General features: G+C 71.9%; 49 protein-coding genes, 1 rRNA gene and 1 pseudogene. 34 read left to right on the forward strand and 17 right to left on the reverse strand.

All coding sequences use genetic code 11. The annotated features are described in order from the left end of the window. Positions 1-72: ribosomal RNA gene (gene rrf / locus ACTMTJ_RS25435) — 5S ribosomal RNA — on the forward strand; the annotation flags it as partial. A 78-nt stretch (positions 73-150) separates the two neighbouring features. On the opposite strand, the gene ACTMTJ_RS25440 is transcribed toward rrf, so the two are convergent. Next, positions 151-780 (reverse strand): hypothetical protein, encoded by a 630-nt coding sequence (locus ACTMTJ_RS25440; RefSeq protein WP_441220234.1) that lies wholly within the window; start codon positions 778-780, stop codon positions 151-153. 71 nt (positions 781-851) lie between these two features. Between ACTMTJ_RS25440 and ACTMTJ_RS25445 the strand changes: the two genes are divergently transcribed. The 3 genes from ACTMTJ_RS25445 to ACTMTJ_RS25455 are packed head-to-tail and all read left to right on the forward strand — an operon-like array spanning position 852 to position 5,234. Beyond that, on the forward strand, positions 852-3,482 hold the full coding sequence (locus tag ACTMTJ_RS25445; RefSeq protein WP_441220235.1) for a valine--tRNA ligase: 2,631 nt from the start codon (positions 852-854) through the stop codon (positions 3,480-3,482). Beyond that, the gene (locus ACTMTJ_RS25450; RefSeq protein WP_441220236.1) at positions 3,479-4,816 is read left to right on the forward strand and encodes a bifunctional folylpolyglutamate synthase/dihydrofolate synthase; all 1,338 of its coding nucleotides are present in this window, start codon (positions 3,479-3,481) and stop codon (positions 4,814-4,816) included. The genes ACTMTJ_RS25445 and ACTMTJ_RS25450 overlap by 4 nt, the downstream gene beginning before the upstream one ends. Before the next feature lie 40 nt (positions 4,817-4,856). Then, positions 4,857-5,234 carry a DUF4233 domain-containing protein gene (locus tag ACTMTJ_RS25455; RefSeq protein WP_441220237.1) on the forward strand — a complete coding sequence of 126 codons (378 nt, stop codon included), beginning with the start codon at positions 4,857-4,859 and terminating at the stop codon, positions 5,232-5,234. Between the two features lie 205 nt (positions 5,235-5,439). Here ACTMTJ_RS25455 and ACTMTJ_RS25460 read toward each other — a convergent pair whose 3' ends face one another. Further along, complete coding sequence (locus ACTMTJ_RS25460; protein WP_441220238.1) at positions 5,440-6,738, reverse strand: VOC family protein; 1,299 nt, start codon at positions 6,736-6,738, stop codon at positions 5,440-5,442. A 74-nt stretch (positions 6,739-6,812) separates the two neighbouring features. On the opposite strand from ACTMTJ_RS25460, the gene ndk reads away from it, so the two are divergent. Further along, on the forward strand, positions 6,813-7,250 hold the full coding sequence (ndk, locus tag ACTMTJ_RS25465; RefSeq protein WP_441220239.1) for a nucleoside-diphosphate kinase: 438 nt from the start codon (positions 6,813-6,815) through the stop codon (positions 7,248-7,250). On the opposite strand, the gene ACTMTJ_RS25470 is transcribed toward ndk, so the two are convergent. After that, positions 7,243-8,115: a sigma-70 family RNA polymerase sigma factor gene (locus tag ACTMTJ_RS25470; RefSeq protein ID WP_441220240.1), complete on the reverse strand. Its 873-nt coding sequence runs from the start codon at positions 8,113-8,115 to the stop codon at positions 7,243-7,245. The genes ndk and ACTMTJ_RS25470 overlap by 8 nt on opposite strands. Next, on the reverse strand, positions 8,070-8,504 hold the full coding sequence (locus tag ACTMTJ_RS25475) for a carboxymuconolactone decarboxylase family protein (protein WP_441220241.1): 435 nt from the start codon (positions 8,502-8,504) through the stop codon (positions 8,070-8,072). Before ACTMTJ_RS25475 ends, ACTMTJ_RS25470 begins: the two co-directional genes overlap by 46 nt. 122 nt (positions 8,505-8,626) lie before the next feature. Between ACTMTJ_RS25475 and ACTMTJ_RS25480 the strand changes: the two genes are divergently transcribed. Continuing rightward, on the forward strand, positions 8,627-10,141 hold the full coding sequence (locus ACTMTJ_RS25480; RefSeq protein ID WP_441220242.1) for an alkaline phosphatase D family protein: 1,515 nt from the start codon (positions 8,627-8,629) through the stop codon (positions 10,139-10,141). Positions 10,142-10,372: 231 nt separating this feature from the next. After that, positions 10,373-13,480: an isoleucine--tRNA ligase gene (gene ileS, locus ACTMTJ_RS25485; protein WP_441220243.1), complete on the forward strand. Its 3,108-nt coding sequence runs from the start codon at positions 10,373-10,375 to the stop codon at positions 13,478-13,480. Between the two features lie 54 nt (positions 13,481-13,534). Here the strand turns inward: ileS and ACTMTJ_RS25490 are convergent, their stop codons facing one another. The 3 genes from ACTMTJ_RS25490 to ACTMTJ_RS25500 form a co-directional block, all read right to left on the reverse strand. Continuing rightward, entirely contained in the window at positions 13,535-14,242 is a 708-nt protein-coding gene (locus ACTMTJ_RS25490; RefSeq protein ID WP_441220244.1) for a hypothetical protein, read from the reverse strand. 20 nt (positions 14,243-14,262) lie between these two features. After that, the gene (locus ACTMTJ_RS25495; protein ID WP_441220245.1) at positions 14,263-15,711 is read right to left on the reverse strand and encodes a cryptochrome/photolyase family protein; all 1,449 of its coding nucleotides are present in this window, start codon (positions 15,709-15,711) and stop codon (positions 14,263-14,265) included. Positions 15,712-15,799: 88 nt separating this feature from the next. Further along, positions 15,800-16,972, reverse strand: coding sequence for a hypothetical protein (locus ACTMTJ_RS25500; RefSeq protein WP_441220246.1), 1,173 nt, complete (start codon positions 16,970-16,972; stop codon positions 15,800-15,802). A 165-nt stretch (positions 16,973-17,137) separates the two neighbouring features. On the opposite strand from ACTMTJ_RS25500, the gene ACTMTJ_RS25505 reads away from it, so the two are divergent. The 8 genes from ACTMTJ_RS25505 (at position 17,138) to ACTMTJ_RS25540 (ending at position 25,912) form a co-directional block, all read left to right on the forward strand. Further along, positions 17,138-19,072 (forward strand): TIGR03960 family B12-binding radical SAM protein, encoded by a 1,935-nt coding sequence (locus tag ACTMTJ_RS25505; protein ID WP_441220247.1) that lies wholly within the window; start codon positions 17,138-17,140, stop codon positions 19,070-19,072. A gap of 58 nt (positions 19,073-19,130) precedes the next feature. Further along, a complete protein-coding gene (locus tag ACTMTJ_RS25510) occupies positions 19,131-19,868 on the forward strand; it encodes a TIGR03936 family radical SAM-associated protein (RefSeq protein ID WP_441220248.1) in 738 nt (245 codons plus the stop codon). A 134-nt stretch (positions 19,869-20,002) separates the two neighbouring features. Beyond that, positions 20,003-22,708: an Rne/Rng family ribonuclease gene (locus ACTMTJ_RS25515; protein WP_441220249.1), complete on the forward strand. Its 2,706-nt coding sequence runs from the start codon at positions 20,003-20,005 to the stop codon at positions 22,706-22,708. Between the two features lie 127 nt (positions 22,709-22,835). After that, entirely contained in the window at positions 22,836-23,234 is a 399-nt protein-coding gene (locus ACTMTJ_RS25520) for a hypothetical protein (protein ID WP_441220250.1), read from the forward strand. Positions 23,235-23,342: 108 nt separating this feature from the next. Further along, positions 23,343-23,657, forward strand: a complete 315-nt coding sequence (rplU, locus tag ACTMTJ_RS25525; RefSeq protein ID WP_441220251.1) for a 50S ribosomal protein L21 — start codon at positions 23,343-23,345, stop codon at positions 23,655-23,657. A 12-nt stretch (positions 23,658-23,669) separates the two neighbouring features. After that, positions 23,670-23,927, forward strand: a complete 258-nt coding sequence (rpmA, locus tag ACTMTJ_RS25530; protein ID WP_441220252.1) for a 50S ribosomal protein L27 — start codon at positions 23,670-23,672, stop codon at positions 23,925-23,927. A gap of 72 nt (positions 23,928-23,999) precedes the next feature. Then, entirely contained in the window at positions 24,000-25,439 is a 1,440-nt protein-coding gene (obgE, locus tag ACTMTJ_RS25535; protein WP_441220253.1) for a GTPase ObgE, read from the forward strand. 62 nt (positions 25,440-25,501) lie between these two features. Beyond that, positions 25,502-25,912, forward strand: coding sequence for a GNAT family N-acetyltransferase (locus tag ACTMTJ_RS25540; RefSeq protein ID WP_441220254.1), 411 nt, complete (start codon positions 25,502-25,504; stop codon positions 25,910-25,912). A 310-nt stretch (positions 25,913-26,222) separates the two neighbouring features. On the opposite strand, the gene ACTMTJ_RS25545 is transcribed toward ACTMTJ_RS25540, so the two are convergent. Continuing rightward, positions 26,223-27,863, reverse strand: a complete 1,641-nt coding sequence (locus ACTMTJ_RS25545; protein ID WP_441220255.1) for a DHA2 family efflux MFS transporter permease subunit — start codon at positions 27,861-27,863, stop codon at positions 26,223-26,225. 28 nt (positions 27,864-27,891) lie between these two features. Next, a complete protein-coding gene (gene trpS / locus ACTMTJ_RS25550; protein ID WP_441220256.1) occupies positions 27,892-28,869 on the reverse strand; it encodes a tryptophan--tRNA ligase in 978 nt (325 codons plus the stop codon). Between the two features lie 355 nt (positions 28,870-29,224). Between trpS and ACTMTJ_RS25555 the strand changes: the two genes are divergently transcribed. Beyond that, positions 29,225-29,728 (forward strand): helix-turn-helix transcriptional regulator, encoded by a 504-nt coding sequence (locus ACTMTJ_RS25555; RefSeq protein ID WP_441220257.1) that lies wholly within the window; start codon positions 29,225-29,227, stop codon positions 29,726-29,728. A gap of 9 nt (positions 29,729-29,737) precedes the next feature. Here the strand turns inward: ACTMTJ_RS25555 and ACTMTJ_RS25560 are convergent, their stop codons facing one another. Beyond that, a complete protein-coding gene (locus tag ACTMTJ_RS25560) occupies positions 29,738-29,956 on the reverse strand; it encodes a DUF397 domain-containing protein (protein ID WP_441220258.1) in 219 nt (72 codons plus the stop codon). Positions 29,957-30,050: 94 nt separating this feature from the next. Here ACTMTJ_RS25560 and pepN point away from each other — a divergent pair, with 94 nt between their 5' ends. The 10 genes and pseudogenes from pepN (at position 30,051) to ACTMTJ_RS25610 (ending at position 41,248) form a co-directional block, all read left to right on the forward strand. After that, positions 30,051-32,504: an aminopeptidase N gene (gene pepN / locus ACTMTJ_RS25565; protein WP_441220259.1), complete on the forward strand. Its 2,454-nt coding sequence runs from the start codon at positions 30,051-30,053 to the stop codon at positions 32,502-32,504. Positions 32,505-32,528: 24 nt separating this feature from the next. Continuing rightward, positions 32,529-33,122 (forward strand): nicotinate-nucleotide adenylyltransferase, encoded by a 594-nt coding sequence (gene nadD, locus ACTMTJ_RS25570; protein ID WP_441220260.1) that lies wholly within the window; start codon positions 32,529-32,531, stop codon positions 33,120-33,122. Positions 33,123-33,175: 53 nt separating this feature from the next. Continuing rightward, complete coding sequence (rsfS, locus tag ACTMTJ_RS25575; protein ID WP_173155653.1) at positions 33,176-33,559, forward strand: ribosome silencing factor; 384 nt, start codon at positions 33,176-33,178, stop codon at positions 33,557-33,559. Continuing rightward, complete coding sequence (locus ACTMTJ_RS25580; protein ID WP_441220261.1) at positions 33,556-34,185, forward strand: histidine phosphatase family protein; 630 nt, start codon at positions 33,556-33,558, stop codon at positions 34,183-34,185. Before rsfS ends, ACTMTJ_RS25580 begins: the two co-directional genes overlap by 4 nt. A 35-nt stretch (positions 34,186-34,220) precedes the next feature. Next, positions 34,221-34,607: a hypothetical protein gene (locus tag ACTMTJ_RS25585; RefSeq protein WP_441220262.1), complete on the forward strand. Its 387-nt coding sequence runs from the start codon at positions 34,221-34,223 to the stop codon at positions 34,605-34,607. Positions 34,608-34,632: 25 nt separating this feature from the next. Further along, the gene (locus ACTMTJ_RS25590; protein ID WP_441220263.1) at positions 34,633-35,469 is read left to right on the forward strand and encodes a DegV family protein; all 837 of its coding nucleotides are present in this window, start codon (positions 34,633-34,635) and stop codon (positions 35,467-35,469) included. A 112-nt stretch (positions 35,470-35,581) separates the two neighbouring features. Further along, positions 35,582-36,478 carry a helix-hairpin-helix domain-containing protein gene (locus ACTMTJ_RS25595; RefSeq protein WP_441220264.1) on the forward strand — a complete coding sequence of 299 codons (897 nt, stop codon included), beginning with the start codon at positions 35,582-35,584 and terminating at the stop codon, positions 36,476-36,478. A gap of 161 nt (positions 36,479-36,639) precedes the next feature. Further along, a complete protein-coding gene (locus ACTMTJ_RS25600; protein WP_441220265.1) occupies positions 36,640-38,979 on the forward strand; it encodes a ComEC/Rec2 family competence protein in 2,340 nt (779 codons plus the stop codon). 86 nt (positions 38,980-39,065) lie between these two features. After that, positions 39,066-40,040, forward strand: a pseudogene (holA, locus tag ACTMTJ_RS25605) (DNA polymerase III subunit delta); the annotation flags it as partial. 182 nt (positions 40,041-40,222) lie between these two features. Continuing rightward, positions 40,223-41,248 (forward strand): hypothetical protein, encoded by a 1,026-nt coding sequence (locus tag ACTMTJ_RS25610; protein ID WP_441220266.1) that lies wholly within the window; start codon positions 40,223-40,225, stop codon positions 41,246-41,248. An 83-nt stretch (positions 41,249-41,331) separates the two neighbouring features. Here ACTMTJ_RS25610 and rpsT read toward each other — a convergent pair whose 3' ends face one another. Together rpsT and ACTMTJ_RS25620 are read right to left on the reverse strand one after the other, a co-directional pair. Further along, positions 41,332-41,598: a 30S ribosomal protein S20 gene (gene rpsT / locus ACTMTJ_RS25615; protein ID WP_441220267.1), complete on the reverse strand. Its 267-nt coding sequence runs from the start codon at positions 41,596-41,598 to the stop codon at positions 41,332-41,334. 118 nt (positions 41,599-41,716) lie between these two features. Continuing rightward, positions 41,717-42,700: a phosphotransferase family protein gene (locus ACTMTJ_RS25620; RefSeq protein ID WP_441220268.1), complete on the reverse strand. Its 984-nt coding sequence runs from the start codon at positions 42,698-42,700 to the stop codon at positions 41,717-41,719. A gap of 48 nt (positions 42,701-42,748) precedes the next feature. Here ACTMTJ_RS25620 and ACTMTJ_RS25625 point away from each other — a divergent pair, with 48 nt between their 5' ends. From ACTMTJ_RS25625 to ACTMTJ_RS25640, 4 genes are all read left to right on the forward strand, one after another. Then, on the forward strand, positions 42,749-43,279 hold the full coding sequence (locus tag ACTMTJ_RS25625; protein ID WP_441220269.1) for a DUF4240 domain-containing protein: 531 nt from the start codon (positions 42,749-42,751) through the stop codon (positions 43,277-43,279). Positions 43,280-43,437: 158 nt separating this feature from the next. Then, positions 43,438-45,294 carry a translation elongation factor 4 gene (gene lepA / locus ACTMTJ_RS25630; protein ID WP_441220270.1) on the forward strand — a complete coding sequence of 619 codons (1,857 nt, stop codon included), beginning with the start codon at positions 43,438-43,440 and terminating at the stop codon, positions 45,292-45,294. Positions 45,295-45,296: 2 nt separating this feature from the next. Beyond that, a complete protein-coding gene (locus ACTMTJ_RS25635) occupies positions 45,297-45,794 on the forward strand; it encodes an NUDIX domain-containing protein (RefSeq protein ID WP_441220271.1) in 498 nt (165 codons plus the stop codon). A gap of 50 nt (positions 45,795-45,844) precedes the next feature. Continuing rightward, positions 45,845-46,123 carry a GlsB/YeaQ/YmgE family stress response membrane protein gene (locus ACTMTJ_RS25640; protein WP_441220272.1) on the forward strand — a complete coding sequence of 93 codons (279 nt, stop codon included), beginning with the start codon at positions 45,845-45,847 and terminating at the stop codon, positions 46,121-46,123. A gap of 57 nt (positions 46,124-46,180) precedes the next feature. Here ACTMTJ_RS25640 and ACTMTJ_RS25645 read toward each other — a convergent pair whose 3' ends face one another. Together ACTMTJ_RS25645 and ACTMTJ_RS25650 are read right to left on the reverse strand one after the other, a co-directional pair. After that, complete coding sequence (locus ACTMTJ_RS25645) at positions 46,181-47,032, reverse strand: hypothetical protein (protein ID WP_441220273.1); 852 nt, start codon at positions 47,030-47,032, stop codon at positions 46,181-46,183. 88 nt (positions 47,033-47,120) lie between these two features. Then, positions 47,121-47,918: an enoyl-CoA hydratase-related protein gene (locus ACTMTJ_RS25650; RefSeq protein ID WP_441220274.1), complete on the reverse strand. Its 798-nt coding sequence runs from the start codon at positions 47,916-47,918 to the stop codon at positions 47,121-47,123. Between the two features lie 18 nt (positions 47,919-47,936). On the opposite strand from ACTMTJ_RS25650, the gene hemW reads away from it, so the two are divergent. Then, a complete protein-coding gene (hemW, locus tag ACTMTJ_RS25655; protein ID WP_441220275.1) occupies positions 47,937-49,136 on the forward strand; it encodes a radical SAM family heme chaperone HemW in 1,200 nt (399 codons plus the stop codon). Positions 49,137-49,445: 309 nt separating this feature from the next. Here hemW and ACTMTJ_RS25660 read toward each other — a convergent pair whose 3' ends face one another. Next, positions 49,446-50,069 (reverse strand): DUF4870 domain-containing protein, encoded by a 624-nt coding sequence (locus ACTMTJ_RS25660; RefSeq protein ID WP_441220276.1) that lies wholly within the window; start codon positions 50,067-50,069, stop codon positions 49,446-49,448. A gap of 165 nt (positions 50,070-50,234) precedes the next feature. Between ACTMTJ_RS25660 and hrcA the strand changes: the two genes are divergently transcribed. From hrcA to ACTMTJ_RS25675, 3 genes are read left to right on the forward strand one after another with little or no spacing between them, the layout of a single operon-like run. Next, positions 50,235-51,257 (forward strand): heat-inducible transcriptional repressor HrcA, encoded by a 1,023-nt coding sequence (gene hrcA / locus ACTMTJ_RS25665; RefSeq protein ID WP_441220277.1) that lies wholly within the window; start codon positions 50,235-50,237, stop codon positions 51,255-51,257. A gap of 37 nt (positions 51,258-51,294) precedes the next feature. After that, complete coding sequence (dnaJ, locus tag ACTMTJ_RS25670) at positions 51,295-52,428, forward strand: molecular chaperone DnaJ (RefSeq protein WP_441220559.1); 1,134 nt, start codon at positions 51,295-51,297, stop codon at positions 52,426-52,428. A 49-nt stretch (positions 52,429-52,477) separates the two neighbouring features. Next, positions 52,478-53,191 carry a 16S rRNA (uracil(1498)-N(3))-methyltransferase gene (locus ACTMTJ_RS25675; RefSeq protein WP_441220278.1) on the forward strand — a complete coding sequence of 238 codons (714 nt, stop codon included), beginning with the start codon at positions 52,478-52,480 and terminating at the stop codon, positions 53,189-53,191. 468 nt (positions 53,192-53,659) lie between these two features. Here the strand turns inward: ACTMTJ_RS25675 and ACTMTJ_RS25680 are convergent, their stop codons facing one another. Together ACTMTJ_RS25680 and ACTMTJ_RS25685 are read right to left on the reverse strand one after the other, a co-directional pair. Continuing rightward, the gene (locus ACTMTJ_RS25680) at positions 53,660-56,083 is read right to left on the reverse strand and encodes a beta-glucosidase family protein (RefSeq protein WP_441220279.1); all 2,424 of its coding nucleotides are present in this window, start codon (positions 56,081-56,083) and stop codon (positions 53,660-53,662) included. A 65-nt stretch (positions 56,084-56,148) separates the two neighbouring features. Then, on the reverse strand, positions 56,149-56,940 hold the full coding sequence (locus ACTMTJ_RS25685; RefSeq protein WP_441220280.1) for a S1 family peptidase: 792 nt from the start codon (positions 56,938-56,940) through the stop codon (positions 56,149-56,151). Positions 56,941-57,034 lie beyond the last annotated feature (94 nt).

A 57,034-nucleotide genomic window follows, 5' to 3' on the forward strand; every position in this document is an offset into this window, starting at 1 on the left:
CCGGAAGCTAAGCCTTCCAGCGCCGATGGTACTGCACCCGGGAGGGTGTGGGAGAGTAGGACACCGCCGGACTTCTTAACAATCGAGGCCGTCCCTTCGGGGACGGCCTCGATGTATTTCCGGGACTCTCGAAGGAGAGCACCAGCCCCGCTACTCGCGGGACTGGATCGTGCCGCGGATGTCGCGCAGCAGCTCGGCGCCCTCGTCCTGGCTGCGGCCGGGGAGCAGCGCCAGCACCACGCTCCCGTGGTCAGCCCAGCCGCAGACGGTCGTATTGCCCTCCGGGGCCACGCTCTCACCGCACTTCATCACGCCGCCCAGGTCGCCGGCGTCGACCTCGTGCAGGTTGTTGACCGCGCCGTTGTCGTCGGAGAGCAACTCGAAGAGCGTGTCGAGGTCGCTGCCGGGGGTCCAGATCAGCGTCGTGCCGCCGAAGAGCAGCACACTGCGGTCCGCGCTCGCCGGATCGGTGTAGACGACGCCGATGCTCTCGTCGAGGTCGATGCGGGCGCCGATCGCGGTCCGCAGGTACTCGGCTGTCTCCTGGGCGCGCGTGCTCTGGTCGAGGCGCAGGCCGGCGAGCTCCGGCGGCGTCTCGAGGCTCGCGTCCTTCTGCTGCATGACGCGCCACCCGAACGTGCCCACGACCGCCGCGCCGACCAGGCCGACAGCCAGCAGCGAACCCAGCACGATCATCCGGGTGCGACGGCGGCGCGGTGTGGTGGCCTCTTGCTCCTCCACCGGCTCGCCGGGCGGGGGCGTGACGTCGATCGGCTGCATTGCGCCACCGTAGCGTAGGGATGGGTGACTCCGGGCGGAGCCGACACACGACGCCTCCGTAGACTCTACGGGTGACCGAAACACCGCAGACCCACAGCTCCGCGACACCGACGTTGGCCGCCCAGTACCAGCCGGGCGAGGTAGAGCAGCGGCGGTACGAGGAGTGGGTACGCGCGGGTTACTTCAAGGCCAGCGCCACAAGTGAAAAGCCGCCGTTCACGATCGTCATCCCCCCGCCCAACGTGACCGGCTCCCTGCACATGGGACACGCGCTCGACCACACCATCCAGGATTGGCTCACCCGCCAGAGGCGGATGCAGGGCTACGAGGCGCTGTGGCTGCCCGGCATGGACCACGCCGGCATCGCCACCCAAAACGTGGTGGAGCGCCAGCTCGCCCGCGAAGGGCTGTCCCGCCACGACCTCGGCCGCGAAAAGTTCGTCGAGCGGGTGTGGCAGTGGAAGGCCGAGTCCGGTGGCGCGATCCTCGGCCAGATGCGCCGGCTGGGCGACTCGGTCGACTGGGACCGCGAGCGGTTCACGATGGACGAGGGCCTGTCCCGGGCCGTGCTCACGATTTTCAAGCGGCTGTACGAAGACGGGCTGATCTACCGCGCCGAGCGCATCATCAACTGGTGCCCGCGCTGCCTCACCGCCCTCTCCGACATCGAGGTGGAGCACAGCGACGACGAGGGCGAGCTCGTCTCGATCCGATACAGCGAAGAGATCGTGGTCGCCACCACCCGCTCCGAGACGATGCTCGGTGACACCGCGGTGGCCGTGCACCCGGACGACGAGCGATACAAGCATCTGATCGGCACCGAGGTGGAGCTGCCGCTCACCGGGCGGCGTATCCCCGTGGTGGCCGACGAGCACGTCGACCCGGCGTTCGGCACCGGCGCGGTGAAGGTGACGCCGGCGCACGACCCCAACGACTTCGAGATCGGCCAGCGGCACGCCCTGCCGAGCCTCACGATCATGGACGAGCGCGGCGTGATCACGGCGCACGGTCCGTTCCAGGGGCTCGACCGGTTCGAGGCGCGGCCGGCGATCGTCGCGGCGCTGCGCGCGCAGGGCCTGATCGTGGCGGAAAAGCGTCCGTACGTGCACGCCGTCGGCCACTGCTCGCGCTGCAAGACCACGGTGGAGCCGCGGCTGTCGCTCCAGTGGTTCGTCAAGACCGAGCCGCTCGCCAAGGCCGCCGGCGACGCGGTGCGCGACGGGCGGGTGCGGATCGAGCCGGCCGAGCTCGCCAAGCGCTACTTCGCCTGGGTCGACAACATGCACGACTGGTGCATCTCCCGCCAGCTGTGGTGGGGCCACCGCATCCCGGTGTGGTACGGGCCGGATGGCGAGGTCGTCTGCGTCGGGCCCGACGAGCAGCCGCCGGCCGGCGACGGGTGGACCCAGGACGAAGACGTGCTGGACACCTGGTTTTCCAGCGCCTTGTGGCCCTTTTCCACGCTGGGCTGGCCGGAGCAGACGCCCGACCTGGCCAAGTTCTACCCGACCAGCGTGCTGGTGACCGGCTACGACATCCTCTTCTTCTGGGTCGCCCGGATGATGATGTTCGGGCTGTACGCCATGAAAGAGCAACCTGACAGCCATGCCGTGCCTTTCAGGGTGATCGCGCTGCACGGCATGGTCCGCGACGAGCACGGCAAGAAGATGTCCAAGTCGTTCGGCAACGTGGTCGACCCGCTCGACTGGATCGAGCGGTACGGCGCGGATGCCACCCGCTTCACGCTGGCGCGGGGCGCCAACCCCGGCGGTGACGTGCCGGTCAGCGAAGACTGGACCCAGGGCTCCCGCAACTTCTGCAACAAACTGTGGAACGCGACCCGCTTCGCCCTTCTCAACGGCGCCCACGTCCAGGGTGACCTGCCCGCCGAGCTGAGCCCGGTCGACCGGTGGATCCTCTCCCGGTTGCAGCACGTGATCGGCGAGGTCGACGAGCTGTCCGGGGCGTACGAGGTGGCCAAGGTCTGCGACGTGCTCTACCACTTCGCGTGGGACGACGTCTGCGACTGGTACGTCGAGCTGGCCAAGCCGGTGCTCGCCGGCGGCGGCGCGGCGGCCGAGCGTACCAAGCGGGTGCTGGGCCACGTGCTCGACCAGCTGCTGCGTCTGCTGCACCCGGTGATCCCCTTCGTCACCGACGAGCTGTGGATCGCGCTGACCAGTGGAAAGACGGTCATGACGGCGGCCTGGCCCGCGGTCGCACCAGCGCTTGTGGACGACGCCGCGGAGGCCGAGCTGGCCACGCTTCAGCGGGTGGTCACCGAGATCCGCCGGTTCCGCTCCGACCAGGGGCTGCGGCCGGCGCAGCGGGTGGCGGCGCGGCTCGACGGGCTGGCCGCGGCGGGCATCGGGGTGCACGAGCCGCTGATCCGTTCGCTGGTGCGGCTCGACGAGGCCGGCGACGGCTTCAGCGCGACGGCCCAGCTCGCGGTCACCGGCGACGTCTCGGTCGCGCTCGACACGCGCGGTGCGATCGACGTCGCCGCCGAGCGGGCCCGCCTGGAGAAGGACCGGGCCGCCGCGCTCAAGGAGGCCGAGCAGACCCGCGCCAAGCTCGACAACCCCGCGTTCGTCGGCAAGGCGCCCGAGCCGGTGGTCCGCAAGATCAAGGACCGCCTGGCCGCCGCCGAGGCCGACCTGGCGCGCATCGCTACGGCACTGGAGGCGTTGCCGCCGGCATGAGTACCGAACGCAGCGAGTTCGAGCAGGTCGAGGCGGAGCTCAACAGCCGGGGGTACACCCGGATGGTCTTCGACCTCGGCCGCATCAAGGAGCTTCTCGACCTGCTGGGCAGCCCCCAGCGGGCGTACCCGGCGATCCACCTGACCGGCACCAACGGCAAGACGTCGACGGCGCGGATGATCGACTCGCTGTTGCGGGCCCACGGGTTGCACACCGGGCGATACACGAGCCCCCACCTGGAGACCGTGCGCGAGCGGATCAGCCTCGACGGCGAGCCGGTCAGCGAGCGTCGGTTCGTCGCGGCCTACCGCGAGGTGGCACCGCTGGCCGCGCTCGTCGACGGGCAGTCCGACGAGCCGCTGACCTACTTCGACATGACGACGGCACTGGCGTTCGCGACGTTCGCCGACGCGCCCGTCGACGTGGCGGTCGTCGAGGTGGGGCTGGGCGGCGCCGAAGACTCGACGAACGTGCTCGACGCGGGTATCGCGGTGATCACGCCGATCGGGCTCGACCACACCGAGTGGCTCGGCGACACGATCGAAGACATCGCGTTCGCCAAGTCCGGCATCATCCACAAGGGAGCGACCGTGATCGCGGCGGCCCAGGAGGAAGACGCCGCGCGGCCGATCCTGGAGCGTACGGCGGAAGTCGGTGCCACGATCGCGCGTGAGGGCGGCGAGTTCGGCGTGCTCCGCCGGGCCGTCGCGGTCGGCGGGCAGGTGCTCACGATCCAGGGCCTCGGCGGCGTGTACGAAGAAGTGTTCATCCCGCTGCACGGCGCGCACCAGGCGCAAAACGCGGCGGTGGCGCTCGCCGCGGTGGAGGCGTTCCTCGGCGCCGGCGCGTCCCGCCAGCTCGAACCCGAGGTGGTGCGGGAGGGCTTCGCCGGCACCTCCTCGCCGGGGCGGCTGGAGCGGGTGCGCAACGCGCCGACGATCCTGCTCGACGGCGCGCACAACCCGCACGGCATGGCCGCGACGGTGACCGCGCTTCAGGAGGAGTTCTCGTTCAGCCGGCTTGTCGCGGTCGTCGCGGTGCTCGCCGACAAAGACGCGGCCGGCCTGCTGGAGCTGCTGGAGCCGGTGGTCGACGCGCTTGTCGTCACCCGCAACACCTCGCCGCGGGCCATGCCCGTCGACCAGCTCGCCGCCGTGGCCGAGGAGATCTTCGGCGAGGAGCGGGTCGAGGTGGCGGCCGACATGCCCGACGCGATCGAGGCGGCGGTCGCGCTCGCCGAGTCCGATGTGGAGCGCGAGCTCGCCGGTGTCGGCGTGCTGATCACCGGCTCGGTGGCGACGGTGGCCGACGCGCGGCGGTTGCTGAAGCGATGAGCGACCGCACCAGGCCGCCCGTGGCGAGGCGAGGACAGCCATGAGCGAACAGCGTTCCGGACTCCGCAACCCCGCCGGCGCCGCGCGCGGGCTGGGCGCCGGCACGTTGATCCTCGAGACGGTCGTGCTGCTGCTCGCCATCCAGCCGATGCGCATGCTCGGCGGCGACCTGAGCGGCGCCACGATCGGCGTGATCCTCGGCGCGGCGGTCGCCTGCGTGGCGCTGGCCGGCCTGCTGCGCCGCGACTGGGCCTGGTACGCGGTGGCCGTGCTCCAAGGGCTGCTCATGCTGGCCGGCTTTCTGCACTGGGCGCTCGCCGGCGTGGGGCTGCTCTTCGGCCTGGCCTGGCTCTACGTGCTCAACGTACGCCGCACGATCCTGGCCCCGCCCAAGCGCGACGAGCCGCCCACCGACTGAAGACCCTCCGATATCGCCCGGGTCCGCGTCAGCGGCAGACCGCCGCTCCCGCCGGAGACCGCGCAGGTCGGCGGCTCGCCAGGGCTCGCCGAGATCCCCGACCTCCGCTGCCACCTCCGCGCCCCAAGCCCCACCCGCTTGGCCCCAAGAGGGCAGCCCTCTGGGCGGACGTCGCGGTAGCTCAAAGTCTTTGTCTTGGGGATTTTTAGGCGCCGTCGTACATCGCTTGCTGGTCGGGCTCGTCGGGGCGGTTGCGCCACTGGGTGATCGCGATGCCGTGCCCGTCCGGGTCTTTGAAGGCGGCCGCCCACAGCTCCAGCTTGGCGCCTTTGTTGACCGGGCGCGGGCCGTACGTGAACTTGACGCCCTTGGCCTTCAGCTCCTCGTGGGTGGTCTGGATGTCGCCGACCTCGAGGTTGAGGTGGACGGTGCGCGGGCCGGCCGGTGAGACGTCGCTGATGACGCGGAGCACGAGGCGGGTATCGCCGGAGGCGAGCACCGCGTTGCCGTCGCCGCCGTCGATCTCGTAGAAGCCCAGCATGTCGCGGTAGAACTCGATCGACCGGGCGAGGTCGGTGACGAGCACGGTCACGCCGACGCCGTGGATCGAGCCGCTCGGGCCGGGGTGGGCGCTCGGGTAAGCGGTGATGAGGTCGTCGAGGTCACCGTCGTCGACGGGGGTCTCCTCCGCGACCGGCTCGACCGGCTCCGGCTCGATCGGGTCGTCTACGGGCGCCGGCTCGGCGACCGCGGTGGTCGCGCCGTTGCCGTTGCCCTTGCCCTTGTCGCGCTTGGAGCGCGCGCGCCGGGGCAGCGGGACCGTGCGCGGGTCGGTCGGGCCCTGCTCCACGACCGTGCCCTCCAGCACGATCGGGCCGCCGGGCGTGGGCTGGTGCACCACCACCGGCTCGTCGCGGATGCCGCCGCCCAGGTCGTCGGTGAGGTCGGCGGTGACCGGCTCGTCCGGGCCGCGGCGCGACCATGGCGGCTCGTCTTCCTCGAACAGGATGTCGTCGGACTCCGGCAGGTAGTCGCCCGGATCCGGCGCCATCGTCGCGGCCGCCTCGGCATGGGTGAGCGCGTCGTCCCACAGGATCCGGACGTGCCGCAGGTCGTCGACCGCCACCATGATCGGCAGCGTCACGCCGGGGAGCGGCCACTTGGCGACCGGTACGCGGGACTCCCGCACCTTGATCGAGGCGGCGGGCAGGCCGGGCGCGTCGATGACGATCTGGAGCTCGCAGCGGCCATACGTGGACGAGGCGGGCGGCTCGCTGGCCGTCATCACGTGCGCGGTGCCGGCCACCCACGCGCGGGCGCCGCCGCGGATGGTGGTGACCAGCACCATGCTGATCGCCAGCACGAGCACCGCCAGGCCGACAGCCACGATCGCCCAGCTCTGCATGCCGGCGCCGAAGAGCATCACGAACACGGCGAACGTGCCCAGCACCGCGGCGACGAGCTTGCGGACCGGTGCGATCGGCCTCCGACGAGCGTCAGCCACAGTGGACCTCCCTCGGGTTACCCGCCAGGCTAGGCCGGCCGGGCCAGTGATGGGAAGACCGATACCCTAGGGCGGTGTCCACTCCCCGCGATGGAGGAAGCGTGTCCGAACGCACGTTGGTCCTGATCAAGCCGGATGCCCTCCGGCGGGGCCTGCTCGGCGAGATCCTCGGCCGGTTCGAGCGTAAGGGCTTGGCGATCGAGGCGCTGGTGCTGCGCGGCATGGACGCCGCGCTGGCCGACCAGCACTACGCCGAGCACGTCGACAAGGCGTTCTACCCGCCGCTGAAGGAGTTCATGACCGGCGGTCCGCTGGTGGCCGCGGTGCTCTCCGGCGACCAGGCGATCGAGGTGGTGCGGGCACTCGTCGGCGCCACCGACGGGCGCAAGGCCGCGGCGGGCACGATCCGCGGCGACCTCTCGCTCTCCAACCGGGAAAATCTCGTGCACGCCTCCGACTCGCCGGACAGCGCGAAGCGTGAGATCGCGCTCTGGTTTCCCGAGCTCAGCTGAGGACCCTGCGTAGTTTGTCCGGGTTGCCGACCAGGTAGAGGTCGGTGATCAGGCCGTCGGCGACACCGATCGCGAGCAGGCGCCAGCCGCAGCTCAGCAGTGCGGCCGTCTCGCCGGTGAGCGCGATCGGCTGGGCGAGCAGCGGCGCGGGGTAGATCCCGGTGAAGAACCGGGCCACCCGGTCTCTGCCAACGACCGGCCGCGGCGCCGCCTTGACCCGCCCACCCCCGTCCGACCAGGCGGTCGCGTCGGCGGCGAGCAGCCGTTTCAACGCCGGCAGGTCGCCCTCGCGGGCAGCGGCCAGAAACCGGTCGAGCAGCCTTTCCCGCTCGACCGGCTCGGCGGTGAACCGGGGCGCCGCGGGCAGGTGCCGGACGGCCCGGTGGTGCAGTTGGCGACAGTCCTCGGGCGTACGGTCGAGGATCTCGGCGATCTCCGGGTAGGGCAGGTCGAACGCGGTGCGCAGCACGTACACCGCGCGCTCCGGGGGTGTGAGGCGCTCCAGCAGGTGCAGCATCGCGAGCGAGAGCGAGTCGCGGCGCTCGGCCGGGTCGACCTCACCTTCCACCAGCGGTTCGGGCAGCCACGGGCCGACGTACGGCTCGGCCTGCCGCGCGCGCAGCCGGTCGAGCGCCAGGTGGGTGACGATGCGGGAGAGGTACCTGCGCGGCTCGGTAACCGACACGCGGTCGGCGCGCAGCCAGCGCAGGTACGCCTCCTGTAGCACGTCGTCCGCGTCGTGCCCGCTTCCGAGCAGGCGGTAGGCCAGCCCGTACAGCATGGGGCGGTGCGCGACGAGGTCGGCGGCCGCGTCGGTGGTCACGCCGGCGGCGGGGTCCGGCTGGGTATCGCGATGCGGTTCCACACGTTAATGGTGGCGATCGCGATCAGCAGGTCGGCCACTTCCTCCTCGGTGAAGACCTTGGCCGCGCCGTCCCACACGTCGTCCGGCACGCCACCTTCACCCAGACGGGTGACCGAGTCGGTCAGGGCCAGCGCGGCCCGTTCCCGCTCGTCGAAGAACGGGGCCTCGTGCCAGGCCGCGACCGCGAAGAGGCGCCGGGTCGACTCGCCCTCCTCGATGGCGTCCCGCGAGTGCATGTCCACGCAGTACGTGCAGCCGTTGATGATCGAAGCGCGCAGCTTCACCAGGTGGAGAAGCTTCTTCTCGACCCGCCGCCGGATGTAGCCCTCGAGCTTCAGCACCAGCTCGAAGCCCTCCGGTGCCACCTCTCCCAGGTTGATGCGTTGCATGACCTACCTCCTTCGCCAGGACGACAGCGCGGCCACGGTCCGGCGTGACAGAAAGGCGGTGTGACCTAGGACGCAACCCCGGCTTTGCGCCACGGTCATTTCCGGCCGATAGGCAGGGGTACATGGATCGACGTTCCCTTCTCGGGCTGGCCACCGGTGCCGGGCTCGCCGCCGTTCCCCTGCTCGGACCCGGCCGCGCCAGCGCCACCCTGAGGCCGACCGGACGCCCGGTGCTCACGCACGGCGTGCAGAGCGGCGAGGCGACCGCCGACGGCGCGGTGCTCTGGACCCGCGCGGACCGCGCGTCGCGGATGCTCGTCGAGGTCAGCCGCCGCCCCGACTTCCGCGGGGCCCGCCTCGTGCGCGGGCCGCTGCTCGGCCCGGACACCGACTTCACCGGCAAGGTCCGCCTGGGCGGCCTGCCCGCGGGCGAGCGCCTGCACTACCGGGTACGGGCGGAGAGCCTCGACCGCCACGGGCTGTGCGCCGAGCCGCTGGTCGGGTCGCTGCGCACCGCGCCGCGCAAGGGTGGTGTGCGGTTTGTCTGGACCGGTGACATCGCCGGCCAGGGCTGGGGCATCGCGCCCGACCTCGGCGGCATGAAGATCTTCCGGGCGATGCGGGCGGCCCGGCCGGACTTCTTCCTGTGCAGCGGTGACACCGTGTACGCGGACGGGCCGCTCGCCGAGACGGTCACGCTGCCGGACGGGCGGGTCTGGCGCAACCTCGTCACGCCGGAGAAGTCGAAGGTGGCCGAGACGCTCGCCGAGTACCGGGGGCAGTTCGCGTACAACCTGCTCGACGAGCACCTGCGCGCCTTCGCGGCCGAGGTGCCGCAGGTCAACCAGTGGGACGACCACGAGGTGACCAACAACTGGTACCCCGGCGAGGTGCTGGAGGACGCCCGGTACACCGAGCGGCGGGTCGACGTGCTGACCGGCCGGGCCCGGCAGGCGTTCCACGAGTGGCTGCCGACCGGCGAGGCCAAGATCTACCGCAAGCTGTCGTACGGGCCGCGGCTGGACCTGTTCGTGCTGGACATGCGCACGTACAAGGACGTCAACGACGGCAACACGTACGCCGACCCGCGCCGCGGCCTGCTCGGCTCGGAGCAGCGGGCCTGGCTGATCCGCGAGCTGAAGCGTTCCCGGGCGACCTGGAAGGTGATCGCCGCCGACCTGCCGCTCGGCTTGGTCGTGCCGGACGGGGCGGCCGCCCAGGAGGGTGTCGCGCAGGGCGACCCGGGCGCGCCGAAGGGTCGCGAGCTCGAGTTCGCCGAGGTCCTGGGTGCGGCGCACCGGGCCGGCGTGAAGGGGATCGTGTTCCTGACCGCGGACGTCCACTACACGGCCGCCCATCACTACGACCCGGCGCGGGCGGCGGTGGCGGACTTCACCCCGTTCTGGGAGTTCGTGTCGGGGCCGGCCCACGCGGGCGCCTTCGGGCCCAACGCGCTGGACGGCACGTTCGGGCCGCGAGCCGTGTTCGTACACGCCCCGCCCCGGGCCAACACGTCGCCGGCCGAGGGCTTCCAGCACTTCGGCGAGGTCCTGATCGACGGCGAGACAGGCGCCTTCCGGGTGGACCTGCGGGACGCGGACGGGGCGTCGCTGTTCAATACGACGCTGCTTCCGTAGTCGTCGGGTACCCTTGACGGTCGTAAAGGCGTTGACCCGGCCATCACCGGTGAGCCTCCGGAAGAACGGGCGCGAGCCTCAGTAGAACCGGACGGGTCCGGCCCGTCACAGCCGGCCAACGAGCGGGCGGCCCTGATCATGGGGTCGCCAAGCGGGGTGGTACCGCGGGCCTGTCAGGCTCGTCCTCGCAGTGGACAACATGAGCTTTGTCAGCTGCGAGGAGATACGACGGTGTACCCCAAGACCGACCCGAAGGCCGGCGTACCGGCGAGCCCCGACCTGCCCGCGGTCGAGCGTCGTGTGCTCGACCATTGGGCGGCGGACAAGACGTTCCAGGCGTCGGTCGACGCCCGGGACGCGGGCCGCAACGGGTCCAACGAGTACGTGTTCTACGACGGCCCGCCCTTCGCCAACGGGCTGCCGCACTACGGCCACCTGTTCACCGGCTACGTGAAGGACGTGGTGCCGCGCTACCAGACCATGCGCGGCCGCAAGGTGGAGCGCCGCTTCGGCTGGGACACGCACGGCCTGCCGGCCGAGGTGGAGGCGGAAAAGCAGCTCGGCATCTCCACCAAGGCGGAGATCCTCGACCTCGGCGTGGCCCGGTTCAACGACGTGTGCCGCACGTCGGTGCTGACGTACACCCAGGACTGGGAGCGGTACGTCACCCGCCAGGCGCGCTGGGTCGACTTCACCAACGACTACAAGACGCTCGACCTCGACTACATGGAAAGCGTCATGTGGGCCTTCAAGACCCTGCACGACAAGGGTCTCGTATACGAAGGCTTTCGCGTGCTGGCGTACTGCTGGCGGTGCGAGACGCCGCTGTCCAACACGGAAACCCGGATGGACGACGTCTACCGCGACCGGCAGGACCCGTCGCTCACCGTCTGGTTCACATTGGACAGCGGGGAGAAGGTCGCGGTCTGGACGACCACGCCGTGGACGCTGCCGTCCAACCTGGCCCTGGCCGTGGGCCCCGACATCGAGTACGCGATGCTCGCCGACGCCGACGGGCAGCGGTACCTCGTCGGTGCCGCGCGGCTCGCCGCGTACGAGAAGGAGCTGGGCCACCTCACCCGGCTCGGCACCGTGCGTGGGGCCGAGCTGGTCGGGCGCCGCTACACGCCGCTGTTCGACTTCCTGGCCGACACGCCCAACGCGTTCCAGGTGCTCGGTGCCGACTTCGTGTCCACTGAGGACGGCACCGGGGTCGTGCACATGGCGCCCGCGTTCGGCGAAGACGACCAGAACGCGTGCAACGCCGCCGGCATCCCCACGGTCGTCACGGTCGACGAGCACACCCGGTTCACCTCGCTCGTCCCGCCGTACCAGGGGGAGCAGGTCTTCGACACCAACAAGCCGATCGCGCGCGAGCTGCGCGAGCGGGGCGTCGTGGTGCGGCAGGAGACCTACACCCACTCCTACCCGCACTGCTGGCGCTGCGACACCCCGCTGGTGTACAAGGCGGTGTCGTCGTGGTTCGTCGCGGTGACCCAGTTCCGCGACCGGATGGTCGAGCTCAACCAGCAGATCAACTGGACGCCGGCGCACGTGAAGGACGGCTCGTTCGGCAAGTGGCTGGCCGGCGCCCGCGACTGGTCGATCTCCCGCAACCGCTTCTGGGGCTCGCCGATCCCAGTGTGGAAGTCGGACGACCCGGCCTACCCGCGGGTGGACGTCTACGGCTCGCTCGAGGATCTGCGGCGCGACTTCGGCGTCGCGGTGACCGACCTGCACCGGCCGGGCGTCGACGAGCTGGTGCGGCCAAACCCCGACGACCCCACCGGCAAGTCGATGATGCGCCGCGTGCCGGAGGTGCTCGACTGCTGGTTCGAGTCGGGCTCGATGCCGTTCGCCCAGGTGCACTACCCGTTCGAAAACCGCGAGTGGTTCGAGCACCACTACCCGGGCGACTTCATCGTCGAGTACATCGGACAGACGCGGGGCTGGTTCTACACCATGCACGTGCTGGCGACCGCGCTGTTCGACCGGCCGGCGTTCCGCAACTGCCTGAGCCACGGCATCCTGCTGGGCGAAGACGGGCGGAAGATGTCCAAGAGCCTGCGCAACTACCCGGACGTGTACGGCGTCTTCAACTCGCACGGCTCCGACGCCATGCGGTGGATGCTGATGTCGTCGCCGGTGCTGCGGGGCGGGGACATGCCGGTGACCGAGAGCGCGATCCGGGACGCCGTGCGGCAGGTGCTGCTTCCACTGTGGAACGTCTGGTACTTCTTCTCGCTCTACGCCAACGCGTCCAACCACGAGGCACGGCGGCGGGTCGACTCCACCCACCTGCTCGACCGCTACGTGCTGGCGAAGACCGGCGAGCTGGTGTCCACGGTGCGGCGGCAGATGGACGAGTACGACATCTCCGGTGCCTGCGCGTCGGTGCGGTCCTATCTGGACGCGCTGACGAACTGGTACGTGCGGCGGTCGCGCGACCGGTTTTGGGGCGGCGACGTCGACGCGTTCGACACGCTGTACACCGTGCTGGAGACGCTCAGCCGGGTGGTGGCGCCGCTGGCGCCGCTGACCGCGGAGGAGATCTGGCGCGGCCTCACCGGTGAGCGCTCGGTGCACCTGACCGACTGGCCGGACGCGGCGGAGTTCCCCGCCGACCACGACCTCGTCGCCGCGATGGACGCGGTGCGCGGGGTCAGCTCGGCGGCGCTGTCGCTGCGCAAGGCGCGGGGCCTGCGGGTGCGGCTGCCGCTGGCGCGGCTGACCGTGGCCACGCCGGCGGCCGGCGCGCTGCGGCCGTTCACCGCCCTCGTCGCCGACGAGGTCAACGTGAAGTCGGTGGAGTTCACCGACGAGCTGTCCTCCTACTGCGAGCAGGTGTTGACCGTCGTACCGAGGGCGCTCGGCCCGCGGGTCGGCGGCGCGGTGCAGCAGGTGATCAAGGCGGTCAAGGCGGGCGACTGGTCGCTCGTCGACGGCCGCCCGGTCGCGGCCGGCGTGGCCCTGGAAGACGGCGAGTACGAGCTGAAGCTCGTGGCCGCTGACGCCGAACACTCGGCGCCGCTCCCCGGCGGCGAGGGCGTGGTGGTCCTCGACACCGCCGTCACACCCGAGCTCGCCGCGGAGGGGCTCGCCCGCGACGTGGTACGCGTCGTGCAGCAGGCCCGCCGCGACGCCCAGCTCGACGTGACCGACCGGGTCGCCGTCTCGCTCGCCGGCTCGCCCGAGGTGGTCGCTGCGGTGGAGGCACACCGCGACTTCGTGGCGGCCGAGGTGCTCGCCACCGACCTCCGCTTCGACTCGGCGGCGGCCGGCTTCGAGGGCGAGGTCGGCGACGGCGAGAAGGTGGCCGTCTCCGTCGCGCGGGTCTGACCGATCGAGGGGTCTCTCAGGTCTCCACGGCCTGAGGGACCCCCGGCGGCCCGCTCAGGGCTGGTCCGGCGGGGTGGGAAATCTCGCCGTCTGCGGGCGGAATGGGCGAAGGGTCCGCCGCTGGAGCAGGTAGAGCGTCACCCAGACCAGCAGGAACGCCGCCGCCCCGCCGACCGCCACCACGGCCGTCGCCGCCTCGGCGGCCTGTAGGCCGATCCCGACCATGGCCGCGGCCACCGCCGCGTTCACCGTCGCGACGATGTTCGGCGTGTTGATCAGGAAGTGCATCCACAGTGAACGCTGGGAGTGGCGCTCCACCATGTAGGTGGCGAACACGCCCCGCTCGTCGTCGTGGTAGCCGGTGCTGAGGTATCGCTCCAGGCCGGGCTCCAGGGCCAGGTAGCCGCGCCGGAGCCGGTTCATCGCCTGCACCAGCTGGAACTCCTCGGCGTTGATGTGCACCAGGCGCACGTAGGCGGCGAGCCCCAGCAGGAACACCACCGGCAGCAGCATCAGCGCCAGCGTCGTGGTCTGCCCGCCGAAGCCGGTCGCGTCGGCCATCAGCGCCAGCGCGATGATCGTGGCGGACAGGGTGGTCAAGAAGACCGTGGCACGGCTCTGCGCCTCGCTCCAGATCAGCGACCGCGACGCGAGCAGGCTCCAGTGCTCGGCCGCCAGGAGCGCCGGGGCGTACTCGCCGAGCGGCTGCTCAGCCGCCGGCGGGCTCGCCGGGCCGGCCGTGGAGTCTTCGTCGGCATCCATCGACGCGACCGTACCCCGGACTACGGCGCGTCGTCGCCGCGGCTGCGCTCCTGCGCAACGATCTCGCGGAGGTCGGGGATCTGGGCGAGCTGCTTGAGCGCCCTGGTCATCCGCACGTTGCCGTGCAGGCGCTCGCGCGTGCGGTGCAGGTAGGCCCAGTAACCGCCGGTGAAGGGGCAGGCGTCCGCGCCCAGACGCTGCTTCGGGTCGTAGCGGCAGCCGGTGCAGAAGTCGCTCGTGCGGTTGATGTGGCCGCCGCTCACCGCGTACGCGTCGGTGGTGACCGCACTGAGCTCGGCGTGGCGGGCCATGCCGACGACGTTGCCGATCATCGCCCACTCGTGGCCGTCGACGAAGGCGCGCTCGAACCAGTCGACGAGGTCGGTCGGCCGCCAGCCGCGCTGCACCGCGTAGTTGCCGAGCACGGCCTGCCGCACCGCGTGGTGGGTCCAGCCCCGGTCGCGCACCGCCGCGAGCGCGGCGGACAGGCAGCGGGCGTGCACCGACTCGGCGTCGAGCGTGGCGAACCAGTCGGGGATGGAGCTCCGGCCACGGGTGTGTGCGCCGGCCGGGTAGCCCGCGTCGAGGTACCAGTACAGGTGCCACAGGTAGTCGCGCCAGCCGATCACCTGGCGGACGAAGCGCTCCACGCTGGACAGTGGGGCGTGGCCCGCCCGAAACTCCTCCTCCGCCTGGCGCACGGCCGGCAGCGGCTCCAGCAGCCCCATGTTGAACGATGTGGACAGTCCACTGTGGCTGAGCCAGGGATCGTCGGCGAGCATGTCGTCGGCCCGGCCGAAGTGCGGCAGCCGGTGGATGAGGAAGTGCTGCTGCCGGTACAGCGCCTCGTCGCGGGTGGCCGGAAACCGGCGCGGGCCGTCACGCCCGATGAACTCGATGCCCTCCGCGGCCCACCGGTCGAGGTCGTCGCGGACCTCGGCGTCGATGTCGTCCTCGACCGGCGCGGGCGGTGGCGGCAGCTCGGTCGGGCGCGGGACGTCGGCGAACCGGGCCTGCCAGCGGCCGCCGGCCGGCTCGTCGCCATCCATGAGCACGCGGTGGGCCTGGCGGGCGTGGCGGTAGAAGTCGTCGAGCCGGGCCGCGCCGCGCCGGCCGTCGGCCCAGGCGGCGAAGTCTTCGTGGCTGGTGACGAAGCCGCGCGGCGGCAGCACGGTCACCTTCTCCTGGGCGCGGACGAAATCACGGGCCCGGCGGGAGGTCGGGTGGCACACCTCGACCACCTCGCCGTAGCGGCGCAGTGCCTCGCGGTAGGTCTCGGTCTTGAGGTGCAGAGCGCGATCGCCCAACTCGGCGGCGCGGTGGCGGATCGCGGAGAGGACCAGGTGCGCCTTTTGCCGATGGAAGGCACGACGACGGAAGACCGCCTTGGACTCGATCAACAACACCGGCTGGTGCGCCCCGTCGAGGAAGTGCGGCCCCAGCTGGTCAGCGAAGAGCCATCGCCGCATGTCCAGATTCTGCCTCGTAATGCCTGGTTGTGGCCATCCGGACGCCCCATTGATTACCTGTCGGTTTTCACTCGCTCCTGACTACCGACTACCCGCGGCTGACGATCGTGCCGCGGAGGCGCTCCAGGAGGGCGGCGCTGTCGTCGACCGAGCGGCGGGTGAAGACCCCGGTGGCCAGGCTGCCGTGGTCGGCCCACCCGCACACGGCCACCACGGCCTGGCCGTCTTTGCCCACGCCGCAGCGCAGGTACTCGCCGCGGGTGCCGGTGTCGATCGACTTCACCTGCCGCAGCCCGTAGCGCTCGCTAAGCCTGCTGATCTCCTTTTCCAGGTCGGACTCGGGGGAGAAGCGGAAGCCGGTGGTGCCGAAGAGCGTCACCCGCTTGCCGGCGCCGTCCGCGTACACCCCGGCGAAAGTGTCTTCGGCGAGCATGTGCGTGCCGCGCAGGTCGGCCTTCAGCTGGGTGGCGACCCGACGGCTGGCCGCGTCGTCGCGGAGGTCGAGGTCGGAGACCTCGGCGGGCAGGGACGCGGAGGCCGGGTACTGCTCCCACATCGGCTTGCCGAAGTACGCCGGGCAGCCGCAGCAGCAGGCGAGCGTGAAGAGCAGGAGCACCCACGGCCACTTGCGCCGGCGCCGCCGGACCGCGACCGGCACGTACCCCTGCGGGGGCCGCCAGCCGGGCGGTGGTGCCTGTGGCGGCGGTGGTGGTGGCGGGCCCCGGCGCGACTTCTGCTTTTTGGTCTTGGGCGGCTTGCGCACGTCGGGCAGCGCCTGGCGGACCTGCCGGGCGGGGAGGTTCGCGGGTGGCGGCGGTGGTGGGGGCGGCGGCGCCGCTGCCGGCCGCCGGGCCACGGGCGGCGGCGGTGGTGCGGGTGGGAGCGCCGGCGGCGGCGCGTGGGGCACGTCCAGCAGGGTCTGCGGGTACGGCTGGTCGAGCGGGTCGGCGTCGGCCCAGGGGTCGACCGGTGCGCCGCTCTCGTACGCCCGGCGCTCCTCCTCCGGCAGCTGCATGGTCGGGTCGCGAGGCGGTGGCGACGGCGCCAGACCGGGCGCTTCCAGGTCGTGGACCGTGGCGAGCCAGCGCTTGCGCTTCTTCTCGGTGGGCGGCGGCACGGCGGCGGAGCCGGACCACCGCGGTGGCTCCTTGCGGGTGGGCTTGAGGCCGCTCACGCCATCGTCGTCGGCGGGCGGAGTCACGGCCGTCGGCTCGTCCTCCCGGGGCTCCGGTCGGGTGGGGTCGGGATCCGATCCCGGCATCTTTCCGTGCACTCCCTCCACAACGCCTCGTGACTCCTCCGAGGCTAATACCGCGGCACCACCCGCCGGGGTGCCGCGTATTCTGGGCAATCCGGGGTCCCCGGGGAAACGTGGAGCGAAGCGGAGCGTTTTGGGGTGGACCTTGGAGCGCACCCAGGAGGTTACGTGAGCGTCCCGTCCGTCTTTCCGCAGCTGGAGCAGTTGCTGCCGCGTATCAGCAAGCCGATCCAGTACGTCGGCGGCGAGCTTGGCGCGGTCGTCAAAGACTGGGACTCGGCGACCGTGCGGTGGGCGCTGATGTACCCGGACGCGTACGAGGTGGGCCTGCCCAACCAGGGCGTCCAGATCCTGTACGAGGTGCTCAACGAGCTGCCCGACGTGCTGGCCGAGCGCACCTACGCGGTCTGGCCCGACCTCGAGCGGCTGATGCGTGAGCACGGCGTGCCGCAGTTCACGGTCGACGCGCACCGGCCGGTCGGCGCCTTCGACCTGATGGGCGTCTCGTTCGCCACCGAGCTGGGCTACACCAACCTGCTCACCGCGCTCGACCTGGCCGGCATCCCGCTCCACGCCCGTGACCGCACTATGGCCCACCCGGTGGTGGTGGCCGGCGGGCACGCGGCGTTCAACCCCGAGCCGATCGCCGACTTCGTCGACGCGGCGGTGCTCGGCGACGGCGAGGAAGCCGTCCTGGAGATCACCAAGATCGTCCGGCAGTGGAAGGTCGAGGGCTGCCCGGGCGGCCGCGACGAGCTGCTGCTGCGCCTCGCCCGCACCGAGAGCGTGTACGTGCCGCGCTTCTACGATGTCGACTACCTGCCCGACGGCCGGATCCAGCGGGTGGTGCCAAACCGGGCGGACGTGCCATTTCGGGTACACAAGCGCACGACCATGAACCTCGACGAGTGGCCCTACCCGAAAAAGCCGCTGGTCCCGCTCGCCGAGACCGTCCACGAGCGATACGCGGTGGAGATCTTCCGGGGGTGCACGCGCGGGTGCCGGTTCTGCCAGGCCGGCATGATCACGCGGCCGGTGCGCGAGCGGTCGATCACGACGGTCGGGCAGATGGTCAAGGAGGGGCTGGAGTTCTCCGGCTTCTCCGAGGTGGGGCTGCTCTCGCTCTCGTCCGCCGACCACTCCGAGATCGGCGACATCTGCTCCGGGCTCGCGCAGCAGTACGAGGGCACCAACGTCTCGCTCTCGCTCCCCTCGACCCGGGTCGACGCGTTCAACATCACGCTGGCCCAGGAGCTGTCCCGCAACGGGCGGCGCACCGGGCTCACGTTCGCCCCGGAGGGCGGCTCCGAGCGGATCCGCAAGGTGATCAACAAGATGGTGTCGGAGGAAGACCTCATCCGCACCGTCGTCACCGCGTACAGCAACGGCTGGCGCCAGGTGAAGCTCTACTTCATGTGCGGCCTGCCCACCGAGACCGACGACGACGTGCTCCAGATCGCCCGCCTCGCGCACGAGGTGATCAAGGCCGGGCGGGCCGCCACGGGTTCGAAGGACATCCGCTGCACGGTGTCGATCGGCGGGTTCGTGCCCAAGCCGCACACGCCGTTCCAGTGGGCCTCGATGTGTACCCCGGAAGTGATCGACAGCCGACTGCGAAAGCTGAAGGCCGAGATCAACTCGGACCGGTCGCTGGGCCGGGCGATCGGCTTCCGCTACCACGACGGCGAACCCTCGCTGATCGAAGGGCTGCTCTCCCGCGGTGACCGGCGCGTCGGCGCGGTCATCCGCCAGGTGTGGGAGCAGGGTGGTCGATTCGACGGGTGGAGCGAGCACTTCTCGTACCAGCGCTGGGTCGACGCGGCCGCCGCGGTGCTGCCCGCCTTCGGCGTCGACCTCGACTGGTACACGACCCGCGAGCGGGACGAGACCGAGGTGCTGCCCTGGGATCACCTCGACTCCGGCCTCGACAAAGACTGGCTCTGGCAGGACTGGCAGGATTCGCTGTCCGAGTACGAGCAGGACGACTGCCGCTGGACCCCGTGCTTCGACTGCGGCGTCTGCCCGGCGATGGACACCGAGATCCAGATCGGTCCCACCGGCCGCAAGCTGCTGCCGCTGACGCCAGTCGCCACCGCGCGCTGACCCGAGGAGCTATCCGATCAGCAGGAAACCACAGCCGGAAGGGGGCCAGGCGCCGGTCGTGCAGCGGATCCGGATCCGGTACGCCAAGCGTGGCCCGCTCCGGTTCACCTCGCACCGCGACTTCGCCCGCGCGTTCGAGCGGGCGGTACGCCGGGCCGGAGTGCCGATCGCCTTCTCGCAGGGCTTCACCCCGCACCCCAAGATCTCGTACGCCTCGGCAGCGCCGACCGGGGTGGCCAGCGAGGCGGAGTACCTGGAGATCGGCCTCCAGGCGGCGACCGACCCGGCCGTGGTCCGCGAGTCGCTCGACGCCGCCCTCTCGCCCGGCCTGGACGTGCTCGACGCGGTCGAGGCGCGGCCGGGCACCAGCCTCGCCGACCGGATCGACGCCTCGTCGTGGCGGATCGAGCTCCCCGGTGTCGCACCCGACACGCTGGGGCACGCGGTGGCCGCGTTCACGGCCGCCGAGGAGGTGCTCGTGGAGCGCCTCACAAAGCAGGGCCGCCGCACGTTCGACACGCGCGGGGCAGTGGCCGCCATCTCTGTGATCTCTCAGTCGGCGGCACCTAGCGAGGTCACGGCCGTACCGTGTGCGATACTCGACCTAGTCGTACGGCAGGTCACCCCGTCCGTACGGCCCGATGACGTTCTTGCCGGCCTCCGCGTGGTGGCCGACCTGGAGCCGCCGGTGCCCCCTCGGGCGACCCGGCTGGCGCAGGGCACGCTGACCGCGCAGGGGGCGATCGTCGATCCGTTGGAGGCGGATCGCGACGAGATACCCATCGGTGAACGCTAGCCGGCCTCCGGCCAGCGCTCAGCAGGCAGACTTCGGTGGCCAGCCCGAGAGGGCGAGCCGCCGGAAACACTTTGCGGCGACCCTGCGTGGCAGCGCTCACCCGCGCCCGGGGCCGCCAGAACTGGAGAACGCCCATGCTCGACAACGAGCCAGAGGGCGGTGACCGGACCGGTTCAGAGCCGGCCGGCGATACCGCCGAAAGCAGCACCCCTACCAAGCGCACCCGGACAACCCGGCGCAAGGCGGCCGAGCCCGCCGAGCCGGGCACGGAGGCGGCCACACCGACCCGGAGGCGGCGCAAGGCGGTCGTACCGGATGAATCGGACGCGGCGCCACAAGTCGTGGCGGAAGCCGCGCCGGTTGTCGAAGAGGCCGCCCCGGCCAAGACCACGCGTACCAGGCGGAAGAAGGCAGCCCCCGCGGCCGAGCCGCTGACCGAGCCGGCCGCCGAGGCCGTGGTTACCGAGCCGGCGGAGGTCGAGGCGCCCCCCGCCGAAGAGTCGTCGAGCCGGCGCCGCCGGGCCGCGCTGTCCGCACCGACCGTGCTCTTCATGCCGCCCGAGGTGGAGGACCAGCCGCCCGCCAAGGCCACCCGCAAGGCGCGCGCGGAGAAGGTCGTGGAGCCCGCCGCCGAGCCCGAGCCCGCCCCCGTGGCGGCCGCCACCGAGGAGGCCACCGAGACCGCCGAGCCCTCGCGCCGGCGGCGCCGCGGACGGCGTACCACCGAAACGGTGGACGCGGAGCCGGAGGTCACCGCGGAGAGCACCACCGCGGAGGCCGAGGAAGACGAGGAAGACGACGAGGACGAAGACGCCGCCGGCCGCCGCCGGCGGCGCCGTGGTCGGCGTGGCCGGGGCCGCGGGCGCGGCCCCGCCGACGACGAGGCCGACGAGGACGAGGCCGCGGCCGAGGCGGCCGACGAGGAGGACGACGAGGACGACGACGGCGAGCCGCTGACCCGCCGCCGGCGCCGGCGGCGCCGCAAGGGCTCCAGCGAGGTCGACTCGGGCGCCGACGACGGCGTGCCCACGGTCGTCAAGATCCGCGAACCGCGGCGCGGCTCCGACGAGGTGCAGGGCGTCTCCGGCTCGACCCGCCTCGAGGCCAAGCGCCAGCGCCGCCGCGACGGGCGCGAGCAGCGCCGCACCCGCCCGCCGATCCTGAGCGAGTCGGAGTTCCTGGCCCGCCGCGAGGCGGTCGACCGGGTCATGGTCGTGCGCCAGCGCGGCGACCGCACCCAGATCGCCGTGCTCGAAGACGGCGTGCTGGTCGAGCACTACGTGACCCGCGCCTCGGCCGGCACGATGGCCGGCAACGTCTACCTCGGCAAGGTGCAAAACGTCCTGCCCAGCATGGAGGCGGCCTTCGTCGACGTGGGGCGCGGGCGCAACGCCGTGCTGTACGCGGGCGAGGTCAACTGGGACGCCACCGGCCTGGAGGGGCGGGCCCGCTCGATCGAGCAGGCCCTGCGGTCCGGCGACTCGGTGCTCGTGCAGGTCACCAAGGACCCGATCGGCCACAAGGGCGCGCGCCTCACCAGCCACATCGCCCTCTCCGGGCGACACCTCGTGTACGTGCCGCACGGCAACGCCTCCGGCATCAGCCGCAAACTGCCCGACAACGAGCGCAAGCGCCTGCGTGACGTGCTCAAGAAGCTCGTGCCGGACGGCGCCGGCGTGATCGTTCGCACCGCCGCCGAGGGCGCCAGCGAAGACGAGCTGGCCCGCGACGTCAAGCGCCTCCAGGCGCAGTGGGAGGAGATCCAGGCGCGGGCCGCCGAGGGTGGCGCTCCGGCGCTGCTCTACGAGGAGCCCGACCTGGTCATCCGGGTCGTCCGCGACCTGTTCAACGAAGACTTCCGCGAGCTCGTGGTGCAGGGCGACGGCGCGTACGACATGGTCGAGTCGTACCTGCAACACGTCTCGCCCGACCTCGTCGCGCGGCTGCGGCGGCACGCCGGTGCGGTCGACGTCTTCGCCGAAAAGCGGATCGACGAGCAGATCCTCAAGGGGCTCGACCGCAAGGTGTTCCTGCCCTCCGGCGGCCACCTGGTCATCGACCGCACCGAGGCGATGACGGTCATCGACGTCAACACCGGCAAGTACACCGGCGCGGGCGGCAACCTCGAGGAGACCGTCACCCGCAACAACCTGGAGGCGGCCGAGGAGATCGTGCGCCAGCTGCGGCTGCGCGACCTGGGCGGCATCGTCGTGATCGACTTCATCGACATGGTGCTGGAGTCCAACCGCGAGCTCGTGCTGCGCCGCCTCACCGAATGCCTCGGGCGCGACCGCACCAAGCACCAGGTCACCGAGATCACCTCGCTCGGCCTCGTGCAGATGACCCGCAAGCGGATCGGCGCGGGGCTGCTGGAGGCGTTCAGCGAGACCTGCGAGCACTGCAAGGGTCGTGGGCTGATCATCCACACCGAGCCGGTGCCGGTGAAGAACCCCTCGGGCTCGTCCAACTCCGGGGCCGGCGACAAGGTCAAGGCGGTCGCGGCGGCGCCGCGCACCGAGCCGCCGGCCAACGGCGCCTCGGGCGTGACCAGCGGGCGCCGGCGGGGTCGCAAGGGCGCCGCCACCTCCGTCTCGGCCGAGCCGGTCGAGGCGGCGCCGGCTTTCGACGAGGACGAGACGATGGGGTACGACCTGTCGCGCTACGAAACCGCGTTGGAGGAGGACGTGCCGGTGGTGACCGAGGCGGTCGAGCCGTTGCGCCTGGCCGGCCCGGACGACCCCGACGCGTTCGACGAGGAAGACGACGCCGAGGAGGCCGGCGGCTCGGGTGGCCGGCGGCGCACCCGGCGCGGTGGTGCCCGGCGGCGTACCCGCCCGTAGGCTCTGCCCCATGGGTCGATCCCCTCTGCTGGCGGTCGTAGTCGCACTCGTATTGGCGGGGGCGGGGTGTTCGGCTGATCGGCCGGACGCCTCGCCATCCGCGTCGGCCTCGGGTGGCGGTGCTTCCGTGGCGCCGGACCCGACGCCGGCCGCGACCGGCGGCTCCCCGGACGTGACCGAGACCGGGCCGGCCGCCGGCAACGCCAAGCAGGTGTGCGCCGACGCGCTGGCGGCCAGTGGCAAGGGGGTCACGACGTTCCTGGCCGAGCTGGGCAAGATGCTCAAGGCGGCCGGGGAGGGCGACGGCAAGGCCGAGTACGAGGCCCGGCAGAAGGCCGAGGCGGCACTCGCCACGTGGTCCAACGCGATGAAGGAGCAGGCGGCCAAGGCCACCGACGGGCGGCTGCGGACGGTGCTCACCGAGATCGGCAACGAGGTCGGCACGATGCGCGCCGACATCGACAGCGTCAACAGTGCCAAGCTCGACCAGCTCCAGCAGCGCCTCGACACCTTGTGCGCCAGCTGATTTGGTCCGGCGCGGGTGGGTGACGTATTCTTGCCGGTGGCGCACGTTGAGTGCGCCCGGTTTTTGTGCCCGTAAATCATCCGCTTAGCGACAGGGAGTCCGCGTCCGATGTACGCGATCGTCAAGACCGGCGGCAAGCAGTACAAGGTCGCCGAGGGCGACGTGATCGAGGTCGAGAAGCTCGTCGGCGAGCCCGGCGATGCGGTGACGCTCCCCGCGCTGCTCCTCGTCGACGGTGACGACCTGGTCACCGACGCGGCCAAGCTGGCGAAGGTCTCGGTCTCCGCCGAGATCGCCGCCCACACCAAGGGCCCGAAGATCCGGATCCACAAGTTCAAGAACAAGACCGGTTACCACAAGCGCCAGGGCCACCGTCAGCCGCTGACCCAGGTCAAGGTGACCGGCATCTCGAGCGGGAAGTAAGGACGAGGCGACATGGCTCACAAAAAGGGTGCCTCCAGCTCGCGCAACGGTCGCGACTCGGAGGCAAAGCGCCTCGGCGTGAAGCGTTTCGGCGGGCAGGTCGTCAGCGCGGGTGAGATTCTGATCCGCCAGCGCGGCACCAAGTTCCACCCCGGCGACCTGGTCGGCCGCGGCGGCGACGACACGCTCTTCGCGCTGGCGGCGGGTTCGGTCCAGTTCGGCACCAAGCGCGGGCGCAAGACCGTCAGCATCGTGCCGGTGCAGCAGTAACAGCGTCAGCTTCCGAAGCGGGCCGGGCTGGTGTCCGGCCCGCTTCGTCGTGTTTGTTGAAAGGATAGGGACGTGGCGACCTTCGTCGACCGGGTCACGCTGCACCTCCAGGCGGGTGACGGTGGGCACGGTTGCGTCTCCATCCACCGGGAGAAGTTCAAGCCGTTCGGCGGTCCTGACGGCGGCGACGGCGGGCACGGCGGCAGCGTGTCGTTCGTCGTCGACCCGCAGGTGCACACGCTGCTCGACTTCCACTTCCGGCCGCACGTCAAGGCGGAAAACGGCAAGGGCGGGCAGGGCTCCAACCGTGACGGCGCCAAGGGTGCCGACCTGGTGTTGAAGGTGCCGGACGGCACGGTGGTGCAGACCACGGGCGGCGAGACGATCGCCGACCTGGTCGGCGCCGGCACGACGATCGAGATCGCGCGCGGCGGCCGGGGCGGGCGGGGCAACGCGGCGCTCGCCAGCTCCCGCCGCAAGGCGCCGGGCTTCGCGGAGCTTGGCGAGCCCGGCGACCGGCTCGACGTGGTGCTGGAGCTGAAGAGCGTCGCCGACGTCGGCTTGGTCGGCTTTCCGTCGGCGGGCAAGTCGTCGCTGATCTCCGTGATCTCCGCGGCCAAACCCAAGATCGCCGACTACCCGTTCACCACGCTCGTGCCCAACCTCGGCGTGGTGCGGGTGGACGACAGCACGTTCACCATCGCCGACGTGCCAGGGCTTATCCCGGGCGCGGCGACGGGCAAGGGCCTCGGGCTCGAGTTCCTGCGCCACATCGAGCGGTGCGCCGTGCTCGTGCACGTGGTCGATGCCGCCACGCTGGAGCCGGGCCGTGACCCGCTCAGCGACATCGACGCGATCGAGGCGGAGCTCGCCGAGTACGGAGGGCTCGCCGACCGCCCCCGCCTGGTGGTGCTCAACAAGATCGACGTGCCGGACGCCCGCGACCTCGCCGAGATCACCCGCCCCGACATCGAGGCGCGCGGGCTGCCCGTCTACGAGGTGAGCACGGCGACGCGCGAGGGGCTCAAGGAGCTGACGTACGCGCTGGCCGGCCTGGTGCGGCAGGCCCGTGAGCTGGCGCCCGCGCCCGAGCCGACCCGCATCGTGATCCGCCCGACGGCGGTCGACGACGCCGGGTTCACGGTCACCGAGGAGGACGGGGCGTACGTCGTACGCGGCCCGCGGCCCGAGCGGTGGGTGCGGCAGACCAACTTCGACAACGACGAGGCGGTGGGCTTCCTCGCCGACCGGCTGGAGCGGCTCGGCGTCGAGGAAGCGCTGGCCAAGGCCGGCGCCGAGCCTGGCGACCTGGTGCGGATCGGCGCGCGGGAGTTCGACTGGCAGCCGACCGCCGGGGCCTACACGTCCGGCCCGCGGGGCACCGACATCCGGCTGGAGGAGCCCTCGACCCGGGCCACCGCGGCGGAGCGCCTGGCCGCGCACCAGGCCCGCCAGCCCCAACGCGACCCGACCAGCGGCGCCGTTTTGGAGTCGGACTCCACGGACGAATAGTGTCCGTATCCGGTCCACATGCACGAAACCTGTCGGAAATCGCGTCCGGCTACTTTGGACTGGTGTTGATAGAAGCCCGCCCCGTCGATGACGCCGAGTTGGGCACATTGATTACGGCGTTGCAGCGGGAGCTCCGCGAGGCCGGCGGCGGGCTGGATCCCACGTTCGGAGACGGTGCCCAGCATCTCGTCGGCGTGGTCGACGGGCGGGCCGTGGCATGCGGCGCGCTCCAGCCTCTCGACAAGCAGGTCGGCGCCATCCGCCGGATGTACGTGCGGCCCGCCTTCCGGGGCCGGGGCATCGCGCGCCAGATGCTCGCCGCCCTGGAGGAGATGGCCCTCGACGCGGGGCACGTGGTGCTGCGCCTGGAGGCGGCTGTTTACCTTCCGGCCGCTTTGGCGCTGCTCCGCTCGGCCGGCTACGGCGAGACGCCCGCGCACGGCTTCGAAAAGCGCATCCTCGTCGCCGCCTGACCCCGCCGGCCGCCCGGCCCCGATGGCGTGCGGGCTCAGGGACGGGGGTCACCGGACACGAGTGTCCGTGGCGAAAACATGCCCCTCCAGGGGCCAAAAATCGCCACGGACGTACAGCCGCCCTCCGCTGTTGGGCGCGCACACCTCGCCGGCCCGGAGGGCCGGCGCAGCCGGCGGGGTGAGCGTGAGCAACAGCGGACGGGTGAGGCCGCGGGAGCAGCGGTCTGGGGCCACGACGGACATCGCGGTAGCTCACATCTTCGGGATTGGGCTTCGGGGTCACGAAGGCAGAAGCCGCCGGGAAGGAGCGTCAGCCGCCGACCGCGGCCGGCGCGGTGTCCTGCTCGCGCTCGGCGGCGCGGGCGCGGCGGCGGATGAGGAGGCAGGAGAGTGCCGCCGTGGCGAGGATCACCAGCGGGAGGATCAGCGTCAGCCGCATCGCGTGGGTGAAGCCGTCCCGGAAAGCCCTCTCCGCGGCCCCGGCGATCACCTGCCGCACCTGGTCGGGAAGGCCGGGCGGCAGCGGCACGCCGGTCTGCCCCGCGCCGACGTGCAGGCTGCCCGTGCTGGCGTTGCTGAAACCGTCGACGAACTGGTCGCGGTACCGCTGGGGCAGCGTCCCGGCCTCGTTTCGGGCGGCCTGGGGCAGGTCGGTCGCCAGCCGGGCTTGCAGCAGCGCGCCGACGGCCGCCGAGCCGATCACGCCGCCGAGCTGGCGGCTGGTGTTGATCAGGCCGGAGGCGGCGCCGGCGACCTGCGGCGCGATGTCGCGCATCGCGATCGTCTGGAGCGGCGCGAAGGTCATGCCGAGGCCGACGCCGGCGACGAGCAGGCCGGGCAGCAGGCTCCACTGCCCGGCGTCGGCCCGGGCCAGCCAGACCACCAGCCCCATGCCGACCGACCACAGCGTGAGCCCGGTGAACAGGATCCACTTGCCGCCCATCCGGTCGGCGGCGCGCCCGGCGAACGGGGCGATCACCATCGAGAGCAGCGACATCGGCGCCACCGCGACGCCGGCTTGCAGCGCGCTCAGCCCGATCACCGACTGGAGGTAGATGACCAGGGGCAGGAAGAGCCCGAGCATGCCGAACGCGATGGCGCCGACAACCCAGTTCATCAGCGAGAAGTTTCGGTCCGAGAAGATCGAGAAGGGGACGAGCGGCTCCTGCGCCCGGGTCATGTACTGGTGGACGAAGAAGGCCACCATCACCAGCACGCCGGCGCCGATCACCTCCGGGATCGTGATCGGCCCCCACACGTCGCCCCAGTGGTGTGACTCGCCCTCGATCAGCCCGTAGGTGATGAGGAAAAGCCCGACCGTGGCCAGCAGGGTGCCGGTCCAGTCGAGCCGGTGGCGGCGGTTGAGCTTGAGGTTTGGCATCACGACCGCGGCGAGGGCGATGGTGACCGCGCCGACCGGCACGTTGACGAAGAAGATCCACTCCCAGCCCCAGTCGGTGACCAGGTAGCCGCCGAGCGTCGGGCCGGTGACCGTCGCGACGCCGGCCACGCCGCCCCAGATGCCGAACGCGGCGCCGCGCTTTTCCGGCGGGAAGATCACCGTGATCACCGAGAGCGTCTGCGGGGTGAGCAGCGCGCCGCCCACGCCCTGTACGACGCGGGCGGCCACGAGCTGCCCCGGGCTGGTGGCGAACCCGCACGCGGCCGAGGCCAGCGTGAACACCACCAGGCCGACGATGAACAGCTGCTTGGGGCCATACAGGTCACCGAGCCGGCCGGCGGTGATCAGGAGGATGGCGTAGACCAGCACGTAGGCGTTGACGATCCACAGGATCTGGTCGAGCGACGCGTCGAGGCTGGCGCTCATGTCCGGGATCGCGATGTTGACGATCGTGGTGTCGAGCAAGATCATGAAGAAGCCGAGGCAGAGCGTGGCGAGGACCAGCCAGGGGCTGTGCTGCCGTTCAGCGGCGTCCTGAGACTTGCTCATGGCCCATGCGTACCCCATCTCGGCGGCGTCACGCGATCAATCCCACTGCCTTGCGCGCCCGGTGCACCGTGTCGGCGGTCACCTCCCGGGCCCGCTCCGCGCCGTCGGCGAGCACCCTCCGCACGTACCCCGGATCGCGCGAGAGCTCGGTGAAACGGGCCTGGACCGGCCGGACGGTGGCTACCACGGCCTCGGCGGCGGCGCGCTTGAGCGCGCCGTACGACGTGAAGCCGGACGCGAGCGCGGCGGGTGACCCGCCCGCGCAGCCGGCGAGGATCTCCAGCAGGTTTGCCACGCCCGGCCTGGCATCGGGCTCGTAGCTGACCGTGTCACCCGAATCGGTGACCGCCCGCATCACCTTTCGCTCGATCACCTCAGGCGGGTCGAGCACGAAGAGCGTGCCCGCCGCACCCCTGGACTTGCTCATCTTCGCGCTCGGGTCCGACAGATCCATCACCCGCGCGGCGACCTCGGGTTTCACCGCGCGTGGCACCACGAACGTCTGTCCATAGTGGGTGTTGAACCGGGTCGCCACGTCGCGCGCCAGCTCCACGTGCTGGCGCTGGTCGTCGCCGACCGGCACCTCCGCCGTGTCGTGCAGCAGGATGTCGGCCGCCATCAGCACGGGATACGTGAGCAGGCTCAGCCGGGTGCTCCGCCCCCGCCCGCGCTCCTTGAACTGGATCATGCGATGCGCCTCGCCGTAGCGGGTGGCGCACTCCAGCAGGTAGTGCAGCTCGGTGTGTTCGGGCACCTGGGATTGCAGGTAGAAGAGGCTCCGGTCCGGGTCGACGCCGGCGGCGAGCAGCAGCGTCGCCACCTCGAGCGTGAGCTGGCGCAGCTCGCCCGGATCGTGGGGCATGGTCATCGCGTGCAGGTCGGCCACGAAGGTCACCGGTCGCGTCCGCCGCTGCGCGGCGACGACCGGACGGACGGCGCCGAGCAGGTTGCCGAGGTGGAGGTGGCCGGTGGGCTGGAAACCGGTGAGGGTCGCGGTGGTCGTCATGACGAGCTCCTTTTCTGGGTACTGGAGCCGCCCTTCTCCGGGCACGCGAAACGGCCGCCCGGAGGGGCGGCCGTCGAGTGTCTGGGTCTGCGTGAACGCGTGTGGGCCGCCCGTCAGGCGGTCCACCAGCCGAGGTGCCGGAGCGTCGTACGCATGTCGTCAACAGTAGCAGGGGGCCAGGTGCTGGCCCCTGTGTTGGCTCCTCCGGTGGGGCGTGGGGGTGGGCTTTGCTGGTGGTCGGTTCGAAGGGGCATGGCCGGGCCGCGACGGGCCCGGATAGCAGCCGGGCGCCCGTCTCGGCTCGACCAGGCCCGCGCACCCAGGCCGTGGTGGCCGGAAATTCCGGAGGTGGGTTGTGGCGCTTCAGGAGTTCGTGCTCGTGGTGGCGGGCGTGCCGGGTAAGGCCGTCCTGCGGTCGTGCGAGGGGCTCGCCCCGGCACCGGGCTTCCGTGAGGGCGTCGGCGCGGTGGTGGTCCGGCGGCACGCGCCCGGCCTGGCGGAGGCGGTCACGGCGGCCGTGCGCGACGTCGAGTCGGCCGGGCTGCGCCCGGTGCGGGTGGCCGCCGGCGACTGGGTCACGCTCGCCGACGTCGCGGCCCGGATCGGGCGGTCCCGCGAGATCGTGCGGCTGTGGTCGGTCGGGCGGCAGGGCCCGGGTGGCTTTCCGCCGCCGCTCAACCCGGGGTGCGAGACGTCGTTCTACAGCTGGGCCGAGATCGTGCAGTGGCTGCGCCGCCGGATGGGATACGAGCTGCCCGACGAGGAGCCGGTGCTCGTCGCGATGAACCTCGCGCTCCAGCTGCGCCGGCTCGCGCCCCGGATCAGCGGCATGCACGCGGTGCGCGAGCTCGTGGGATGAGCGCGGCCGTCAGTCGATGTCAAACTCGCCGTCCTGGGCGCCGCCCACGAAAGCGTCCCACTCGTCCTTGGTGAAGACCAGCACCGGGCCGTCCGGCTCACCCGCGTTGCGCAGTCCGATGAGGTCGTCGACGAAGGCGACCTCGACCGCGCTCTCCGACTCGTCGCCCTTGGCCCGCTGCCACACCGCCCGGCTCAGGTCGAAATCACCCTTGGGGTGCTGGGCCATCGCGTACTCCTTTGTCCTGGCCCTCGCTGCGCTCGTCGCGCGAGGGCGGTTCGCGAGGAAGGCTATACCGCGCGTGATCGGGCAGGATGAGCGGATGCGAAGCCTCACCCGGGCCGAGGCGGCCGAGCGAGCAGAGCTGCTCACCGTCGAGTCGTACACCGTGGAGCTGGACGTGACCGGCGGTCCAGAGCGGTTCCACTCCGTCGTGACGGTGCGGTTCCGCGCGGCTCGGGCGGGCGCCTCGACGTTCGCCGAGATCAGGCCGGCCGAGCTGCGATCGGCGCGGCTCAACGGCACCGCGCTCGACATAGCCACGCTCGACGGCAACAGGCTGACGCTGCCCGGGCTCGCCGAGGCCAACGAGCTGGTGGTCGAGGCCGAGATGGCGTATTCCAACACCGGCGAAGGGCTGCACCGCTTCGTCGATCCGGCCGACGGCGAGACCTACCTGTACGCGATGTCCTTCCTGGACGCCGCACAGCGGATCTTCGCCTGCTTCGACCAGCCCGACCTCAAGGCGCCGCTCACCCTCTCCGTGCGCGCGCCGGAGGGCTGGCTCGTGGCGGCAAACGGGGCGAGCGACGGCGCCGGGCGGTTCGTGACCACGCCGCCGCTGGCCACCTACTTCATGTCGCTGATCGCCGGGCCTTACCACGCGCGCCACGACGAGCATGACGGCATCCCGCTCGGGCTCTTCTGCCGGCGTTCGCTCGCGGCCCACCTCGACAAGGACGCCGAAGAGATCTTCGCGATCACCAAGGCGTGCTTCGACCGGTTTCACGAGCTCTTCGGGGTGCGCTACCCGTTCGGCAAGTACGACCAGGCGTTCGTGCCGGAGTTCAACGCGGGCGCGATGGAAAACCCGGGCCTGGTGACGTTCCGCGACGATTACCTCTTCCGCTCGGCGGTGACCGACGGCGACCGCGAGTGGCGCGCCGTGGTGATCGCGCACGAGATGGCACACCAGTGGTTCGGCGACCTGGTGACCATGCGGTGGTGGGACGATCTCTGGCTCAACGAGTCCTTCGCGGAGTACCTCGGGGTGCGGGTGACCGCCGAGTCGACCCGCTTCGACCGGGCGTGGACCACGTTCGGCCTGCGGCGCAAGGCTTCCGGCTACGCCGCCGACCAGCGCCCGTCCACCCATCCGGTGGCGCCGGAGGACGTCGTCGACGCGGCGCACGCGCTGCTCAACTTCGACGGCATCTCGTACGCCAAGGGCGCCTCGGTGCTCCGCCAGCTTGTCGCCTCGCTGGGCGACGAGGCGTTCTTCGCCGGCCTGCGGGCGCACTTCGCCGCCCACCGGTTCGGCAACGCGACGCTCGCCGACCTGCTCGCCGCGCTCTCCGCGGCCAGCGGTCGCGACCTGAGCGGCTGGGCCGACGTGTGGCTGCGGCGGTCGGGCGTCGACACGCTGCGCATCGACGTGGCCACTGTGGATGGTCGATACCAGAGCGTCCACATCGCACAGACGGGCGCGCCCCGGCCACACCGGGTGGGCCTCGGCGTGTACGACGGATCGGTGCTGCGCCGGGTGGTGCCCGTCGACGTCGCGGGCGAGCGCACCTCCGTGGCCGAGCTGGCCGGCGAGCCGGTGGCCGATCTGCTGCTCGTCAACTCCGGCGACCTGACGTTCGCCAAGGTGCGCCTCGACGCCGCGTCGGGCGCCGCGGCCACGCGGATCCTGCCGGGGCTCGACGACTCGCTCGACCGTGCCGTGCTGTGGTCCACCGTCGTCGACTCGGTACGCGACGGCGAAAGCTCACCCGCCGACCTCGTCGCGCTCGTGGTGACCGCGCTGCCGCTGGAGACCGAGCCCGTGGTGGTCGAAGGGGTGCTGGGCATGGCTCGTGACCTGCTCGACCGCTACCTCGATCCGGTGCCGCGGGAGATCGCGCTCCAGCCGGTGGCGATGGCCTGCGACCGGCTGCTCACCAGCGCGCCGCCCGGCGGGTCGCTCCAGCTCGCCGCGGCGCGTGGGCTGATCGAGGCGAGCACCGACGCGCGCCGCCTCGCCGGCTGGCTCAAGCGCAAGGGCGTGCCCGAGGGGCTGCGGATCGACACCGACCTGCGGTGGGCCCTGTGCTACCGGCTGGTGGTGCTTGGCGCGGCCGGTCCCGACAAGATCGACGCGGAGCTGGCCGCCGACCACAGCGCGACCGGTGAGCAGTGGGCCGCGCGGTGCCGTGCCGCACTGCCCGACGCGGCCGCCAAGGAGCGGGCCTGGCGGGTCATCGCCGAAGAGACCGCGCTCTCCAACCGGCTCGTCGAGGCGCACGCCGAGGGCTTCTGGCATCCGGAGCAGGCCGACCTCACCCAGTCCTATGTGGAGCGTTACTTCGCCGACATGCCGGCCGCCGCGCGGCGGCGTACCCCATGGGTCGCCGACGCGGTCGCCAAGCGCGCGTTTCCCCGTTACGCCGTGGCGGCGTCCACCCGGAAAGCGGCCGCGGCGCTGCTGGCCCGCGACGACCTGGAGCCGGGACTCCGCCGGGTGGTGATCGACGCCGACGACGACCTGCGTCGCGCCCTCGCCGCCCGCGGCTGACCGACCGCGCTTACGATTTCGGCCATGGCGGACGATACGCGGCGGATCGGCATCATGGGTGGCACATTCGACCCGATCCACCACGGGCACCTCGTGGCGGCGAGCGAGGTGGCCAACCGGTTTTCGCTCGACGAGGTGGTCTTCGTGCCCACCGGCGAGCCGTGGCAGAAGGCGGACGTCGCGGTGAGCCCCGCCGAAGACCGCTACCTCATGACGGTGATCGCCACCGCCTCCAACCCGCAGTTTCACGTCAGCCGCGTCGACATCGACCGCGATGGCCCCACCTACACCGTTGACACCCTCCGTGACCTGCGTGCCGAGTACGGCCCCAAGGCCCAGCTCTACTTCATCACCGGGGCCGACGCGCTTCAGAAGATGCTGTCCTGGAAAGACACCGACCAGATGTTCGAGATGGCGCACTTCATCGGGGTCACGCGGCCCGGGTTCGCGCTCTCCGACGACCACCTGCCCGCCGACACGGTCAGCCTGGTGCAGGTGCCGGCCATGGCCATCTCGTCGACCGACTGCCGGGCGCGCGTCGCGATGGGCAAGCCGGTCTGGTACCTCGTGCCCGACGGTGTGGTGCAGTACATCGCCAAGAGGCGCCTTTACAGATGATTTGTCGCCTTTACCGCTGCGCGGTACGAGAGCCGGTGTGAGAGGCTAGTCGGGTGAGTGCATCCGAGCGCGCCCGTGAGATGGCGCTGAGCGCCGCCCAGGCCGCCGCCGACAAGAAGGCGCAGGACATCGTCATCATCGACGTGGCCGAGCAGATGGTCATCACCGACGCCTTCGTGCTCGCCTCCGCGCCCAACGAGCGGCAGGTCCAGGCGATCGTGGACGCGATCGAGGAGGCTCTCGTCAGCCTCCCGGAAAAGGCCAAGCCGGTGCGGCGTGAGGGCGAGCGGTCCGGGCGCTGGGTCCTGCTCGACTACGTCGACATCGTGGTGCACGTGCAGCACACCGAGGAGCGCGAGTTCTACGCCCTCGACCGGTTGTGGAAGGACTGCCCGACGATCCCGTTCGTGGATCGCGCCCTGGTAGAGGCGGAATGACCCGTCTGATCGTCTGGCGCCACGGCAATACCGACTGGAACGCGACAGATCGCGTCCAAGGCCAGACGGACACTCCTCTCAATGACCTCGGTCGTGAGCAGGCGGAGTCGGCCGCGCCGCTGCTGGCCGGCTTTCACCCCGACGCGATCGTGGCGAGCGACCTGCGGCGGGCCGCCGACACCGCCGCCGCGCTGGCCGCGCTGACCGGCCTGCCGGTGCGCACCGACGCGCGGCTGCGCGAGCGTTCGTACGGCAAGTGGCAGGGCCTCACGATGGCCGAGGTGGCCGAGCGTTTCCCGACCGAGCACGCCCGCTGGCGGGCCGGTGAGCAGCCACAGGGCTGCGACGTGGAGACCCTCGACGACCTGGGCAAACGGGTGGGGCAGGCGCTCCAGGAGGCGGCCGACCAGGTGCCCGGCGGCACGGTGGTCGTGGCCACCCACGGCGGGGCGGCGCGGCAGGGGTGCGGCTTTCTGCTCGGCTGGTCGAGCGAGGTGCTGCGCCGGGTCGGACCGTTGCAAAACTGCCACTGGACCGAGCTCGGCCATGACCACGTGCGCGGGTGGTGGCTGCGCGCCCACAACACCGGGCCGTCCGCGCACCGCCCGACTCCGTCTCCCGTCTGAGGAACCACGTGCGGTCGGGCAGCGTCGCATCTGACATGGGTATTCGCCGGGCTCTCGCCGTTCTCGTAGTGGCCGCCGCGTTGCTCGGCGGCTGTGCCGGCACCGACTCGGACGATCCCGGAGGAGGAGGCACGGTGAGCCCGTCCGCTAGCCCGTCCTTTCCCGAAGACCTGCCGACGCCCACTCCGTCGGGCAAGCGCTCGGGCGGCACGACGATCGAGATCAGCGGCACGGTCGTGCAGGGCGTCGAGATGGGGTGCCGGTTGATCGACCAGTACCTGCTGATGCCCGGCCCCGGGATCAACCGCGACGACCTGCGGATCGGCGCCACCCTCACGGTCCGTGGGCAGGTGCGGAAGGACATGATGTCCACGTGCCAGCAGGGGACGCCGTTCGAGGTCACCGAGATCGTGTCGCGTTGACCATCTGATCCGCTACGGTGCCCGCATGCGCGTCGCGGTTGTCACCGATTCCACCGCGTACCTTCCCGCCGGGCACGACGTCACGGTCGTCCCGCTCACCGTCGTGATCAACGGGGTCGAGGGCCGCGAGGGCCTGGACGCCACGCCCGCCGAGGTGGCCCGGGCACTGGGCGCGCGGCGGGTCGCCGTGACGACCTCGCGGCCGTCGCCGGAGCTGTTCGTCTCCGCGTACCGCCGCTTGCTCGACGCGGGCGCCCCGGGCGTCGTCTCGGTGCACCTCTCCGCCGCACTGTCCGGCACGGTCGAGTCCGCCACCCTCGCCGCGGCCGAGGTGGGCGAGCGCGTCGCGGTCGTCGACGCACGATCGACGGGCATGGGCCTGGGCTTCCCGGTGCTCGCGGCCGCCGCGGCCGCCGCCGAGGGCGCCGACCTGGATGGGGTACGCCGCGCGGCCGCCGACGCCATCGACCGCACCACCACGCTGCTGTACGTCGACACGCTTGAGTTCATCCGCCGCAGTGGCCGCATCGGGCCCGCCTCGGCGCTGCTCGGCACCGCGCTGTCGGTCAAGCCGATCCTGCACGTCTCGGACGGCGCGATCGTGCTCCGCGACAAGGTTCGCACGGCCAGCCGCGGCCTGGCCCGCCTGGTCGACCTGGCGGTGGAGACGGCCGGAGAGTCCGATGTGGACGCCGCGGTGCACCACCTTGGCGCCGGCGACCGTGCGGCGGCGCTGGCCGACGCGCTGAGCGAGCGGCTTGGGGAGCGCCTCCACGAGCGGTACGTGACGGAGGTGGGCGCCGTCGTCGCCGCCCACGTGGGCCCCGGCTTGCTCGGCATCGTCATCCATCGCGGCGGCTAGGGCTTTGCTCATAGCACGTTCGGCGTTGATCAGGCGCTTTTCCACAACCGGGCTCGTTGTCCACAGACGACGCTGACGGCGCCACGCCGGACGGTGTGCCGGGCCTAGCGTCATGGCCGTGCCCAGGGGATCGAGCGAAGACCAAGCGGCCGTGCGGCAGCGGCTCATGCGCCTGAGTGACGAGCCCTCAGCGGTCGCGGCGAGTGGCCGAGCGCCGGTGCCGCCGCCTGCCGCGGCCGGCCGCGCTGCCGCACTGTCCGCTGGAGCAGAAGATGGCGAGTCTGGGCGGCCGAGCGGGGTTGGTGGGTCGGCCGTTGGTTCCGGGCGGCCGAGCCGAGCCGGTGGGTCGGTCTTGGAGCCTGGGCGGCCGAGCCGAGCGGGTGGTGGGTCGGCCTTCGATCCTGGGCGGCGCGGGGTGCGGGCGCTCGCGGCGGTGGCGGCCGTCGTCGTGCTCGTCGCGGGGGCCATCGCCTGGTTTTCCCGGCCGCGCGCCGAGCCCGTCGCCGCCGAGCCGGTGCCCGCGGCCACCGGAGGCGCCGAGCCGGCGCAGGCGGCTTCGTCCGCGGGCGGCGCCGAGGTCGTGGTGGCCGTGGCCGGCAAGGTCCGCAAGCCCGGCCTCGTGCGGCTCCCCGAGGGCGCCCGCGTGGCCGACGCGCTCACCGCGGCCGGCGGCGTGCTGCCCGGCACCGACATCGCGCTGCTCAACCTCGCCCGCAAGGTGACCGACGGCGAGCTGATCCTGGTCGGCGTGTCCGCTCCGCCGGGCGCTCCCGGCGAGGCACCACCCGCCGGCCCGCCCGGTGGTGCCGCCGCGGGCGGCAAGGTCAACCTCAATACCGCCACGCTCGCCCAGCTCGACTCCCTGCCCGGCGTCGGTCCGGTGCTCGCACAGCGCATCCTCGACCACCGCGAAAAGAACGGCCCGTTTCGCACGGTGAGCGACCTGCGACAGGTCGAGGGCATCGGCGACACGCGCTACGAGCAGCTCAAGGACCTGGTGACGGTGTGAGCGGCCCAGACAGGCCCAGCCCCGACGGTGGGCGGCAGCAGCCTGGGCCGGGTGGTTCCCGCTCCGGTGGTGGGCGGCCACGGTCTTGGCCGGGCGGTGTCCGCTCCGTTGACGGGCGGCTGCCGTCTGGGCCGGGCGGTTCCGGCGCTCGGGATGACCGGGTGCCGGATCTGCGGCTGGCCGGTCTGGCGATGGCGACGTGGCTGTCCGCACTGGCCGCCCTCTACATCCCGGTGCGCGGCGCCGTCGCTGCCGCCGCTGCCGCCGCGCTGGCCGCCGTCGCCGTGGCCGTGGTCATGCGGCGGCGGGCGTTGCCGCACGGCTGGATCGTCGCGAGCGTGCTGCTCGGCGTCGTGTGCGGGAGCGCCGCGACCGCGGCCCGGGTGGCCACCCGCGACGCCGAGCCCGTCGCCGCGCTGGTCCGCGAGCACACGCGCGTCGACGCCGAGTTGGTCGTCCGCGACGATCCGCGGCCGGTCCGTTCGCTCGCCGGCCGTCCGCAGACCTACCTTGTCGCCGCCCATCTCCGGGGCCTACGCCTATCGGGGGAGGCGCGTTCGGCTGATCGGGCGATCGCCGTGCGGACGCGGGTCATCGTGCTCGCCAGCGATCCACAGTGGCGTGACCTCCTGCCGGGCCAGCGGTTGTCGGCGACCGGGCGGCTGCTCCCGGCCGGCCGCGGCGACCTCAGCGCGGCGATGCTCTCGGCCACCGGCCCGCCGGTGCGCGACGGCCAGCCGTCGTGGGCGCAGCGGGCCGCCGGAGCGCTCCGCGCCGGTCTCCAGCGCGCCTGCGAGCCGCTGCCCGACGATCCTGGCGGGCTGTTGCCCGGCCTCGTGGTCGGCGACACCAGCCGGCTGGAGCCGGCCGTCGACGACGACTTCCGGGCCACCGGCATGACGCATCTTGTCGCGGTCAGCGGCGCCAATGTAGCGATCGTCATCGGCGCGGTGCTGTTGCTGGCGCGATGGGCGCGCGCCAGCCCGTGGCTCTCGGCGGCGCTGTGCGCGGTCGCGCTCGCCGGCTTCGTGATCCTGGCCCGCCCATCGCCAAGCGTCGTGCGTGCGGGCGCGATGGGCGCCATCGGCCTGATCGCCCTCGCCAGCGGGCGACCCCGCGCTGCCGTGCCCGCTCTGGCGGCGGCGGTGACGGTGCTCCTGGTGTGGGATCCCGAGTTGGCCGGCGACGCCGGGTTCGCGCTCTCGGTGCTGGCCACCGGCGGCCTCCTCCTGCTGGCGCCGCGCTGGCGCGACGGGCTGCGCCGGGCGGGTGTGCCAGCCGGGGCCGCGGAGGCGCTCGCCGTCCCGGCCGCCGCGCAGTTCGCCTGCGGGCCGGTCGTGGCCGGGCTTTCCGGCACGGTGAGCCTGGTGGCGGTGCCGGCAAACCTGCTCGCTGTCCCCGCGATCGCACCCGCGACGCTCCTCGGCGTGGGCGCGGCGGTCGTCTCGCCGGTCTGGCCGGCGGGCGCGGAGTTCGCCGCCTGGCTCGGTGGCTGGCCGGCGTGGTGGCTGGTGACGGTTGCCCGCTTCGGAGCCCGCGTCCCCTCCGGCAACCTCCCGTGGCCTGACGGCTTGTCGGGCGCGCTGCTGCTCGGTGCGCTGTCGGTGGCATTCCTGATCGCGGCGCGCCGCCGGCTCGTGCGCCGGCTCACGGCGGTGGTGGCGGTGGCGGTCGTGATCGGCGCGCTGCCCGTGCGACTCGTGGCGTCCGGCTGGCCACCCGGCGGCTGGTTCATCGCGGTGTGCTCGGTGGGGCAGGGCGACATGGCCCTGGTGCCGGTCGCCCCGGGGCAGGCGGTGGTGATCGACGCGGGGCCCGAGCCGGCTTCCGCCGATCAATGCCTCCGGCGTCACGGCGTGCGCGCGGTGCCCCTGCTGGCGGTCACCCACTTCCACGCCGACCACGTCGGCGGGCTCGAGGGCGTCCTGCGTGGACGGTCGGTCGGCACGGTGGTGACCACGGCGTGGCACGAGCCGGCGTATGGGCGCGACCTCGTGACGCGGGCCGCCGCCGTCAAGCGGGTGCCGGTCGAGGCGGCGACCGCGGGTTGGTCCCGCATGGTGGGCCGGGTGCGGGTCGAGGTGGTCGGGCCGCCACACGAGATGCGCGGCACGCGTTCCGATCCCAACAACAACTCCTTGGTCGTGCGCGTCTCGGCCGGCGGGCTGAGCGTGCTGCTGGCCGGTGACGCGGAGAGCGAGGAGCAGCGCGCGCTCCTCGACCAGATGGGTGCGGCGGGCGTGCGCGCGGATGTGCTGAAGGTCGCCCACCACGGTTCGAGCTACCAGGATCCCGAGTTCCTCGACGCGGTGGATCCCGCGCTCGCGCTCGTCTCGGTGGGCGTCGACAACGGATACGGCCATCCCAGCCCGGCAGTGCTCGGCCGCCTGGCACGCGGCGGCGCGCGGGTGCTGCGCACCGATGTGGACGGTGACCTTGCGGCGGTGCGTACCGCCACGGGGCAGCTCGCCGTCGCGACCCGAGGACGCGGTCCGCCGTAGTGATTTGTCCGCTTTGGCGGTGAGCGATGCGTCGACAACCCGATCGAGTGAGCGAACGTGATACTCAAACGATCAGCCGTGCAAGTATGGGCTGCGTGACTGTAGGAGCCACCGACTCGATCGTGCTCGTCTCTGGAGACGAGGAGCTACTGGTCACCCGAGCCGTGGCTCACGCCGTCGAGACCGCACGGGCCGCCGATCCCGGTGCCGACTTGCGGGAGTACGAGGGTGGTGCGCTCAGTCCCGGCGAGATCGCGGAGATGATCAGTCCCTCGCTCTTCGGCGGGCGCCGGGTGCTCGTGATCCGCAATGGGCAGGACGCCAAAAAGGATCTGACGGCGGCCCTGCTGGCGTACGCGAAGCAGCCCGAGCCCGACGTCACGCTCGTGGTCACGCATCCTGGCGCGGCGAAGGGCAAGGCGCTCGCCGACGGTCTCAAGTCGGCCGGTGCCACGGTGGTCCAGGCGATGAAGCTCAAGGGCAACCGCGAGCGGGTCGCGTTCGTGCGCGACGAGTTCAGGCGGCTGGGCGGGCGGTGCACCGACGACGCGGCCGAGGCACTGCTCGCCGCCGTCGGCAACGACCTGCGCGAGCTCGCCGCCGCCTGCTCGCAGCTCGTGGCCGACACGGGCGGTCGGATAGGCGCCGACACGGTGGCCCGCTACTACCGGGGGCGCGCCGAGGTCAGCGGTTTCACCGTCGCTGACGCGGCGATGGTCGGCGACGTGCCGGGCGCGCTGGAGGCGCTGCGGTGGGCGCTGCACGTCGGCGTCGACCCTGTGCCGATCGCCGACGCCATCGCCGACGGCGTGCGCACGGTCGCGCGGGTCGCTTCGGCCGGGCGGGGCAGCGCGTACCAGCTCGCGAGCAGCCTCGGCATGCCCGCATGGAAGATCGAGCGAGCACAGCGCCAGGGACGTGGCTGGACCCCGGAGGGCCTGGTCGACGCGATGCGGGCGGCCGCCGACTGCAACGCCGAGGTCAAGGGTGGCTCCGACGACCGCGGGTACGCGCTTGAGCGGGCCATATTCGCCGTGGCCGCCGCCCGGCAGGGTGCGTCCTCGGCTCGACCCGGTGCTGGCGCGGTCTCACCCGGCACGGCGGGGCATGGCGCGCGGCGAGGGGGTGGCTCCCGATGAGCAAACGGACGGTCGCGCGCGAGACGGAGCCGGGCGCGGTGGGGGTGCGATACCGCCCGCTGTACGCCCGCGCGCTTGGGCTGCGCTACCTCCAGCCCGGCGGCATGCTCTGCTTCGTCTACCTGGAGGGCGCGGTCGCGCTCAGCCTGCTGCTGGCGCTGGCCGAGCTGGTGAGCTGGTGGGTGGTGCTGATCCTGCCGGTGTCGGTCGCGCTGATGGTCAAGGTCAACGACCTGGTCGCCGGCGCGGTGGCGCGTTCGGCCGCGCGGATCCCGGAGCGTGAGCGGGAGCGGGTGCGGCGCGAGGTCAGCGCGTTCATGCCGGTGGTCGGGCGCGCCAGCGTCGTGGTGCCGCCACAGGCTTCGCATACCGGCGACGCGCTGAGCGACGACTCAACCCCCAGCACCGGCGATCCGGCCGCGACCCAGGCGCACGCTCGGACGGCAGGGCGAGGGCGCGATCCGGCGCCCGCACACGTGCGACGTCCGGCCGTCGCCGAGACCGCCGGCGACGGCCACGATTTGACCGCGACCGCTGGGCAGGATGCGGCCGCCGGCGACGGCCACGGTTTGACCGCGACCGCTGCGCAGGATGCGGCCGCCGGCGACGGCCACGGTTTGACCGCGACCGCTGCGCATGATGCGGCCGCCGCCCACCGCCACGACTTGACCGCGACCGCGGCGCACGACCTGGTCCCTGGCCAGCCGCGCGATCCGGCCAAGGACGAGGCGCGCGATCTGGACGCGACCCAGGCGCACGAGCTGATCGCCAGCCAAGAGGGCGACCGCGATCAGCATGCTGAGGGCGCCGCCGCGGGGCGCCGGGATGCGGCTCGGCGGTATGCGGCCGCTGGGGAATATCTGGACGCGGCGTGGCGGCAGCACGCCCACGCGATGGCAAACCAGGCCGCGATGGCAAACCAGGCCGCGATGGCAGATCGGGCCGCGATGGCGCACCAGGCCGCAACGGCAGGTCAGGCCACGATGGCACACCAGGGCGCAATGGCAGATCGGGCCGCGATGGCAGATCAGGGCGCTATGGCGCACCAGGCCGCGATGGCAAGCCCAGCCGACCACGCCGAGCACGGCAGCCAGCGCGAGCGCCAATCAGCTAGCTGGCGATACGAGTAACAAGCCGCGCAAAACGGGCATAGCAACGGGCACCGCTCAGGGAGCGTCTTGGCTCCGGCGGTGCCCGAAGGGTGGTGCGAGAGTCAGGAGGCCAGCGTCTGGAGGCGCTTGGCGATCGCCGACTTGCGGTTGGCGGCCTGGTTTTTGTGGATGACGCCCTTGCTGACGGCCTGGTCGAGCTTGCGCGAGGCGTCACGCATCAGGGCGGCCGCGGTCTCGGTCTCGCCGGCCGCGCTCGCCTCGTGGAACTTGCGAATGGCGGTCTTCAGCGACGACTTGACCGACTTGTTACGCATCCGGCGCTTCTCGTTCTGCCGGTTGCGCTTGATCTGGGACTTGATGTTCGCCACGCGACAGCCTCGTCCTTGTCCTTCAGGTTTCGGGTTTCAGAGCACAGGTAGCACCTTCTCGCCACCATGCGCGACATACCAGGCTAGCAGCCACCCACGCGCACAGCCAAAACGGCCCTCACGCCCAGCCGCGACGCGACGCCAGCCAGGCCAGCGCCACCTCACCCGTCCACCGCTGATGGGCCACGATGTGCGGCGACGCGCCGGTCGGGCCCGCCTCCGCACGGGTCAGCAAGTATCCGCCCAGCGCGGCCAGCGCCGCGTCCAAGCCGTCCGCCGGGGCATCCCGGGCCGTGGGGTGGGCGGCGAAGAGCGCGTCCGCGTCCAGGCCGCTCGCGTACGCGGTGATGAGCAGCGAGGCCGTATCCCACCAGGCCGGGCCGAAGCAGATCCAGGTCCAGTCGCACAGGTGGGCGGCGCCGGTCGGATCGATGATGACGTTGTCGAGGCGCAGGTCGCAGTGGGTGGCGGCGTCGGTGTAGACGTATCCGGGGAGGGCGGCCTCCAGCGCCACGAGGTCGTCTAGCTGCTTGTCGACCCAGGGTGGCGCCGGGGGCATCGCCTCGCGACCGGCGGCGATCTCCCGCCACCACGACAGGTCGCTCCGGATGAGGTCGGAGAGCGCCGGGAGGCCTACCGCCACAAGCTCGGGCGGCGGCTCACGCAACGCATCGGCGGCCACCGCCCAGGCGGCCAGCGCGGCGTCGAGCTCGGCCGGCTGCCACGGCAACGCGGGCATCCGCCCCTCGATGGCGTCCAGGCAGATCACGTAGTGGCCGGCCGCGGTGAGCGTCCACCGCGGGCGGGCCGCCGGGACCGATGCGGGCAGCGCGGCGGTGACCGCGACCTCCCGCGCGTACCAGTCGGTGAGGTGGCGCTGCGTGGCCAGCGACGCCGCCTTGACGAAGACGCGCTGCCCGTCGGCGGTGTCGAGTACGGCCGCGAAGCCGCGGGTGAAGCCACCGCCGGCCGTCGTGGCCCAGGTCACCTGCGAGCCCAGCCGCGCGCTGATCGCCGCGCGCAGGTCGGTGGGCAGGTCGGCCCAGGAGGGGCGGACAGCGGTGGACGCATACGGGACCGCCGGCATCGGCATCCTCGACATAGCCCCATAGTGCCCTGGTGTCACACCTGTCTGGCACAGTCGGACCCCATGAACACGAACGAGTTCTGGGCGCTGATCGGCGACGCGGCACGCGACGGCGGCACCCCGGACACGGTGGCCGAGCGGGCCACCACGGCGCTGGCCGGCCTCGACGCGGGCGAGATCGTCGGCTTCGAGCGCCACCTGCGGCGGGTGCTCGACGCGTCGTACAAAGTGGATCTCTTCGGGGCCGCGTACCTGATCAACGGTGGCTGTTCCGACGAGGGCTTCGACGCGTTCCGCGGATGGTTGATGGTGCAGGGGCGCGACGCGTTCGCGCGGGCGGTGGGTGAGCCCGACGCGCTCGCGGAGCTGCCGGCGGTAAAGCGGGCCGCGCTCACCGGTGAGGAGCTCGCCTCGGAAAAGATGCTGGCGGCCGCCGCGGAGGCACACCGCCGCGCGACCGGGCTGGAGCTACCGGAAGAACCCGCCGCAAAGCGCCCCAATACGGACGACTTCTGGGATTTCGACGACGAAGACGAGGTTCGCCGCCGCTTCCCGGGCCTGGCGGCCCTCTTCACCGAGGCGCCGGCGGAGTAGCCGAGGAAGACGAGGTTCGCCGCCGCTTCCCGGGCCTGGCGGCCCTCTTCACCGAGGCGCCAGCGGAGTAACCGAAGAAGACGTGGGACCATAGAGAACGGCCGGCCACTCGCCGGCCGTTCCCGCAGGTTGAACGAGAACGGACGACTGTGCCACCGATGAGCGCGAACAGCCCGGGCGCGACCGACCCCGGCCGCATCCGTAACTTCTGCATCATCGCCCACATCGACCACGGCAAGTCGACGCTGGCCGACCGGATGTTGCAGCTCACGGGCGTGGTCGACGCGCGGCAGATGCGCGATCAGTACCTCGACCGCATGGATATCGAGCGCGAGCGCGGCATCACGATCAAGAGCCAGGCCGTGCGCATGCCGTGGGCCGTGCGGGAGGGCGACCTCAAGGGCGAGGCGGCCGTGCTCAACATGATCGACACGCCGGGGCACGTCGACTTCACGTACGAGGTGTCGCGCAGCCTCGCCGCCTGCGAGGGCGCCGTGCTGCTCGTCGACGCCGCACAGGGCATCGAGGCGCAGACGCTGGCCAACCTCTACCTGGCGCTGGAAAACGACCTGCACGTCATCCCCGTGCTCAACAAGATCGACCTGCCGGCCGCCCAGCCCGACAAGTACGCGGAGGAGCTGGCCCACCTCATCGGCTGCGCTCCCGAAGACTGCCTGCGCGTGTCCGGCAAGACCGGGGAGGGTGTGCCCCACCTGCTCGACGAGATCGTGCGGCAGTTCATCCCGCCCAAGGGTGAGGCGGAGGCGCCGGCCCGCGCGATGATCTTCGACTCGGTCTACGACGTGTACCGGGGCGTGGTCACCTACGTCCGGGTAATCGACGGGCGGATCGAGGCGCGCGACCGGATCAAGATGATGTCCACCGGCGCCGTCCACGAGCTGCTGGAGATCGGCGTCATCTCACCCGAGATGCAAAAGGCGCAGGCGCTCGGCGTCGGCGAGGTGGGCTACCTCATCACCGGCGTGAAGGACGTGCGCCAGTCCCGGGTCGGCGACACGGTGACGATCAACTCGCGGCCCGCCAAGGCGGCGCTCGGCGGCTACAAGGACCCGAAGCCGATGGTCTACTCCGGGCTCTACCCGATCGACGGCTCCGACTACCCCGACTTCCGCGACGCGCTCGACAAGCTCAAGCTCAACGACGCCGCGCTCAACTACGAGCCGGAGACCAGTGCGGCGCTGGGCTTCGGGTTCCGGTGTGGCTTCCTCGGCCTGCTCCACCTGGAGATCATCCGGGAGCGGCTGGAGCGAGAGTTCGATCTGGACCTGATATCCACCGCGCCCAACGTGGTCTACCGCGTGATCATGGAGGACGGCACCGAGCACACCGTCACCAACCCGAGCGAGTACCCCGACGGCAAGATCGCCGAGGTGTACGAGCCGGTGGTCCGGGCGACGGTATTGACCCCCAACGACTACGTCGGCGCCGTGATGGAGCTCTGCCAGGGACGGCGCGGCTCGCTGCTGGGCATGGACTACCTGTCGGCCGACCGGGTGGAGCTGCGCTACACGCTCCCGCTCGCCGAGATCATCTACGACTTCTTCGACCAGCTCAAGAGCCGCACGAAGGGGTACGCGAGCCTCGACTACGAGCCCAGCGGCGAGCAGATGGCCGACCTCGTCAAGGTCGACATCCTGCTGCACGGCGAGGCGGTCGACGCGTTCAGCGCGATCGTCCACAAGGACAAGGCGTACAACTACGGCGTCACGATCGCCGCCAAGCTGCGCGGCCTGATCCCGCGCCAGCAGTTCGAGGTGCCGATCCAGGCCGCGATCGGAAACCGGGTCATCGCGCGCGAGACGATCCGGGCGATCCGCAAGGACGTGCTGGCCAAGTGCTACGGCGGTGACATCACGCGTAAGCGCAAGCTGCTGGAAAAGCAGAAGGAAGGCAAGAAGCGGATGAAGATGGTGGGCCGCGTCGAGGTGCCCCAGGAGGCGTTCATCGCGGCACTGTCCACCTCGGACAGCGGGGACGGCAAGGCCAAGAAGTGACCGTGGAGGCGCGGTTCTGTCCGCGCTGCGGTGCTGGCCTGGACGACAAGCCGCCCACCACGTGTGCGGCGTGCGGTTACGCGCTCTTCGTCAACGCTCGCCCCACCGCCAGCCTCATCGTCCACGATGGACGGCGTTTCCTCGCGCTGAGGCGGGCGATGGAGCCGCGGGCGGGGCTCTGGGAGGTGCCGGGCGGCTTCTGCGACGGGTGGGAGGAGCCGGCGGTCGCCGCCCTGCGCGAGGGCCGTGAGGAGCTCGGCGTGCAGGTCACCCTCGGTGACTTCGTTGGCATGTACGTGGGCAGCTACGACTACCAGGGCGAGCGCTTGCCGGTACTCGACTGCTTCTTCCTCGCCACGTTCGACGACGGGGCCCAGGTGACGTTGGATCCGCGAGAGTCGTCGGCGATGGCCTGGTTCGACCTCGACCAACCCCCGCCGCTCGCGTTCGAGACGATGGACCGGGCGGTGGCCGAGGCGGCCCGGCGTTTAGGCCGGTGAAGTGCCGGGCACCTTTGCGGTCAGAACGAACCCCCGATTGGAGGACGACCGTGACCGCAACCGGCATCATCTCAGCGCTCATCATCGGGCTGATCATCGGTGCGCTGGGGCGGCTGGTAGTTCCCGGCCGCCAGAACATCCCCATCTGGCTCACCATGCTGATCGGCGTGGGCGCCGCACTGCTCGGCACCGTGATCGCGCGTGCCGCGGGCGTGTCTAACACGTCCGGGCTCGACTGGACGGAGATCTTCATCCAGGTCGTGCTGGCAGCGATCGGCGTGGCCCTGGTGGTGGGTGTCACCGGGCGCCGCGGCGTCAGTAGGTATTAAAACGCTGAGAACTGAACACTGTGGATGGGGTCCCGGCAACGGGGCCCCATCCGTGTGTCACGGCTCCGCGAAGACCTCCGCCACCACCTGCTGGGCCTGGTCGCCCTGCGTCATCTGGGCCCAGGCGCCCTCGTCGGCCGTCCACTCGAGACCCCCGAACCGCACCCGCTTTACCCCGTGGTCGGTGGCGTGCGAGACCAGCCAGTGCGCGTATCGCCAGCCGGCCTGCGGGCTTGCCGCCGGCACGGTCAGGCCGGTGACCTGGGCGGACGTCTCAAGGCGACCCCAGTCGAGGCGCAGCCCGGTGCCCAGCGCCTCGGCCGCCGCGGCGCCCCGCATCGCCGGCTCACCGTCGACGGTGCACGCCACCGCGCCGGTCGCGTTGCCGAGCAGCGCCTTGGCGAGCACCGTCGACTCGTCGGCCCACTTCTGGTACGCGCCCGGGTAGGCCGAGCGCTGCACCCGCTGCGCCGCGTCGGTGACCCGCATCTTTTCCCAGCCGCGCACCTTCTTGAGCGCGGCGTAGAACTTGTTGGCCGCGTAGCGCGGGTCGCTGATCTGCTCCGGCGTGCCCCACCCCTGGCTGGGCCGCTGCTGGAAGAGACCGATCGAGTCACGGTCGCCACCGGAGAGGTTTTCCAGCTTTGACTCCTGGAACGCGGTGGCCAGCGCCACCACGACCGCCCGCTCGGGCATCTTTCGCTGCATGCCGATCGCGGCGATCGTGGCGGCGTGTGCCATCTGCTCCGGATTGAGGGCGACCTCGCCGTCGGCCTGCACGGTGCAGGCGCGGCTGTGCGGCCGGGGAAGCTTGAGGTCGCGGCTCCAGTCGTGCCTGCCGACGACCAGCCCGAGCACGGCCACGAGTGCAAGGCCGACGGCTGCCACTACCCCTGCCCGAATACGCACCGTCACCCCTCAGTGAGTTGTCCGTCCAGGGTACGACCTCAACCTGCCGGCGACCGTACCCATGGGCGGTTTGGCGCGGAAGGGGGAGTCAAGCCCCTTCCGGCCCTGCGGGCACCCACGACGCGTGGCGTTTCTCCCGAAACGCCCGGACCCCCTCCCGCCCCTCTTCTGACTGGAAGTAGCCCACCGAAAGGGCGGAGAGTTCCGCCAGTTCTTCACGTACGGTAGCGGTCGATCTCCGGTGCAGGACGCCTTTCGTGCCGGCGAGTGCCTCCGGGCCGCCGAGCACCAGCGCGCCGCAGTAGGCCGCGACGGTGGCGTCCAGCGTCGCCGCCGGCGCGGCGGCCGTGACGAGCCCGATCTGCGCCGCCCTCCGCCCGTCGAAGGTGTCTCCGGTCAGGAAGAGCTCGGCCGCCGCCCGCGGGGTGAGGCGGGGGAGCACGGTGGCGGAGATGACCGCGGGCACCACGCCCAGCCGTACCTCGGAGAAGGCGAACGTGGCCTCCTCGGCGCAGATCGCGATGTCGGCCGCCGCCACGAGGCCGAGGCCGCCGGCCCGCGCCGGCCCACCCACCCGGGCCACCACCGGCTTGGGGCACTCCCAGATGGCCGCGAGCACGTCGCCGAGCATCCCCACCGGGATCCGCCCGCTTGTGACTGCCTCGGCGGTCTCCTTGAGATCGGCGCCGGAGCAGAAGACCGGGCCGGTGTGGGAGAGCACCACCACCCGCACCGCTTCGTCGCCCTCCGCCGCCTCCAGCGCCGCCATCAGCTGGGTCATCAGCGGGGTGGAGAGCGCGTTGCGGTTGTGCGGGCTGTCGAGTGTGAGCGTCGCCACGCCCTGCCCGGTCTCGACCCGGACCAGCGACTCACCGTCAGAAGTCATGCGGGCAGACTAGAACCCATGCCCGGAGCACTCCCAGAAGGCGAGGCCGTCCCCCGCGACGGCGCCCTGCCGCCGGGCACGAGCCTGGGCGGGCGCGGCTTCGGCGTGTACGTGCACGTGCCCTTCTGCGCGAGCCGGTGCGGCTACTGCGACTTCAACACCTACACCGCGGCCGAGCTGGGCGGCGGGGCGAGCCGCGACGAGTATCCGGACACCGTGCTCGCCGAGCTCGACCTCGCGCGTCGGGTGGTGTCACCCGCGCGGGTCGACACGGTGTTCGTCGGCGGCGGGACGCCCACGCTGCTCGACCCGGACGACCTCGCCCGCATCCTGGAGGCGATCGACCGCACCTGGGGCCTCGCCGCCGACGCCGAGGTCACCACCGAGGCCAACCCGGAGTCGGTCACGCCGGCGTCGCTCCAGCGCCTGCGCAAGGCCGGCTTCACGCGGGTGTCGCTGGGCATGCAGTCGATCTCCCCGGGTGTGCTCCAGGTGCTGGAGCGCCGGCACACCGCGGGCCGGGCGCCGGCCGCGGCGGCCGAGGCCCGCGAAGCCGGCTTCGACCACGTCAACCTCGACCTGATCTACGGCACGCCGGGCGAGACCGCGGACGACTTCGCCGCCTCGCTGGCGGCGGCCGTGCGCGCGGGCGTCGACCACGTCAGCGCGTACTCGCTGATCGTGGAAGACGGCACCCGGCTGGCCACCCGGATACGCCGCGGCGACCTGCCGTACCCGGACGACGACGTGGCCGCCGACCGCTACCTGGCCGCGGACGCCGCCCTGGGCGCGGCCGGCCTCTCCTGGTACGAGGTCTCCAACTGGGCGGCCGGCCCGGCGGCGCGCTGCCGGCACAACCTGCTGTATTGGACCGGTGGCGACTGGTGGGGCCTCGGGCCGGGCGCGCACAGCCACGTGGGCGGCGTGCGTTGGTGGAACGTCAAGCACCCGTCCGCGTACGCGTCGCGCCTGGCCGCGGGCGAGTCACCGGGTTACGCGCGGGAGGTGCTGTCGGCCGGCGACCGGCACGTGGAAGACGTGATGCTGCGCCTGCGGCTCGCGTCCGGCCTGCCGCTTTCCGTGCTCGACGGTCCGGGCCGCGAGGCGGCCGCGAGGGCGGCGGCGGATGGCCTGCTGGAGACACGCGACGGGCGGGCGGTGCTGACCCTGCGTGGCCGCCTACTCGCCGACGCCGTCGTCCGCGACCTCCTGCCCTAGGACCCGAGACCCAGAAGCAGACTTGCCCGGATCCGCGCCACCTGCGGACCGCCGCTCCCGCCGGAGACCGCGGAGGTCGGCGGCTCGCGGGGCGAGCCGAAATCCCCAACCCCCGCTGCCAGGTCCGCGGTTCAAGCCCTTTCGGGCGTCGCGAAAGCGACGCTTCAACCAACAGCGGACGGGTGAGGCCGCGGGAGCGACGGTCTGGACCACGACGGACATCGCGGTAGCTCAGATATCGAGTATTGGGTTGGATCTTTGATGCTGCGAGACCCCGGTGACCGAGTGGATCACCGGGGTCTCGCGCTGTCACTTGATGATCGAGATGCTCATCGGGTAGTTGTACAGCTGGCCGTCGTTGGCCTTCACGCCGCCGATGATGCCGAAGACGATCGCGATGATCATCGCGACCGGCGCGAGGATGAAGCCGATCAGCGCGCAGACCAGGATCCAGCAGATCACCGTGATGATCGACCACAGCAGCTGGAAGTTGAGCGCCGCGACCGCGTGCGCGCGCACGGTCGGCGACTGGCTGCCCTTGGCCAGCAGTGACACCAGCGGGCCAACCCAGCCCAGCGTGCCGCCGCCGATGAACGCGCCGGCCGCGCCGCCGAAGTGGGCGACGAGTGCCCACGTCTTCTCGTCGTTGTTGGCGTATCCCGCCGGCGCCGGGCCGGCCGCGTAGTAGCCGCCGGGCGGACCCTGCGGCGGGTAGCCGGGCGGTGGCTGGTAACCCGCTCCGGGCGGTGGGTAGCCGGCCCCGCTCGTGGGCGGCGGGGGTGGCGGTGGAGCGTCACTCGGTGGGGGTGAGTAACCGGGAGAGGGTGCCTCGCCCGGCATCGAGTAGGACGCTGGGGGTGTCGGCGGAGAGGTCGGCTCCGGCGGCGTGGCGCCAGGCTCGTCCCCTCCGGGAGGGCGAGGTGGTTCTGTCATGAAGGTCACGGTAGGGGCACGGATCAACCGACGCCACACAACACACTTACCAGTTGCGGACATTGTGCCCAAAGAGATCATCGCGGTCGTGTGGGGGTGCGACGTAGACTGGCACTCGCTACAGTCGAGTGCCAGTCTCTTCATCTGGTGCGGCAGGGGGTGACAGTGAGTCTCGATGACCGCAAGCTCGACGTGCTCCGAGCGATCGTCGAGGATTACGTCGCCACCCAGGAGCCGGTCGGCAGCAAGGCTCTTGTGGAGCGACACCAGTTGGGCGTCTCGCCCGCGACAGTGCGAAACGACATGGCCGTTCTCGAAGAGGAGGGCTACATCCGGCAGCCGCACACCAGCGCCGGCCGCGTGCCGACCGACCGTGGCTACCGGCTCTTCGTCGACCGGCTCTCCCGGGTCAAGCCGCTGAGCCCCGCCGAGCGGCGGGCGATCGAGCGGTTTCTGGCCGGGGCGCTCGACCTCGACGACGTGGTGCACCGCACGGTGCGCCTGCTCGCCCAGCTCACCCGCCAGGTCGCCGTGGTGCAGTACCCAAGCCTGTCCCGCTCCTCGGTGCGCCACCTGGAGCTGGTGCCGATCTCCACGACGAGGGTCATGCTCGTGATGATCGCCGACACCGGTCGGGTGGAGCAGCGGCTCGTCGAGCTGCCTGCGCCCGTGCCCGTCGACGCCGTCACCGACCTCCGCCGCCTGTTAAACGAAAAGCTCGTGGGCAAGCGGCTGTCGGACGCGCCGCCGCTGGTCCAGGCGCTGGTCGAGGAGGTCGCGCCGGATGCCCGAAACACCATGGCCACCCTCGCCACGGTCTTGCTGGAGACGCTCGTCGAGCGGCACGACGAGCGGATCGCGCTGGCCGGCCGGGCCAATCTGACCCGCGGCGGCCTGCTCGACTTCCAGGGCTCCCTGCGCCCGATCCTCGAGGCGCTCGAGGAGGAGGTCATCCTGCTCAAGCTCCTCGGCGAGGTCGACGCGGACACCCTCCTGATCCGCATCGGCGACGAAAACGAGATCGACAATCTCCGGTCCACCTCGGTTGTCAGCACGGGCTACGGTCCAGGCGCGACAATCGTGGGTGGTCTCGGCGTCCTCGGGCCGACGAGGATGGACTACCCCGGCACCATCGCCACCGTGCGCGCCGTGGCACGCTACGTAGGCGACCTGTTGGGAAACAACTAGCCCGGGACAGCGCGAGAGCATGAGGACACGGAACGCAGTGGCCAAGGACTACTACGGGATTCTCGGCGTGAGCCGAGACGCATCCGACGACGAGATCAAGCGCGCCTACCGGAAGCTGGCCCGCCAGTACCATCCGGACGTCAACCCGGATCCGGATGCGCACGAGAAGTTCAAGGACATCAACGCCGCGTACGAGGTGCTTTCAGACGACCAAAAGCGGCAGATCGTCGACCTCGGCGGCGACCCTCTCGCCCCTGGTGGCGGTGGGCCGGGTGGTGGTCCCGGCGCGGGGCCATTCGTCGGATTCCAGGACATCATGGACGCGTTCTTCGGCACGGCTGCCGGGGCGCGCGGTCCGCGTTCGCGCACCCGGCCGGGTGCCGACGCGATCCTGCGGCTGGAGCTCGAGCTGACCGAGACCGCGTTCGGGGTGGAGGCGCCGATCACGGTGGACACCGCCGTGCTCTGCACCACGTGCTCCGGCGCCGGCACCGCCGCCGGCACCCACCTGGCCACGTGCGAGGCCTGCGGCGGGCGCGGCGAGGTGCAGTCGGTGCAGCGCACGTTCCTCGGCCAGGTCGTCTCGTCCCGGCCGTGCACCGTCTGCCAGGGCTACGGCACCGTGATCCCGCACCCCTGCGCCACCTGCGGCGGTGACGGCCGGGTCCGCACCCGCCGCTCGCTGACCGTGAAGATCCCGGCCGGCGTCGAAGACGGCATGCGCATTCGCCTGGCCCAGCAGGGCGAGGTCGGCCCCGGCGGCGGCACGGCCGGCGACCTCTACGTCGAGATCCACGAGCGCCCGCACGACGTGTACTCCCGCAAGGGCGACGACCTGCACTGCCGCGTCACCGTCCCGATGACCGCGGCGGCGCTCGGCACCCGCCTGACCATCAAGACGCTCGACAGCGAGGAGCAGCTCGATGTCAAGGCCGGCACCCAGCCCGGCGCGACGTTGCGGCTGCGCGCCCGCGGCGTGCCCCACCTGCGCGGCACCGGCCGGGGTGACCTCTTCGTCCACCTCGACGTACGCACGCCCACCAAGCTCGACCCGGAGCAGGAGCGCATCCTGCGCGAGTTCGCCAAGACCCGCGGCGAGGAGGTCGCCGAGCTCACCAAGCAGGGCGGCTTCTTCTCCCGGATGCGGGACGCCTTCAACGGCCACGCGTGAGTGAGCGGAGCTCGCCCGCGGCGGTGAGCGAGCGGTCGAAGGGGGCGGCGTGAGCCTCCCGCTCTTTCTGGTCGATGCGCTGCCCACCGGGTCGACCCACGTCCTCGACGGTCCGGAGGGACACCACGCGGCCACCGTCCAGCGGCTGCGGGTCGGTGAGGAGCTGCTGCTGGCCGACGGGCGGGGCGGCACGGCCACCGCGGTGGTCACCGCCGCCGGCCGCGGCACCCTCGATCTGCGGATCGTCAGCACCGGGTACGTGAAAGCACCCGACCCCCGGCTCGTGGTGATCCAGGGCATCGCCAAGGGCGAGCGCGGCGAGCTGGCCGTGCAAGCGATGACCGAGGCCGGCGTAGACGAGATCGTGCCCTGGGCGGCCTCCCGCTCGGTGGTCCAGTGGCGCGGCGACCGCGGCGACCGCGCCCGCGACCGCTGGGTGACCACGGCCCGCGAGGCCGCCAAGCAGGCCCGCCGCCCCTGGCTTCCACTCGTCGCGCCGGCGTCCACCACCCGCGAGGCGGCGGCCCGCGCCACGCTGGTGCTCCACGAGGAGGCCAAGGACCGCCTGACCACGGTCGACCTCCCACCCACCGGCGAGATCGCGCTGGTGGTGGGCCCGGAGGGCGGCATAGCGCCGGAGGAGCTGGCGACCTTCGAGGCAGCGGACGCAAGGCCGGTCCGCCTGGGCGACGCGGTGCTCCGCACGTCCACCGCCGGCGTGGCCGCCCTCGCCGTGCTCTCCGCCCGCCTCGGCCGCTGGTAGCCGGCTCCGCACCCTTGCTCCCACGGCCTCACCCTTCGCGGTTGGTTGTGGTTACTCCTTCTGGGGGAGACGGTTTGTCCACATTGTCTGTTGCTGGATCGGTGGTGAGGGCGAACTGCGGGCTTTCGCCGCCAGGAGTAACGGCCGTGAGGGTGTGAGCGGCGCGTGAGTTGAGATCTAGGGGAGATAGTGCGCTATTTCAACCCTGAGTCTCCTAGATCTCGAGGTCTCGAGCCCGGGGCTGGTGACGCTGCTACAGGATGTCGGGGGCCCGAGCGCGGCGGGAAGACTCCTTGGGGCTGGTCCCGCGGACCTGGCAGGGGACGGCCGGGGGTTTCGGCTCGCCCCGCGAGCCGCCGGCCGGGAGCGGTGCCCGCGGGAGCATACGGTCCGCCGCTGACGCGGACGCGGGCAAATCTGGTTCGAAGTGACGTCACGACGGGCGGCGACCCTGAATTCGAAAGCTCCCTAGATGCTGAGGGGCTCGGTGAGGCGGCGGTCGATGACGCTGTGTGCTGCCTCGACCGTGTAGGTGCCGGGCACCGTCTGCCAGCCGCCGTCCCACACCTGGAAGGCGCGATCGGGCAGGGGGATCCGTAGCGTGACCGCCTCGCCCGGCTCGGCCGCGGCCGTCGCGAAGCCGGCCAGCCAGCGGCGTGGCCGTGAAGCGTCCGGTGTGGAGGGTCCGATGTAGAGCTGGACCACCTCGCGGCCGGGGCGCGGGCCGGTGTTGCGTACGGTCACCACCGCCGCGCGGTCCTCGATGGACAGTGATTCGTAGGCCCACTCGGTGTAGCCGAGGCCGTGGCCGAACGGGAACAGCGGGTCGGCCGGGTCCGCGCGATAGCCCAGAAAGACGCCCTCGTCGTAGGCCAGGGCGCCGTCGGTCGGCGTGACCGGCAGCGCGTCGGCGTCGCGGCGGGGCCAGGTCGTGGGCAGGCGGCCGCCCGGCTCGGCCGCGCCGAGTAGCACGTCGGCCAGTGCGGCGCCGGCCTCCTGGCCGGGAAACCAGGTGAGCAGGATCGCGGCGACCTCGTCGGCCCACGGCATCAGGACGGGGGAGCCGGCGTTGACGACGACCACCGTGCGCGGGTTGGCGGCGGCGACGCGGGAGACGAGCTCGTCCTGCCGGCCGGGCAGTGCGAGCGTGGTGCGGTCGAAGCCCTCCGACTCGACCTCCTCGGTCGTGCCCACCACCACGACGGCGACGTCGGCCTCGGCTGCGGCGTTCGCCGCCTCGTCGAGCAGGGCGTCGGGGCCGGGGGACGGTGGTGCGTGGCCGATCGCGAACGACACGAAGCCCGGGTTGCCGCCACGCTGGGTGAGCACCACGTCGATCGCTTGGCCCGCGGTGAGTTCGAGCGGGAAGCGTCGCTCGCCCGCGCCGCGGAAGACGTCCGACTCGTCGTTGGCGCGGTAGACCGGGCCTTCGAAGAGGGTGTGGTCGCCGGCGGTCAGCACGAACTCGCCGAAGCCCACGATGGCCAGCTCGTGCGTGCCGCTCTCGGCCGGAGTGAGGCGTGCGGAGAGGGACAGCACCTCGATCTCGTCCGGATCGACGCCGGGGGGCGGGTCGCCCATCCAGCGCACGTACGCCGAGCGCAGCGGGGTGCGGTAGAGCTCGCGCCCACCGGCCGCGCGGAGGACACCGGTGATGTCGCTCCACTGTGGAGCGGCGGCGAACGGCACCCGCTGGCGGGGGTCGGCGCCCACCGCGTAGGTGACCGTGGCCGCGTTGAGCACAGCCGCGTAGGCCGAGCCTTCGCCGGGGACAGCCAGCGTGGGCTCACCGGCGAGCGCCGCGGTCAGCCCGTCGAGCGGTGAGACGACGCGGGCCGGCTGGACCAGCGCGCTCCCGCCGCCCTGTACCCGCGCGTCGGCGGCGAGCGCACCCGAGACGGCGACCGTGCGCAGGCGCGCCGGGTCGAGGGGGAGGAGGTCGCCCTCGTTGCGGACGAGCACGAACGAGCGGGCGGCGATCTCGCGGGCGACCGCCGCACCGTCGAGTGTGGAAGGCGGGACGACCGCGGGTGTGGCGCCGTCGAGGATGCCGACGCGGGCGGCGAGGCGAAGCACCCGGCGTACCTTGTCGTCGACCACCTCTTCCGGGACGGCGCCGGAGCGGACCGCGGCGACCAGTGCCTCGCCCCACGGGTCGCCGACCGCCGGCATCACCACGTCGAGCCCGCCGTTCGCCGCGGGTGCGGTGGTGCGGGCGGCGGTCCAGTCGGAGACGATGAAGCCGTCGAAGCCCCACTCCCGCTTGAGCACTCCGAGCTGGAGGTCGGCGTGCTCGGTCATGGTGCTGCCGTTGACCCCGTTGTAGGCGGCCATCACGCCCCACGCGCCGGCACCGACGATCCGCTCGAACGGCGCCAGGTAGAGCTCGCGCAGCGCCCGCTCGCCGACCCGTATGTCCACCGTGAACCGGTCGGTCTCCGCGTCGTTGGCCACGAAGTGCTTGACCGTCGTGCCCACGCCCTGCTCCTGCACGCCCGTCATGTACGCCGCGCCGATCTCGCCGGTCAGCAGCGGGTCTTCGGAGTAGCACTCGAAATGGCGGCCGCCGAGCGGGCTGCGGTGCAGGTTGACGGTCGGGGCGAGCAGCACGTGCACGCCCTTGCGGCGGGCCTCCTGCCCGAGCACCTGACCGGCGGTGCGGGCCAGGGCCGGATCCCACGTCGCCGCGAGCGCGGTGGGGCTGGGCAGGGCGACGGACGGGTCGTCGGGGCGCCACCCGATGCCGCGCAACCCGATCGGGCCGTCGGACATCACCAGCGAGCGCAGGCCGATCTCGGGGATGGCGGGGAGGGTCCAGAAATCCTTGCCGGACAGCAGCTTGACCTTGGTCTCGAGGTCCAGGGCCGCCAGCGCTTCCTCGATGACCGACATCGTTTGATCTTAGACGCGCGCGAGGCGCCCCGCAGTGGGGACGCCTCGCATTCGGGCGGTGGGGGTCAGCCGCCCAGGCTCGCCGCCGCCGACTGGATCCCGGAGGCGAACGTGCTCACCTCGGTGTAGACACCGGGGAAGTTGGGGCGGGCGCAGCCGTTGCCCCAGCTCGTGATGCCGACCTGGATCCACGCGTTGCTGGCGTCCCGGCGGAACATCGGGCCACCCGAGTCGCCCTGGCAGGTGTCCACGCCGCCGGCCGTGTACCCGGCGCAGATCTCTTCGGCCACGATGACGTCGCCGCCGTACATCGAGTCGCAGGTCGAGTCGCTGACGAACGGCACCTGCGCCTTCAGCAGGTACCGCGACTGCCCGCCGCCCTCACGGGTGGCGCCCCAGCCGGCGATGGTGAACGTGCCGCTGTTGTACGCGGTGCTCGTCGCGATCGGCAGCGTGGCCAGGCCGGTGACCGGGCTGGCGAGCCGGATCAGCGCCCAGTCGTCGCCGTTGCCGTTGTAGCCGGGTGCCCGGTAGACGTAGTTCGAGCGCACCTGGATGCGGCCCGAGGTCGACTGTAGGTCGACGACGCCGAGCGTCGCCGTGATGCTTGTGTTGGTGCCCGTCCGGCCCACGCAGTGCGCGGCGGTCAGCACCAGGCGCGGGCTGTAGAGCGCCCCGCCACAGCCCATCGACAGCCGGACCATGAACGGGAACTCGCCCTGCGCGGCACGCGTGCCACCCACGACGAACGGCGTCACGTCGGCCGCGGCGGCCGGTGCCACCGGTGCGGCGACGGTGAAGCCGCCAACCGCCAGTGCCGCAGCGAACGCCCCCACGACTTTGCGCCAGCGAACCATAGGATCCTCCCCACACGGATGGCGCACCTCGTGAGCGCGCACATGTCACGGATGTCGGGAGCGTACGGATCGTGATTTACGAATGGCAATGAGT

The sequence above is a fragment of the Phytohabitans sp. LJ34 genome (genome assembly GCF_052068095.1).
Taxonomy (GTDB): domain Bacteria; phylum Actinomycetota; class Actinomycetes; order Mycobacteriales; family Micromonosporaceae; genus Phytohabitans.

Excerpts from the sequence above, each read along its gene's own strand:
- ACTMTJ_RS25685 (WP_441220280.1), bottom strand. The coding sequence starts at position 56,940 with ATGGTTCGCTGGCGCAAAGTCGTGGGGGCGTTCGCTGCGGCACTGGCG.
- ACTMTJ_RS25515 (WP_441220249.1), top strand. The coding sequence starts at position 20,003 with ATGCTCGACAACGAGCCAGAGGGCGGTGACCGGACCGGTTCAGAGCCG.
- ACTMTJ_RS25590 (WP_441220263.1), top strand. The coding sequence starts at position 34,633 with ATGCGCGTCGCGGTTGTCACCGATTCCACCGCGTACCTTCCCGCCGGG.
- hemW (WP_441220275.1), top strand. The coding sequence starts at position 47,937 with ATGCCCGGAGCACTCCCAGAAGGCGAGGCCGTCCCCCGCGACGGCGCC.
- ACTMTJ_RS25490 (WP_441220244.1), bottom strand. The coding sequence starts at position 14,242 with ATGGATGCCGACGAAGACTCCACGGCCGGCCCGGCGAGCCCGCCGGCG.
- ACTMTJ_RS25680 (WP_441220279.1), bottom strand. The coding sequence starts at position 56,083 with ATGTCGGTCATCGAGGAAGCGCTGGCGGCCCTGGACCTCGAGACCAAG.
- nadD (WP_441220260.1), top strand. The coding sequence starts at position 32,529 with ATGGCGGACGATACGCGGCGGATCGGCATCATGGGTGGCACATTCGAC.
- rpmA (WP_441220252.1), top strand. The coding sequence starts at position 23,670 with ATGGCTCACAAAAAGGGTGCCTCCAGCTCGCGCAACGGTCGCGACTCG.
- ACTMTJ_RS25580 (WP_441220261.1), top strand. The coding sequence starts at position 33,556 with ATGACCCGTCTGATCGTCTGGCGCCACGGCAATACCGACTGGAACGCG.
- ACTMTJ_RS25495 (WP_441220245.1), bottom strand. The coding sequence starts at position 15,711 with ATGCGGCGATGGCTCTTCGCTGACCAGCTGGGGCCGCACTTCCTCGAC.
- ACTMTJ_RS25440 (WP_441220234.1), bottom strand. The coding sequence starts at position 780 with ATGCAGCCGATCGACGTCACGCCCCCGCCCGGCGAGCCGGTGGAGGAG.
- ACTMTJ_RS25660 (WP_441220276.1), bottom strand. The coding sequence starts at position 50,069 with ATGACAGAACCACCTCGCCCTCCCGGAGGGGACGAGCCTGGCGCCACG.
- ACTMTJ_RS25595 (WP_441220264.1), top strand. The coding sequence starts at position 35,582 with ATGGCCGTGCCCAGGGGATCGAGCGAAGACCAAGCGGCCGTGCGGCAG.
- ACTMTJ_RS25500 (WP_441220246.1), bottom strand. The coding sequence starts at position 16,972 with ATGCCGGGATCGGATCCCGACCCCACCCGACCGGAGCCCCGGGAGGAC.
- trpS (WP_441220256.1), bottom strand. The coding sequence starts at position 28,869 with ATGACGACCACCGCGACCCTCACCGGTTTCCAGCCCACCGGCCACCTC.
- ACTMTJ_RS25450 (WP_441220236.1), top strand. The coding sequence starts at position 3,479 with ATGAGTACCGAACGCAGCGAGTTCGAGCAGGTCGAGGCGGAGCTCAAC.
- rplU (WP_441220251.1), top strand. The coding sequence starts at position 23,343 with ATGTACGCGATCGTCAAGACCGGCGGCAAGCAGTACAAGGTCGCCGAG.
- ACTMTJ_RS25585 (WP_441220262.1), top strand. The coding sequence starts at position 34,221 with ATGGGTATTCGCCGGGCTCTCGCCGTTCTCGTAGTGGCCGCCGCGTTG.
- ACTMTJ_RS25545 (WP_441220255.1), bottom strand. The coding sequence starts at position 27,863 with ATGAGCAAGTCTCAGGACGCCGCTGAACGGCAGCACAGCCCCTGGCTG.
- ACTMTJ_RS25560 (WP_441220258.1), bottom strand. The coding sequence starts at position 29,956 with ATGGCCCAGCACCCCAAGGGTGATTTCGACCTGAGCCGGGCGGTGTGG.
- ACTMTJ_RS25650 (WP_441220274.1), bottom strand. The coding sequence starts at position 47,918 with ATGACTTCTGACGGTGAGTCGCTGGTCCGGGTCGAGACCGGGCAGGGC.
- ACTMTJ_RS25610 (WP_441220266.1), top strand. The coding sequence starts at position 40,223 with ATGCTCTGCTTCGTCTACCTGGAGGGCGCGGTCGCGCTCAGCCTGCTG.
- ACTMTJ_RS25475 (WP_441220241.1), bottom strand. The coding sequence starts at position 8,504 with ATGCAACGCATCAACCTGGGAGAGGTGGCACCGGAGGGCTTCGAGCTG.
- pepN (WP_441220259.1), top strand. The coding sequence starts at position 30,051 with ATGCGAAGCCTCACCCGGGCCGAGGCGGCCGAGCGAGCAGAGCTGCTC.
- ACTMTJ_RS25480 (WP_441220242.1), top strand. The coding sequence starts at position 8,627 with ATGGATCGACGTTCCCTTCTCGGGCTGGCCACCGGTGCCGGGCTCGCC.
- ACTMTJ_RS25455 (WP_441220237.1), top strand. The coding sequence starts at position 4,857 with ATGAGCGAACAGCGTTCCGGACTCCGCAACCCCGCCGGCGCCGCGCGC.
- ACTMTJ_RS25625 (WP_441220269.1), top strand. The coding sequence starts at position 42,749 with ATGAACACGAACGAGTTCTGGGCGCTGATCGGCGACGCGGCACGCGAC.
- ACTMTJ_RS25620 (WP_441220268.1), bottom strand. The coding sequence starts at position 42,700 with ATGTCGAGGATGCCGATGCCGGCGGTCCCGTATGCGTCCACCGCTGTC.
- lepA (WP_441220270.1), top strand. The coding sequence starts at position 43,438 with ATGAGCGCGAACAGCCCGGGCGCGACCGACCCCGGCCGCATCCGTAAC.